Source organism: Marinilactibacillus piezotolerans (assembly GCF_900114235.1).
Classification (GTDB): Bacteria; Bacillota; Bacilli; order Lactobacillales; family Carnobacteriaceae_A; genus Marinilactibacillus; species Marinilactibacillus piezotolerans.
In genome coordinates this window covers 1-57671 of sequence record NZ_FOSJ01000004.1, presented here as the reverse complement: position 1 = coordinate 57671, position 57671 = coordinate 1, and the positions used below count along the sequence as shown (strand labels likewise).

At 35.3% G+C, this 57671-nt stretch carries 50 protein-coding genes, 1 riboswitch and 1 other annotated feature (1 of these 52 running past the window's edge); of the genes, 4 read left to right on the top strand and 46 right to left on the bottom strand.

Annotated elements, in window-relative coordinates:
- The 6 genes from pyk to BM212_RS01955 form a co-directional block, all read right to left on the bottom strand.
- Positions 1-319, bottom strand: partial view of a pyruvate kinase gene (pyk, locus tag BM212_RS01980; RefSeq protein WP_091895788.1) — the 5' end (the start) only. The gene continues 1439 nt to the left of window position 1, outside the view; only the first 319 of its 1758 coding nucleotides appear in the window; the start codon lies at positions 317-319; its stop codon lies off the left edge, out of view.
- Between the two features lie 100 nt (positions 320-419).
- Positions 420-1382, bottom strand: a complete 963-nt coding sequence (gene pfkA / locus BM212_RS01975; RefSeq protein WP_072694678.1) for a 6-phosphofructokinase — start codon at positions 1380-1382, stop codon at positions 420-422.
- 240 nt (positions 1383-1622) lie between these two features.
- Positions 1623-4934 (bottom strand): DNA polymerase III subunit alpha, encoded by a 3312-nt coding sequence (gene dnaE / locus BM212_RS01970; protein ID WP_245750914.1) that lies wholly within the window; start codon positions 4932-4934, stop codon positions 1623-1625.
- A gap of 25 nt (positions 4935-4959) precedes the next feature.
- The gene (gene clpB / locus BM212_RS01965; RefSeq protein ID WP_091895785.1) at positions 4960-7575 is read right to left on the bottom strand and encodes an ATP-dependent chaperone ClpB; all 2616 of its coding nucleotides are present in this window, start codon (positions 7573-7575) and stop codon (positions 4960-4962) included.
- Between the two features lie 91 nt (positions 7576-7666).
- Positions 7667-8005: a metal-sulfur cluster assembly factor gene (locus tag BM212_RS01960; protein ID WP_072694676.1), complete on the bottom strand. Its 339-nt coding sequence runs from the start codon at positions 8003-8005 to the stop codon at positions 7667-7669.
- A gap of 66 nt (positions 8006-8071) precedes the next feature.
- A complete protein-coding gene (locus BM212_RS01955; protein ID WP_072694675.1) occupies positions 8072-8836 on the bottom strand; it encodes a dienelactone hydrolase family protein in 765 nt (254 codons plus the stop codon).
- Positions 8837-8974: 138 nt separating this feature from the next.
- Between BM212_RS01955 and BM212_RS01950 the strand changes: the two genes are divergently transcribed.
- The gene (locus tag BM212_RS01950; protein WP_091895782.1) at positions 8975-9787 is read left to right on the top strand and encodes a Cof-type HAD-IIB family hydrolase; all 813 of its coding nucleotides are present in this window, start codon (positions 8975-8977) and stop codon (positions 9785-9787) included.
- A 63-nt stretch (positions 9788-9850) separates the two neighbouring features.
- On the opposite strand, the gene BM212_RS01945 is transcribed toward BM212_RS01950, so the two are convergent.
- From BM212_RS01945 to BM212_RS01885, 13 genes are all read right to left on the bottom strand, one after another.
- Positions 9851-11341: a phytoene desaturase family protein gene (locus tag BM212_RS01945; RefSeq protein WP_091895779.1), complete on the bottom strand. Its 1491-nt coding sequence runs from the start codon at positions 11339-11341 to the stop codon at positions 9851-9853.
- Positions 11338-12033 carry an ABC transporter ATP-binding protein gene (locus BM212_RS01940; RefSeq protein ID WP_072694672.1) on the bottom strand — a complete coding sequence of 232 codons (696 nt, stop codon included), beginning with the start codon at positions 12031-12033 and terminating at the stop codon, positions 11338-11340. Before BM212_RS01940 ends, BM212_RS01945 begins: the two co-directional genes overlap by 4 nt.
- Positions 12034-12042: 9 nt before the next feature.
- A complete protein-coding gene (locus BM212_RS01935) occupies positions 12043-13131 on the bottom strand; it encodes an ABC transporter permease (protein ID WP_091895776.1) in 1089 nt (362 codons plus the stop codon).
- 208 nt (positions 13132-13339) lie between these two features.
- Positions 13340-15202: an oligopeptide ABC transporter substrate-binding protein gene (locus BM212_RS01930; protein ID WP_091895773.1), complete on the bottom strand. Its 1863-nt coding sequence runs from the start codon at positions 15200-15202 to the stop codon at positions 13340-13342.
- 18 nt (positions 15203-15220) lie between these two features.
- Positions 15221-16168 (bottom strand): ABC transporter permease, encoded by a 948-nt coding sequence (locus BM212_RS01925; protein WP_177206273.1) that lies wholly within the window; start codon positions 16166-16168, stop codon positions 15221-15223.
- Positions 16169-16200: 32 nt separating this feature from the next.
- On the bottom strand, positions 16201-17160 hold the full coding sequence (locus BM212_RS01920) for an ABC transporter permease (RefSeq protein ID WP_091895770.1): 960 nt from the start codon (positions 17158-17160) through the stop codon (positions 16201-16203).
- A 3-nt stretch (positions 17161-17163) separates the two neighbouring features.
- Positions 17164-18147, bottom strand: a complete 984-nt coding sequence (locus BM212_RS01915) for an ATP-binding cassette domain-containing protein (protein ID WP_091895767.1) — start codon at positions 18145-18147, stop codon at positions 17164-17166.
- Between the two features lie 2 nt (positions 18148-18149).
- The gene (locus BM212_RS01910; RefSeq protein ID WP_072694667.1) at positions 18150-19151 is read right to left on the bottom strand and encodes an ABC transporter ATP-binding protein; all 1002 of its coding nucleotides are present in this window, start codon (positions 19149-19151) and stop codon (positions 18150-18152) included.
- A gap of 234 nt (positions 19152-19385) precedes the next feature.
- Positions 19386-19625, bottom strand: coding sequence for an acyl carrier protein (gene acpP, locus BM212_RS01905; RefSeq protein ID WP_091895764.1), 240 nt, complete (start codon positions 19623-19625; stop codon positions 19386-19388).
- 199 nt (positions 19626-19824) lie between these two features.
- Positions 19825-20841 carry a phosphate acyltransferase PlsX gene (gene plsX / locus BM212_RS01900; protein WP_072694665.1) on the bottom strand — a complete coding sequence of 339 codons (1017 nt, stop codon included), beginning with the start codon at positions 20839-20841 and terminating at the stop codon, positions 19825-19827.
- Between the two features lie 31 nt (positions 20842-20872).
- Complete coding sequence (gene recG, locus BM212_RS01895) at positions 20873-22927, bottom strand: ATP-dependent DNA helicase RecG (protein WP_091895761.1); 2055 nt, start codon at positions 22925-22927, stop codon at positions 20873-20875.
- Between the two features lie 118 nt (positions 22928-23045).
- Complete coding sequence (locus BM212_RS01890; protein ID WP_091895758.1) at positions 23046-24689, bottom strand: DAK2 domain-containing protein; 1644 nt, start codon at positions 24687-24689, stop codon at positions 23046-23048.
- A 53-nt stretch (positions 24690-24742) separates the two neighbouring features.
- Entirely contained in the window at positions 24743-25096 is a 354-nt protein-coding gene (locus tag BM212_RS01885; protein WP_072694662.1) for an Asp23/Gls24 family envelope stress response protein, read from the bottom strand.
- A 298-nt stretch (positions 25097-25394) separates the two neighbouring features.
- Here BM212_RS01885 and rpmB point away from each other — a divergent pair, with 298 nt between their 5' ends.
- A complete protein-coding gene (gene rpmB, locus BM212_RS01880) occupies positions 25395-25583 on the top strand; it encodes a 50S ribosomal protein L28 (RefSeq protein WP_072694661.1) in 189 nt (62 codons plus the stop codon).
- Between the two features lie 121 nt (positions 25584-25704).
- On the opposite strand, the gene BM212_RS01875 is transcribed toward rpmB, so the two are convergent.
- From BM212_RS01875 to BM212_RS01765, 23 genes are all read right to left on the bottom strand, one after another.
- On the bottom strand, positions 25705-26070 hold the full coding sequence (locus BM212_RS01875; protein ID WP_072694660.1) for a hypothetical protein: 366 nt from the start codon (positions 26068-26070) through the stop codon (positions 25705-25707).
- Between the two features lie 94 nt (positions 26071-26164).
- A complete protein-coding gene (locus BM212_RS01870) occupies positions 26165-26812 on the bottom strand; it encodes a thiamine diphosphokinase (protein ID WP_091895756.1) in 648 nt (215 codons plus the stop codon).
- A gap of 1 nt (position 26813) precedes the next feature.
- Positions 26814-27464 carry a ribulose-phosphate 3-epimerase gene (rpe, locus tag BM212_RS01865; RefSeq protein ID WP_072694658.1) on the bottom strand — a complete coding sequence of 217 codons (651 nt, stop codon included), beginning with the start codon at positions 27462-27464 and terminating at the stop codon, positions 26814-26816.
- Positions 27464-28378: a ribosome small subunit-dependent GTPase A gene (gene rsgA, locus BM212_RS01860; RefSeq protein ID WP_091895753.1), complete on the bottom strand. Its 915-nt coding sequence runs from the start codon at positions 28376-28378 to the stop codon at positions 27464-27466. The genes rpe and rsgA overlap by 1 nt, the downstream gene beginning before the upstream one ends.
- Positions 28379-28406: 28 nt before the next feature.
- Positions 28407-30386: a Stk1 family PASTA domain-containing Ser/Thr kinase gene (gene pknB, locus BM212_RS01855; protein WP_091895750.1), complete on the bottom strand. Its 1980-nt coding sequence runs from the start codon at positions 30384-30386 to the stop codon at positions 28407-28409.
- Entirely contained in the window at positions 30373-31143 is a 771-nt protein-coding gene (locus BM212_RS01850; RefSeq protein ID WP_281244370.1) for a Stp1/IreP family PP2C-type Ser/Thr phosphatase, read from the bottom strand. The genes pknB and BM212_RS01850 overlap by 14 nt, the downstream gene beginning before the upstream one ends.
- A 144-nt stretch (positions 31144-31287) precedes the next feature.
- Positions 31288-32643, bottom strand: coding sequence for a 16S rRNA (cytosine(967)-C(5))-methyltransferase RsmB (rsmB, locus tag BM212_RS01845; protein WP_177206272.1), 1356 nt, complete (start codon positions 32641-32643; stop codon positions 31288-31290).
- Entirely contained in the window at positions 32633-33580 is a 948-nt protein-coding gene (gene fmt / locus BM212_RS01840; RefSeq protein ID WP_091895747.1) for a methionyl-tRNA formyltransferase, read from the bottom strand. The genes rsmB and fmt overlap by 11 nt, the downstream gene beginning before the upstream one ends.
- Positions 33581-33607: 27 nt before the next feature.
- Positions 33608-36025, bottom strand: coding sequence for a primosomal protein N' (gene priA / locus BM212_RS01835; protein WP_091895744.1), 2418 nt, complete (start codon positions 36023-36025; stop codon positions 33608-33610).
- 13 nt (positions 36026-36038) lie between these two features.
- Positions 36039-37274 carry a bifunctional phosphopantothenoylcysteine decarboxylase/phosphopantothenate--cysteine ligase CoaBC gene (gene coaBC / locus BM212_RS01830; protein ID WP_342714008.1) on the bottom strand — a complete coding sequence of 412 codons (1236 nt, stop codon included), beginning with the start codon at positions 37272-37274 and terminating at the stop codon, positions 36039-36041.
- Positions 37275-37437: 163 nt separating this feature from the next.
- Complete coding sequence (gene rpoZ, locus BM212_RS01825; RefSeq protein ID WP_091895737.1) at positions 37438-37650, bottom strand: DNA-directed RNA polymerase subunit omega; 213 nt, start codon at positions 37648-37650, stop codon at positions 37438-37440.
- A 1-nt stretch (position 37651) separates the two neighbouring features.
- A complete protein-coding gene (gene gmk / locus BM212_RS01820; protein WP_072694648.1) occupies positions 37652-38269 on the bottom strand; it encodes a guanylate kinase in 618 nt (205 codons plus the stop codon).
- A gap of 79 nt (positions 38270-38348) precedes the next feature.
- Complete coding sequence (locus tag BM212_RS01815) at positions 38349-39707, bottom strand: patatin-like phospholipase family protein (RefSeq protein ID WP_177206271.1); 1359 nt, start codon at positions 39705-39707, stop codon at positions 38349-38351.
- 144 nt (positions 39708-39851) lie between these two features.
- Complete coding sequence (locus tag BM212_RS01810) at positions 39852-40481, bottom strand: V-type ATP synthase subunit D (protein ID WP_072694646.1); 630 nt, start codon at positions 40479-40481, stop codon at positions 39852-39854.
- Between the two features lie 5 nt (positions 40482-40486).
- Entirely contained in the window at positions 40487-41863 is a 1377-nt protein-coding gene (locus BM212_RS01805) for a V-type ATP synthase subunit B (protein WP_072694645.1), read from the bottom strand.
- Positions 41856-43640: a V-type ATP synthase subunit A gene (locus tag BM212_RS01800; RefSeq protein WP_072694644.1), complete on the bottom strand. Its 1785-nt coding sequence runs from the start codon at positions 43638-43640 to the stop codon at positions 41856-41858. Before BM212_RS01800 ends, BM212_RS01805 begins: the two co-directional genes overlap by 8 nt.
- A gap of 12 nt (positions 43641-43652) precedes the next feature.
- On the bottom strand, positions 43653-43964 hold the full coding sequence (locus BM212_RS01795) for a V-type ATP synthase subunit F (protein ID WP_072694643.1): 312 nt from the start codon (positions 43962-43964) through the stop codon (positions 43653-43655).
- Positions 43957-44958, bottom strand: coding sequence for a V-type ATP synthase subunit C (locus tag BM212_RS01790; protein WP_072694642.1), 1002 nt, complete (start codon positions 44956-44958; stop codon positions 43957-43959). Before BM212_RS01790 ends, BM212_RS01795 begins: the two co-directional genes overlap by 8 nt.
- A 13-nt stretch (positions 44959-44971) precedes the next feature.
- Positions 44972-45553, bottom strand: coding sequence for a V-type ATP synthase subunit E family protein (locus tag BM212_RS01785; RefSeq protein WP_072694641.1), 582 nt, complete (start codon positions 45551-45553; stop codon positions 44972-44974).
- A gap of 96 nt (positions 45554-45649) precedes the next feature.
- Positions 45650-46123: a V-type ATP synthase subunit K gene (locus BM212_RS01780; protein ID WP_072694640.1), complete on the bottom strand. Its 474-nt coding sequence runs from the start codon at positions 46121-46123 to the stop codon at positions 45650-45652.
- 23 nt (positions 46124-46146) lie between these two features.
- Positions 46147-48102 carry a V-type ATP synthase subunit I gene (locus tag BM212_RS01775; RefSeq protein ID WP_091895730.1) on the bottom strand — a complete coding sequence of 652 codons (1956 nt, stop codon included), beginning with the start codon at positions 48100-48102 and terminating at the stop codon, positions 46147-46149.
- Positions 48089-48415, bottom strand: coding sequence for a hypothetical protein (locus tag BM212_RS01770; protein WP_072694638.1), 327 nt, complete (start codon positions 48413-48415; stop codon positions 48089-48091). The genes BM212_RS01775 and BM212_RS01770 overlap by 14 nt, the downstream gene beginning before the upstream one ends.
- Before the next feature lie 40 nt (positions 48416-48455).
- Positions 48456-48502: a sequence feature (sodium ion sensor (DUF1646 type); this cis-regulatory element may regulate processes involved in with the transportation of sodium ions), on the bottom strand.
- Between the two features lie 310 nt (positions 48503-48812).
- On the bottom strand, positions 48813-49679 hold the full coding sequence (locus tag BM212_RS01765; RefSeq protein WP_087058587.1) for a DegV family protein: 867 nt from the start codon (positions 49677-49679) through the stop codon (positions 48813-48815).
- 346 nt (positions 49680-50025) lie between these two features.
- Here BM212_RS01765 and BM212_RS01760 point away from each other — a divergent pair, with 346 nt between their 5' ends.
- Complete coding sequence (locus BM212_RS01760) at positions 50026-50358, top strand: hypothetical protein (protein WP_091895727.1); 333 nt, start codon at positions 50026-50028, stop codon at positions 50356-50358.
- A 56-nt stretch (positions 50359-50414) separates the two neighbouring features.
- On the opposite strand, the gene cls is transcribed toward BM212_RS01760, so the two are convergent.
- The 3 genes from cls to BM212_RS01745 all read right to left on the bottom strand — a co-directional run bounded on the left by cls (position 50415) and on the right by BM212_RS01745 (position 54569).
- The gene (cls, locus tag BM212_RS01755) at positions 50415-51869 is read right to left on the bottom strand and encodes a cardiolipin synthase (RefSeq protein ID WP_091895724.1); all 1455 of its coding nucleotides are present in this window, start codon (positions 51867-51869) and stop codon (positions 50415-50417) included.
- Between the two features lie 228 nt (positions 51870-52097).
- Positions 52098-52667, bottom strand: coding sequence for an energy-coupled thiamine transporter ThiT (thiT, locus tag BM212_RS01750; protein ID WP_072694635.1), 570 nt, complete (start codon positions 52665-52667; stop codon positions 52098-52100).
- Positions 52668-52754: 87 nt separating this feature from the next.
- Positions 52755-52861: riboswitch (TPP riboswitch) on the bottom strand.
- Positions 52862-52889: 28 nt separating this feature from the next.
- Positions 52890-54569 (bottom strand): ribonuclease J, encoded by a 1680-nt coding sequence (locus tag BM212_RS01745; RefSeq protein WP_072694634.1) that lies wholly within the window; start codon positions 54567-54569, stop codon positions 52890-52892.
- Positions 54570-54775: 206 nt separating this feature from the next.
- Here BM212_RS01745 and BM212_RS01740 point away from each other — a divergent pair, with 206 nt between their 5' ends.
- A complete protein-coding gene (locus BM212_RS01740; protein WP_091895721.1) occupies positions 54776-55780 on the top strand; it encodes a biotin--[acetyl-CoA-carboxylase] ligase in 1005 nt (334 codons plus the stop codon).
- 89 nt (positions 55781-55869) lie between these two features.
- Here the strand turns inward: BM212_RS01740 and ltrA are convergent, their stop codons facing one another.
- Positions 55870-57168, bottom strand: a complete 1299-nt coding sequence (gene ltrA / locus BM212_RS01735; RefSeq protein WP_232226883.1) for a group II intron reverse transcriptase/maturase — start codon at positions 57166-57168, stop codon at positions 55870-55872.
- Positions 57169-57671 lie beyond the last annotated feature (503 nt).

The window sequence follows — 57671 nt, the reverse complement described above, 5'->3', positions numbered from 1 at the left end:
TCACTGAAAATTTCTCAGTAGTTCCTTCAACTTCAGTCATTGAGATACGAATGGTGCTACCTTTTACGATTTCAATTTTACCGTCTACCATATTTTGAGTTCTGATTTCAGGACCTTTAGTATCTAGCATGATCGCAATTAGTTTATTTGTTTTTTCAGCTGCTTCGCGAATGTTTTTAATACGTTGTAAGTGTTCAGCATGATCACCATGTGAAAAATTCAAACGAGCTACGTTCATTCCAGCTTCCATTAATTTTGTTAAAGTTTCTACCGATTCACTTGCCGGTCCAATAGTACAAACAATTTTTGTCTTTTTCATAAAAAATAACTCCCACTTTCATTTTATGTTTTTTAGATAATATAAAGAAATGTTTAGATCCCCTGATAATCTTTCCCACCATTATAGCGTAAGCTTATTATCAGCTCGAGATTTCTTTGTTCAGTTTGTACAGGTCTAGATTTGGCTTGTGCTTCATATTATCTAATGTATCTACAATATCATGTGCTACGATTTTTTCGTTTCTAAGACCCAAACATAATCCGCCTTTATCCGCTTTAAGGTACTCTACAGCTCCTGCGCCAAACTGACTTGCTAACACACGATCTCTTGCTGTAGGTGATCCTCCACGTTGTACGTGACCAAGAACAGTTACACGGACGTGGAAATTATCGATTGCATCTAATTTTTCAGCAAACTCTTTTCCATCCATTACACCTTCAGCTAGCACAATAATCGTATGTTTTTTACCTTTTTCTCTACCTTCACGAATATTATCTGCTACTCCAGTGATATCAAATCCCTTTTCCGGAATAATAATTTGTTCTGCTCCACTGGCTACACCTGCCCATAAAGCAATATCTCCAGCATCTCTACCCATAACTTCAATAACAAACGTTCTGACATGAGAAGTAGCTGTGTCTCTAATTCTATCTAATGCATCTAACACTGTATTAATCGCTGTATCAAATCCGATAGTATAATCGGTCCCAGGAATATCATTATCAATCGTTCCAGGAAGACCGATACATGGATAGCCGCGCTTAGTTAAAGCATATGCTCCACGGTAAGAGCCATCTCCACCGACAACTACTAAACCTTCAATACCGAAACGGTTCAATTGCTCGATTCCTTTCAATTGACCCTCTTCAGTTGCGAATTGAGGATATCTTGCTGAATATAAGAAAGTCCCCCCTCTTTGAATGATATCTCCTACGTCTCTACGAGTCAATTTTCGAATGTCTCCAGCTACCAAGCCTGCAAACCCATAATTGATTCCATAAACTTCCATACCTTCATATAACGCTTTTCTTACTACAGCACGAACAGCAGCGTTCATGCCTGGAGAATCTCCACCACTTGTTAGAACTCCAATACGTTTCATATCAATCTTTCACCTCTAATACATATTTTAAAAACTATAATATTATGACTATAATATACTTCTGATGAATCAATTGCTTCGGAACAATTTTGAAAGCTCACAAGTGAACACATTACATCCACTTATAATTGCCAAAATCTATCCTTGCATATTCATCTAGTTTCCATACAAATATTATTCTATCACTTTTTACTATTTATGTCTCTTAAAAATGGTAACTAACTCAGTTTTTCTAACATTTTATTGCAAAACAACCTGTTTTTCACCTAAAATCTCCTTTAATTCTGCTACTACTTCTTTAGAGCCGTCAATAGAGTAGGCTTTTTTTAACAAATGCTTTTGATCTGTGCTTGCATCAAAGATAACAACGGAGACTTCCCCGGGATGCTGTCGAAGAATAGACTGAACATTTCGGAACACTTCTTCATTATCTTTAATCGATTCAAATTTCAGATATAATATTTCTTTTTGCTTTATCTCTTTTAATTCTTTTGTATTCTCAATTTTTCTTACTAAGATTTTAACTCCTTTTTGATCACTTTCTACTTTACCTTCAACCAAAATAGCATCACCTTTAGAAAGATGTTTAATATACTTTCGATGTTGTTCTGGAAAAAGGGTTAAAGAGCATGACCCAGTTTGATCCGTCAATTCGACAAAGGACATTGGTTCTCCTTTTTTGGTCTGAATAGTTTTAATTCCTTTAATTGTACCAATAAACTTCATCGTTCGATTTGTTTTTGCATCTGCTATAAAATCAGCCTTAAACGCTTCTCTGTATTTATTATATTGTTCACTGGGATGGTTAGATAAATAAAATCCTGTTACTTCATATTCCTGATCCAATTTTTCTTCAAGAGGAAGATCCTCAACGATTTCTATTTTGGGTGCTAATGATTCAAAAAGTTCCATATTACCATTACTCATATTGACACTATTTATTATTCCATCAAGCGAATGTATAATTGTTCCTCGATTATGAATCAATCGATCAAAAGTTCCAGCAAAAACGAGTGGTTTTATATAAATTTCTTTACGCCATTTATTCTCTAACTTCCCAATAAAATCAATAATATCTTTGTATGGTCCAGCTTCTTTTCTGATTTTATAAATAGAATAAACTAAATCTCTTCTTAGACCTTTAATAACATCCAATCCAAACAGAATCGTTCCATTATACAAAGAAAAGGTATAATTACTCATATTAATATCTGGCCCAATCATTTCAACGCCACGCTTTTTAGCCTCTATTACATACTCTTGAAGCTTGGTTTTATTGTTAGAAGAAGCTTTCATTAGTGCTGCATAGAAGGCAGCTGGGTAGTGTACCTTAAAGTACGCTAACTGATAAGCTACCATTGAATATGCTACTGCATGAGATCGATTGAATCCATAATTTGCAAATTGTTCTATATAATGATAAACATTTTTTGCTGTTTCTTCTGTATATCCTTTTTGTGTAGCCCCCCTTATAAACTGTTTGCGACCTGTATCAATCTCATTTCGGATTTTCTTTGAGATTGCCCGGCGCAGCATATCAGCTTCAGCTAAAGAGTAACCGGCTAATTTAGAAGCTACTTTCATAACTTGTTCCTGATAGACCATAATGCCATACGTAACATCTAAAATCTCTTCAAGATCATCATGTGGGTACACAATAGGTTCATTCCCTTTTTTTCTGGCAATAAAGGTATCAATCTGTTCCATTGGACCTGGTCTATACAATGCATTAACTGCTACAACATCCTCTATATCTGTAGGCCCCAGTTTGCGCAGGACTCGTTTAATGCCAGGCGATTCGAATTGAAAAACACCATTAGTGTCCCCATTTCTGAAAAGTTGAAGTGTTTCATAATCATTTAACGGTATATTCGAAAGAGAAAGTGACCGATTTGTCTGAGTACTAGCAAACTGAATACAATCAGATAATATAGTTAAATTCTTCAGTCCAAGAAAATCCATTTTCAGCAATCCCACTTTTTCTACATATGACATAGTAAATTGTGTTAGAGAAAGCTCTCCACTTCCTAATTGTAGCGGGACAGAATGTATTAATGGTTCATCAGATATAACTACCCCTGCAGCGTGAGTGGAAACATGCCTTGGCAATCCTTCCAGTTTTTTTGCTGTTTCATAAATTTTTCGGTTCTGATCTGATTCTTTTATCAGACTTTGTAGTTTAGAAGACTCTTTAAATGCTTTTGCCAATGTCATACCAAGACTTGTCGGAATTGCATCTGACCATCTTTTTAAATCCTTGGTCGTCAATCCGAAAACCCTTCCTGAATCTCTGACAGCCATTTTAGCTGCGAAGGTTCCAAAAGTAGCGATTTGTGCTACATGTTGATTTCCATACTTCTTATTAACATATGCTAGCATTTGTTCTCTTTTATTGTCTGGAAAATCTAAATCAATATCGGGCATTGAAAATCGTTCTTCATTCAAAAACCTTTCAAATAACAGACCGTATTTTATAGGATCCACATCCGTAATATCTAGAACGTAAGAGACTAAAGATCCAACAGCTGAACCTCTTCCCGATCCAGTAATTATTTTCTGGCTATGAGCATACCTCATCAGATCCCAGACAATTAAAAAATAATCAGAAAAGCCCATTTTTGAGATGATTGCTAATTCTTTTTCAAGTCGATTTTTATACTCTAAAGTAACCTCACCGATTTTTTTATCTACTGCTTGCCAGCAGAGTTCAGATAAATATTCATCTGTTTCTCTACCATTAGGAATTGGGAATTTAGGTAAGACTGGTTTTCCTAGCGTTATATTGATCGATATTTTTTCGGCAATTTGATCAGCTGTTTCAGCTAATTTTATCAATCCCGCGTTTTCATATTGCTTTGTTCTCTCCCTAGCGCTTAAAAGACTCTTTTCTTGTTCCAGGTCTTTATTCATGTCTATCATTTCATTTGCTCCGATGGTTCTTAAAACATCTGTCGCAAAAGCATCTTCTCTATCTAAATATTCAACAGCATCAAAGGCCACAAGCTCGATGTTAGTGTGTTTAGAAAGTTCAATTAACTGCTCTTGAATACTTAAAAGTGGTGTTTGAAATGCATAACCTAAATATAATTCTTCAAAAACTTCACTATATTTATACAGTATTTTTTCAGCATTTTCAAAGTCGCCTGCTAGTAAAAGTTGTTCTACTTCACCGTTGGCTCCAGGAGTAATTGCAATAAGCTGACTACATTCGTTTTTTAAGAAATCCAAAGCAATTGCTTTTTCTTCAGTCATTATTTTTGTTGATAGTTTTATCAGTTCTTTAAAGCCTGTTTCATTTTTCGCCAGTAATACAATGCGGGCTTCTTTAGTTTCCTCATTTAGTGACTCGATATCTAGTGTTAATCCTAAAATAGGATTCAGTCCAGCTTTTAAAGATTTTTCATAAAACTCAATTGCTCCATAAAGAACATTGTGATCAGTAAGAGCAATCGATTTGCAGCCACGTTCTTTGGCTGCTTTAACAAGTTTGTCGATAGTGATTGTACTTTTTAACAAAGTATAAGTACTCATAATCTGAAGTTGTGTCTGCACTGATGCTCTCCTTCCTTCTTTTCATCTAAAAAGACAAATATTCAGTATCAGTTGTTTTGAAAGTCAAATGATCATCTTTTACGTCGACTTCGATCGTTTGTCCTTTTTTGATAGTATTGCCAATTATCATTTTAGCGATCGGAGTTTCAATCTCATTAGTTAGATATCGCTTAATTGGGCGAGCTCCAAATGCTGGATCATAAGCTTTCTCAGCTATCCAGCTCTTAGCTGCTTCAGTCAGAGAGAGTGCATATGAATTTGCAGTTAATCTGATCTCTAGATCCCCAACTAATTTATCGACAATTTTTATCATGCTTTGTTTAGTAATCGGTGAGAACAAAACAATATCGTCTAATCGATTTAAAAATTCTGGTCTAAAGGAGTCAAATAATAACTCTTTTACTTTTGCTTCCGTTTTAGAATTGATTTCACCTTCTGAAGATGTCTCTTGCAATAGTAATTCAGAGCCAATATTGCTCGTTAAAATCAGGACCGTATTTTTAAAATCTATCAACTGTCCTTTCGAATCGGTCAATCGTCCTTCATCTAGTACTTGCAGAAGAATATTGAAGATATCGGAATGTGCTTTTTCGATTTCATCAAGTAAAATGATTGTGTAAGGATTATTACGAACAGCTTCTGTCAATTGTCCACCTTCATCGTAGCCAACATATCCTGGTGGCGAACCAATCAATCGGGACACACTGTGCTTTTCCATGTATTCACTCATATCTAACCGAATCATCTGATCTTGTGTGTCAAAAAGGTTTTGAGCTAATGTTCTAGCTAATTCAGTCTTCCCTACACCAGTTGGTCCTAAGAATAAGAATGATCCTAATGGGCGGTTTGGATCCTGTATACCTGCTCTGGCACGAAGAATAGCATCTGTTACAGCATCAACAGCTTTATCTTGACCGATAACTTGTTTCTTCATAGATTCATTTAAATTAAGCAGTTTTTCTCTTTCGGATTCAACTAATTTATTTAATGGAATACCTGTTATTCGGGCAACAACTTCGGCCATTTCATCTTCAGTAACGGTTTCTTGAACTAGCTTATTCTCCGAAGCTCTATTTGTTTGATGTATTTGCTCAAGCTCTACTAGTTCCTTTTCAAGTAACGGAACAGTACCATGCTTCAATTTAGCTGCTTCCTCTAAGTTATACTCTAATTCTGCTTCTTCAAGTTTGCGTTTTGCTTGATCAATTTCAGCTTTTTTATCCTGAATATCTTGCATTGATATTTTTTCTTTATTCCATCTCAGTGACATAATTTCTACTTCTTCACGAATTGAAGCAAGTTCGTGCTGGATGGTAGCTAATCGATCTTTACTTTTTTCATCTGTTTCTTCTTTTAATGCTTGTTCTTCAATCTCCAGCTGCATTTTTCTGCGCGTTAGAAGATCTAATTCATTAGGCATTGAATTCATCTCTACTCTTATTGTTGCACATGCCTCATCTACTAGGTCAATAGCCTTATCTGGCAAAAATCGATCTGTCATATATCGACTAGACAGTTGTACTGCTGCAACCAATGCATTGTCTTGGATATTCACTCCATGATGAATTTCAAACCTTTCTTTCAAACCTCTTAAAATGCTGATAGATTCGTCATTGGACGGCTCATTTACTATTACCTTCTGAAATCTTCTTTCTAGCGCTTTGTCTTTTTCCATATAGTTCCGATATTCATTAATAGTCGTTGCGCCGATGCAATGGAGTTCGCCTCTAGCAAGCATGGGCTTAAGTAAATTTCCGGCATCCATACTACCTTCAGTTTTACCAGCACCTACAATTGTATGAATTTCATCTATAAATAACAAAATATTCCCTTCACTATTTTTAATTTCTTTCAGTACTGCTTTTAAGCGTTCTTCAAATTCACCTCTATATTTAGCACCTGCAATCAGTGCACCCATATCTAGCGAAAAAATTTTTTTGTTTTTCAAATTTTCTGGTACATCATTTCTAACGATTCTTTGAGCTAATCCTTCGATTATGGCCGTTTTACCAACGCCAGGTTCACCAATTAAAATGGGATTGTTTTTCGTTTTACGAGAAAGGATTCTAATAACATCTCTTATCTCATCATCTCTACCAATGATAGGATCTTGATTTCCTTCCTTAACTTGTTTAACCAAATCAATAGCATATAATTCCAACGATTGATAAGTAGATTCCTGGCTAGCGCTCTTCACTGATTCTCCACCTCTCCATTCAGATACTACTTCTCGTAATTTTGCTTCAGACATCCCCAGCTTTTGCAAATACTTTTTAAGTGGATGATTTGGCTGTTTCATTAAAGAAATCAATACAACATCTACTGAAATATATAAATCTTCAAAGTCAGAGGCAATCTTTTCTGCATCTTGTAGTAACTGGAATAATTCACGTGACATTTGTGTTCCATATTGAACAGACGTTCCTTGAACTACTGGTATTTTATCAATTTCATTTTCGACATTTTTCAAAAACAAATTAAGATCTATGCCCATCTGTTCGTATATTTTATACGCCAAATGATCTGGCTGCAAAAAAATTCTCCATAAATGAGGAATATCTATTAATTGATGAGATCGAACTTTAGCAATATTCTGAGCGCCAGAAATTGCTTCCTGCATTGCAATCGTGTATTCTGTCATAATAATCTCCTTTTAATACATAGACACTTGCACTTTATCTAATAAAAAAGAATCGAGTAAGTAAATACAAACTCAACCCTTTCCAGAATTTTTAACGAATACCTAGAGCAATTCGAGCATAGCGGCTCATTCTTGATGTATCCCACGCTGGATACCAGACAAGCTTAACATCTGTTTCAGTAATCTCCGGTACAAATTTCATGGCATTTAAAATATCTTCTGTAATGACATCCGCCAGAGGGCATCCCATAGTAGTCAATGTAATCTTTACTTCACAGTATCCCCCATTAAATACATTTACTTCATATACAAGACCAAGATTTACGATGTCAATTCCTAGTTCCGGATCAATCACTTGTTCCAAATTTTCCATTATTCGGTTTTTAATATCTTCAATTTCCTCTTCAGACCAAACTTTTTTTTCTGACATAGTTTTTCCTCCTTAGGTGAACGGCTTCATAATTATCATAGCAAATACCTGAAAGTTTTCTAAAAACTATTTTTCAAAGCTTTCTTTAAAAAATTCAGCCATAGATACTGCGATTTCATATGGTACTTTATGTCCATGACCCGAACCAATTGTAAATGAAATGTTTTTTGCATACGGTTCATCTTTGATTTGCTCAATGAATTGCTTAGTCTGTTCAAAAGGAACCAGCTCGTCTTTTGTGCCATGCCAGAAATAAACTGGCTTTCCAGCAATTTTTTCCGGCTGTTCACTCAAAGAAATTGCATTCAACTGATGTTTGATTTTTTCCGTTAATAATCCATCCGTGTTTTCATACCCGTCTGTCCATTTAGAACTGAGTAACCATTTAGAGAAGTGAAATGGAGAAGTATTTCCCATAAGTATAGCTGCAGAATGGATCCAGTCAAACTGTGTCAGCATAGCACTTGTTGTAATTCCTCCCATAGAAAGACCACTAATTCCAAATTTCTCAGCATCAGATAAATTCTTTGAAACATATTCGTCTCTGATCATATTGACTTCATTCAGATTATGCGTCACAACTTCCCAGAATACAGTGTTATCTTGAGTCGACTGTGCAGCCTGGCTTCTTTCACCATGCATATATGCTTCCGGTAGTATCGCTCTTATTCCCCTTTTAGCTAATTCATATCCTTGAACTAAAACTGATTCTTTATGACTAGTCCATCCATGATAAAAAATAACGGTCGGTAACTTTTCTTCTTTCAGTTCTTCTTTTACGACTTCAAGTAATGGAACTTCTCCGATTGTTTTCTGAATGATCTGAAACATCCTGCTCACTCCTATGACGTATACTTTTTATTTACAGTTTGTTATACTTAGATAAATATCCTTATTTATTTTATCACATATGACATCTTTTTTATATTAGCGAAGCTAATATTTAAATGTTTAAAAGGAGCTTTTTTAATGAATCAAAAACTGATTGCACTTGATTTAGACGGTACAACTTTAAATAACACCCAACAAATCACTTTAGAAACTCAAGAAGTGCTAAACAAACTTCGTAAAGAAGGTCACATTGTTTCCATTGTCACCGGTCGTCCATACAGAAATAGTTATTACTATTACAATCAATTAAAAATGGATACACCAATCGTCAACTTTAATGGTGCTTGGTGTCATAATCCGTCAGACAAAAGCTGGGAGCATGGATACCATAAAACATTGAGTAAAGATCTTGCTATTTCTATGCTGGCCTTGAAAGATGATCCCGAAGTTCAACTTATCGCAGCGGAATCTAGAGATGGTATTTATGTACATGGTGATTTTATCCCTTATCCAGATTACTTTCCTGAGGGGATTGAAGTCAGTAGACAATTAACTTCTGAAACCTTACTTGTTGATCCTACTTCTGTAGAAGTTTTTACAAATACACAATTAAATCAACCGATCATTGAAGAAAGAATTATTGAAAATTATGGAAATGCAGTTGAAGTCAGAACTTGGGGTGGTCTATCTCCTTGTCTAGAAGTCGTCGCTGCCGGGGTACAAAAAGCAATGGGTGTTGAAAGAATTGCATCTTATTATAATATCAAACAAAAAGATATTATTGCTTTCGGCGATGAAGAAAATGATTATGAAATGATTCAATATGCTGGAGAAGGCATCGTAATGAAAAACGGAAATGAGCGATTAAAAGCTATTGCTAATGATTTGACCGCAGTCACTAACCATGAAAATGGTTTATCAGAATATCTAACACGATACTTTAAATTATAAAAGAAAATCCTGAAAAGACTAAGCGTCGTTTCAGGATTTTCTTTTATTTATTTGTATCGTCTATCATTGATCATCTAGCAATAACTCTTCTACAGCAATTTTTGCAGAAGTTAAAACGATGGGTACCCCGGCACCAGGGTGTGTACTACTTCCAGTAAAATACAGATTCTCACAATTCTTAGCTTTCGCCTGTGGTCTAAAGTGATTACTCTGAGTCAACGTTGGCTGCAGTCCGAAACAAGCTCCGTTGTAAGCGTTAAATTTATCACGCCAATCAATTGGAGTCATATAGGATTCAGACACTACTTCTTCTTCAATATTTTCAAACCCTTTAATATTTTTTAATTTCATAAAGACACGGTCTCTATAATATTGAATCGTTTCTTCATTCCATTCATACTTAGAAGTAGACAGATCAGACACAGGGATCAAAATATATAGACCTTCCTTACCTTCGGGAGCAAGCTTTGGATCCATTTTAGAACCCATATAAACATAAAAAGAAGGATCAGTCAGTACATCTCCTGAAAAGATATCTTCAAGATTTTCGTCTAAATCTTTTGCAAATACAAAATTATGCATATTTTTTACTTGACTATATTTCTTATCCATACCTAAATACATAATGAAACAAGAACAAGAATACTTCATTTGATCAACTTTTTTATCCGTATATTTCCCTTTAGATTTTACATCTTTAACAAGATTTTTGATTGCATATGGAAAATCAGCGTTACACATCACAAAATCTGACAAAATAGTTTCATCATCGATTTTAATGCCCTTAGCTTCCTGATTTTCAATGAGGATCTCATCAACCGGTGAGTTATAATTTACTTTTCCACCTAGTTCTAGAAATAACTTTTCCATTCCACTAGCCATCGTATGCATTCCACCTTCGATAAACCAGATACCATATAGATATTCAATCATAGGTATTATGGTATAAAGAGAAGGTCCGTTGTTAGGCGAAACACCAATGTACAAAGTCTGGAAACTTAGTATCTGCTGTAGTCTTTTATCTTTGATATACTTTCCAATAGAATGGTTTGCGCTATCAAATGTTTTTAATTTCAAAGCCTGATAAATCATTTTAGGATTATAAAAATCTGATGCATTTCGAAATGGTCTTTGAATAAAATGATTTTTTGCAACAATAAAACGTTCATAAATATCCTTTAGATAGGATAAAAATCCTGCCATATCCTTATCACTGATATTTTCCATTTCTTCTGTAATTTTAGTCAAATCGGAAGAAACACTAATTTCTTCATCACCAAAGAAAGCAGAATACATCGGATCGACTCTCTGCATCGGTATGTAATCATCAGGATTTTTTCCTGCTAATTCAAAAATTTCTTTATAAATACTAGGCATCATTACAAGACTGGGACCCATATCAAATGTGTACCCATCTTTTTTCAACTGATTCATTTTGCCACCAGGAACAGCTTCTTTTTCGTATAATGTTACATCATAACCAGCATGCTGCAAGCGAATCGCACTTGCTAAACCTGCTACACCAGCTCCGATTACACTAACAGTTTTTTTCATATTGATCCTACTTTATCATTCATTGATTGCTTTTCAAGAATACCATCTTCCATTACATAAACGGAATCACAATATTTTGTTAGTCGTTCATCGTGCGTAACCATAATTGTAGCTTTATTCTTATCTTTTGTTTCTCTAGCTAAAATCTTAACTACTTCAATTGCTCGGGATGTATCTAAACTTGCAGTTGGTTCGTCCGCTAAAATAACAGCCGGATCATGGTAAAGCGCTCTTGCAATAGCTGCTCTCTGTCTTTCTCCTCCAGATAATTCCCCTGGATATTTATCAGCAAGGTCATAAATATCCAATTCTTGAAGCAAATCCTGTATTCTTTTTTTGTCGATTTTAGATTTTTCAACTTTATTGACTAACTTCAACTGTTCTTGGACCGTTAAAAAAGGTACTAGATTGGAAGCTTGCAAGATAAATCCAATATCTTTAAACCTGCGTTGCGCTCGTTTCTTTTCTTTCAACTCGCTAAATTTATTATCATTAATAAAAACATTTCCTTCACTTGGTTGTTGCAGTCCACCGATAATTGTAAGAAATGTACTTTTCCCAGAACCACTTGGACCAATTACTGCGACAAATTCACCAGGATCTACTGAAAAATCTGTTGATTTTAATGCTTCGATTGTCTTGCTACCATCTTTAAACCTTTTACTGACTTGTTTTAATTCAATTGACTTCATCTATTTCACCTACTCTATCGCTTCTAGTGGATCGATTTTCGCTACAGTTCTAACAGAAAAAATGGCACCTAATAAGGCAAATATAATTAATGCTGCACTTGTTGCCACCAAGAAAAGATAATTATTCTGATAAGGTACGGCTGCCGGCAAGAATGCTCCTGTTAATATCGTTAATCCAAATCCTGCCATTACTCCTATTACAGCTAATAAAAATGTTTGAGCCAAAACTGATTTGGCAATATAACTCGTAGAGATTCCTTGAGCTTTCATCACACCCAACATTGAAGTTTTCTGCAAGGTCAATACATAAATAAATATTCCAACCACCAACGCAGCTATAACAACTAAAAATCCTATCATCAATCCAAAAGTCAACACTTGTGCATTATAACCTGGTAGACTACTTATAAAATCATTGATGGGGTAAGCTTCCAATTCATCGTTACCTATATTAAGACTATCAAGGGATTGACTATCTCTAACAACTATAGCATTGACCGGGAAATCTTCAATACTTTCATCAGAATCAAAGCGTATCTGCTGGTATGTCTGTATATCCGCATATAAGACAGGCGCTACACTATACCTGGCATTATCCGTAAATCCACTGACTTCAACAGTTCGATCTTGCCCAGATAATTGGAGTACATCTCCTATCTCAATCCCTTCTTCTTCTTTCAATGTTATGTCTGCAACAACCTCATTTTCTGCTGAAAACAATTCACCTTCTATAATATTTGGTGTTAAAAATTCAGTGGGATCAATACCAAATAAACTAACATCAATATTGACGTCGCTATCTTCAGATCCTTCTGGTCGTACAATATTTGAGGCGACTCCTATTCTAGCTGTTTCGTCAGCTGAAATATTACTTTGTTCACTAGGATCAATCATTGACATATTTAAATTCTGATTTGATTCGGATGTAAGCACTATACTGTCCGCATCCCATTTATCGATTGCCATTCTATATTCCTGAGAAAGACCATAAGCTAGACCCGTTAAAAAAGAAACTAAGTATGAAACCAGTAAAACAATTCCAATAATCAGTGCAAATCGAGTTTTAGAAAATTTAATCTCTTTCCATGCTAAAAACATATTTTAATTCCTTTCGCTGCATTATGTAGTTCGCTAAGATAACAATCGTTCGCGTACTTTCTATTAATAATATCATATTTTTTATTATAAATGTTAATAAAGCGAATTGCTATAATATTAAGATTATTCAAAATTTAAACATTGTAAAACCCCCACCTGATCATAACGATCTGATGGGGGTTTGCTTTATCTTTATTTACAATATAAATTATTCAGTTACACGTTCTTCAGAAGTCAAGTACCAAGTGTGATATCCAGTTTCAGCACCGGCTGTCTCTGGGTCTACTCCTACAGTAATGTCAAAAGCTCCTACACGATCATTAACTGGGAATACTTCTGTACGGAATAAAGTTGGAATAATTGGTAATTCTTCCATGAAGTATTCTTGCCATTCATTAAATACTTCTGCACGCCATTCAGTATCAAACCCTTCGCTACTTAACATTTGTTCCATGTATTCATTATTTTCTTCTGTTACCCAACGAGTATAGTTGAATGGTGCAGTTTCGCCATAAAGACCTTCTGGAGTAGGATCAGTACCAGTACCCCATGCTCCTTGATAAATATCGATTGCAGGATCATCTGCTTCAACACGGTCATAGAAAGAGTTGAACTCATGTAGACGTCCTTCAAGTAATTGTACGTTTAGGCCAATACGTGCCCAAGATTGGATATAGTACTCAGCAATAGGTTCAGCTACATCTCCTCCAGACATTGAAGCAAAGTTGATTACTAACTCTTCGCCTTCGGGAGTTGTACGGAAGTCTTCACCTTCAGCCCATTCATAACCTGCTTCATCTAGAATACGATTTGCTTCATCTTCATCATAGGGATAACCAACAACATCTTCATTATAGTAATCGGAAAAGTTAGGGATAATTGGAGAATTTGCACGACGACGTAATCCTTGATAGAAGCGTTCTCCTACTGCATCGTTGTCAATTGCATAAGCCATAGCCTGACGTAAGTTTTTATCCGCCATTTTTGCATCTGGATTGTAAACATTCTTAGCTGGTTCAGTAATGTTCCCTTCTTCATCTTCTTGCGCTTCTTGCCATTCGCCTAATTTGAAACCAATATAAGTATATGAGTTTTCATCTCGCCCTACAATGGAGTATCCTGGTAAATCAGCAAAAGTATCATATTGATCTGTTGGCATATCGATAAACAAATCAAACTGAGCATCTTCCATTGCGGCAACTGCAGTAGCAGTAGGTACAGTTTGCAGTTCAATTCCATCTAAAATTGGAGTCCCGCGCCAGTAATCATCAAAACGTGAATAAGAAACAGATTCCCCTGGAACAATATTATCCACTTTAAACGGACCATATCCAAGCGGTTTTTCACGAACTTCTGGAGCAGATTCAAGATCAGCTACCGGGATATCTCCTAAATAGTGACGTGGCTCTGCATATGTCCATACTCCACCACCAGCTTGAAGCATTTGAACACCGACTGATTTGTATTGGATAGTTAATGTCATTTCATCATCTGATAATGTCATACCACTAATTGAGTCAGCTTCACCATTTTTGTATTCTTCCATCCCTACAATGTTCTGCAAATCTGCTGTATAACGAACTCCAGTATATTCTGGATCACCAATAATTTCATGAGCAAATAATACGTCATCAGCAGTTAGTGGTTCTCCATCATGCCATTTAATACCATCTTTCACTGTTATTGTAACAGTGTTTGCTTCTTGATCTAATTCAAGAGTAGCTGCACCTGAATCATCAATTTGATAGTTTTCATCAGATCCCACTAATTCTCCCATTGTATAGGCCATTACTTGTGCATCTGGATTTCCGTCATACAGCTCCCAGTTAAAAATACCTGTAAATGGAGAATCTGATACGTATCCAATATTCATTGTTCCGCCTTCAATTGCTTCTCCTTCATTTTCGACACGTGTTTCAAAGGTTAACGGACCTTCTGAACCACTCTCAGATCCACCATTGTCTGATGAACCGTTGTCTGAATCTGCATTATCTGATCCCCCACATGCAGCAAGTACAAACGCAACAGCTGCAGAACTCGCTAATAAACTATACTTTTTCTTGTTTGACATGTTTTTCTCCCCTTTTCTTTACCCTAGTCTTTGTTTTGCGTCTGCCGAACGTTGTAATGCACGACCGACATAGTTTATACACAACACCAACACTAATATAAGTGTTGACGCTGGTAACCAAACCCATGCTTTATTTTCCAGAATATCTGGATTAGTTGCTGCTGAAACTAATGTTCCTAAACTCGGGACGTTTGAAGGCAATCCAAATCCAAGAAAGGATAACCCAGTTTCCAGCCCTATATTAGCCGCAAAGTTCAATGTCAAGTTAACAATAATCAATGAACTGATATTCGGCATCATTTCGCGAAGTATAATCAATATTGTTGGTGTTCCCATTGTTTTGGAAGCACTAATGAAATCAAGCCTGCCTACTGTTAATGCCCGCCCGCGAATAAAACGAGCTTGTCCTACCCAGTAAAAGGCACTCATAATCAAAATAAAAGAAACAACGTTATAATTTGGAACAATCGTTACAAAAATGATGATGATCATTAGTTGAGGTAAGATCATAATAAAATCTATTATTCGCATAATTATATTATCTATTACGCCCGCATAATAAGCTGCCATTATTCCTACTACAACGCCTAATAGACTAGTGATTACAGTAACAGATAATCCAATAAGTAATGAATTTCTAGCTCCAATAATTAATTGACCAAATATATCGCGGCCAGCAGAATCTGTACCTAATATATACTGAGTTCCTTCATAGAGTGGATCTGTACTCATAGAGAACGGCGGTAAATAGGAGTCAAATAAACTTACAGTAGTAACTGTGTCTTGATCTAAAATAAAAGATAGAATAAACACAGTCACAAGGATAACCGTCATTAATATAAGCGATCCGAGTGCAAGTTTATCTTTAGCAAATTCTTTAATGATGACTTTAAACCCCATAGGCGGAGTAGAAGCAGACATGTCATCTGACATGATCACAGCTTCTGAATCTTGGTTAGATGCCATTAAATGAACTCATTCCTTTCTAAAGTTATTATTTAATCAATTCGTATTCGAGGGTCTACAGCCATTAAAATCAGATCTGACAGTAAAGTCCCAATCAAACCAAGGATTCCATAGAAAAGTACTAATACGAAAATTACACTATAATCTCGTGTATTGATTGACTCTAGGAATAAATTACCCATACCACTATAGTTGAATATTCTTTCAATAAAGATTGAACCTGTTAATAAATTAACGATAGTATATCCAAAGCCTGAAGCTATTGGTAAAGATGCATTACGAAAGATATGTTTTGAATAAACTTTTTCGATTGGTACTCCTTTTGAGCGAGCTGTTTTAACATAATCAGACACTTTTGCATCAATAATCTCAGTACGTAGATATTGAATAATACTTACTGTCCCCAGCACGGCAGTTGTAATGGAAGGAAGGATCAAGTGATATAAACGGCTCCAGAACTGTTCCCAGAAAGTATTGGCTTGGATATCGATTGAACCCCTTGAAGGAAACCATCCAAGATTAAATCCAAAAATGTAAACCATAAGCAAAGCTAGTACAAATGTGGGTACTGCAAAACTGACAAAGTTATAAATAATAACTGATTTATCTAAAATCGAATCGTTATAACGACCAGATAGTATTCCTAACGGAAGGCCAATCATATAAGTCAATATAGTAGATAAAAGTGATAATCTTACTGTATTTCCCAGTCTTTCTCCTATTACATTCAATACACTAGTTTTGTAATTGAAACTTCTTCCAAAATCACCTTGAAGGGCATTTCCAACCCAGCGCACATATTTAACATGTAGAGGATCATTTAAGCCATAACGTTCACGCAATACATCCAGTTGTGCCGGGTCAACATTAGGATCAATCATCCCGGTAAAAGGATCTCCAGGCATAAATTCTGCAATGATGAAGATTAAAATACTTAATATGATAATTTGGGGAATCATCAAAAGCAATCTTCTAAATATTGTCTTCCACATGAATTAAACTTCCCCCTTTGTGTTAATTGACTCATTTTGAAGTGAGCTATTAGGTTTAGTAGCTACAAAATGATCATCTTTATAAGGCAATAAATCGTATACTCTTCCATTTTGATCATAATATTCTGCTTCTTGAGCATCATATTCTGCTTCAACTCGCTGACGCTCAATTTTATTTGACTCGCGAGTCGTAGGATCCATATCAGGAATTGCTGACAACAGACGTTTTGTATAAATATGCTGTGGATTATTATAAATTTCTTTTTTAGGTCCTTTTTCCACAAAGCGACCTCTATGCATAATAGCAATATCATCAGACATATGTTGGACCACGCCCAAATCATGAGAGATAAATAAGTAACTTAATCCATATTCTTTTTGTATTCTTCGCATAAAGTTCAATACTTGAGCTTGAACAGACAAGTCTAATGCGGAAGTTGGTTCATCAGCAATAATCAATTTCGGATCACTTGCAACTGCTCTAGCTACACCAATACGTTGACGTTGTCCACCAGAGAACTCGTGAGGATATTTATACATCGCTTCTGCATTCATTCCAACAATATCTAATAATTCAGCTACTCTACGCTTAATCTCTGCTGGAGTATAGTCAAAATAGTTACGCATTGGTTCAGCCATAACATCAATGATCCGTTTCTTCGGATTCATTGATGAGGTAGAATCCTGAAAAATCATTTGTACATCTTTATTATAATTTTCATATTTTTTATTGCGACTGCGTGCCTTATTAGTCACATTTTCGCCTTCATATAAAATTCTACCAGCAGAAGCTTTTTCTAGTCCGATAATTGTTTTTCCAATAGTAGTCTTTCCAGAGCCAGACTCTCCTACTAAGCCGTAGGTTTTTCCAGATTCTATCGTCAAGTTTACACCATCAACAGCTCGAACATAATCTTGAACTGTGTTTAAAATACCACCACGAATAGGGTAGTGCACTTTCAGTTCTTGTACTTCCAAAAATCCCATCGTTATTTTTCCTCCCCTTCAAAGTGGAAATGTTTCCAGCTATTTCCTCTTACTTTATGGTTAGGAGCGATTTCCGTTAACTCTGGGTTTTCATCAAATGCTTCATCAGGTATCCAAGGAATTCTTGGTCTGAAGCGATCACCTTTGCGGGGTAACTTCTGTAATGATGGCACCGTACCGTGGATAACATGCAATTCTTCGCCTTCTTCAAGTTCATGAGGAATTGAGTTTAACAATGAACGTGTATAAGGATGCTTAGGATCTCTGAACAAAACATCTACAGGCGCTTCTTCAACAATCTGGCCAGCATACATTACAGCCACTCGATCAGCAGTTTCTGCTACAACTCCTAAATCATGTGTAATCAGAATAATTCCAGATCCTGTTTCATCTTGGATATCAATCATCAAATCAAGGATTTGAGCTTGAATTGTAACATCTAATGCAGTGGTTGGTTCATCTGCAATGATAATTGGCGGTTTATTAGCCAATGCAATTGCAATAACGACTCTTTGTCTCATTCCTCCAGATAATTCATGAGGATATGCTTTCATGATTTGTTCCGGTCTCGGAATTCCAACCTGATTCAATAGTTCAAGAACTCTTTCTTTAATTTGTTTCTCATTCATATCTGAGTGATAGACTAAAGCTTCTGCGATTTGTCTATAAATCGTCATCAAAGGATTAAGAGAGCCTAAGGGATCTTGAAAAATCATTCCAATATCATTTCCTCTAATACGATTATATAACTTTTCGTTTAAATCAATCAGATTTAAATCTTTATAGATAATTTCTCCACTTACTTGAGTATTTTTAGGATCATGGAGTCCCATTATGGAAGTAGCTAATGTTGATTTACCACAACCGGATTCTCCGACAATTGCTAAAATTTCATTTTTCTTAAGTGTTAACGAAACTCCATCAACAGCGTTATGATATTCTTCACCAAAGCGAAATCCGGTTTTTAAATTATTAATTTCCAACAAGTTGCGTTCGACGGCCACTGTCTAACCTCCTATGCTTTTCTCCTTAAAATTTAAATGAGAATAACATTAAACATTTTGTGATTTTTTAATCAAATACTTAATAATATAAATCGAATTATACACGTTATAACTTTTAATATCAACACTGTAATTATTATTTTATAATAAAATATTAAATTTTCAAATTAATCATTCATTATATCTTAATAATTTCAACAAATACCGTACCACGTTCAGATTCAGGGTGATATTTTATTGATTGTTATTGATGTAATCTACTGCTTTACCTACAGTAGTGATATTTTCAGCGTCTTCATCAGAGATTTCGTTACCGAAAGTATCTTCAAGCTCCATTACTAACTCAACAATATCAAGAGAATCTGCCCCTAAATCCTCTTTAAAAGTAGTATCTCTAGTTATCTTATCTTCATCAACGCCTAATCTTTCCACAATAATGCCTCTAACTTTTTCAAAAATTTCTTGTTCATTCATTTTATAATCCTCCATTTAAGTGTATTGAGTATAATATAACTATTCTTGTTATAAGCCCATTTTTCTCATTTTTTTGTTATTCATATAAGTTATTGTAGCGTATTCTTTTGTCTATTTCCATAACTAATCAAAAGTAATATAATATTACCCGTTAATTTATCAGACATTTATATTCCATTTTCTAATAATATTCAGAAATCTACTCTTTTTCTTCGATATTTTCTCCTTCATAATACTTAACCAGATCTTCTACAACATGTGAAGACAGCATTTCTCTAATTTGTTTTAGTGTCTGATAAACCGGCTCTGAAGTTGCTGATCCATGTGTTTTGACTACCGGAGCTTTTAAACCTAATAAAACAGCTCCTCCGTGCTTAGAATAATCTAATACATCTTTTAGATTGGATAAACTATCTTTAAGTAATAGTCCTCCCATTTTAGCTTTTAGACCGTTATTCATAATAGATTCTTTGATGAGTTTTACCATAGACAGTGCAGTTCCTTCAATTGTTTTCAATACAGCATTTCCGGTAAAACCATCCGTTACTACAACATCTGCTATTCCATTCAGTAATTCTCTGGCTTCAACATTCCCTATAAAGTTGACTGCATCATTTTCTTTTAACAGTTTATAAGCTTCTTTTGTTACCTCGTTTCCTTTATTTTCTTCTGTACCGTTATTTAATAATCCAACACGAGGATTATCTATCCCTCTAACAAACTTGGCATAATAAGTCCCAAGGGTTGCATACTGATTAATATTATTTGGTTTGCTGTCCGCATTTGCCCCAACATCCAGCAAATTAAAAGCATCTTGTTTGTCTGCCATAACAGGCATAGTAGCTAGTAATCCTGGTCTATCAATCCCTTTGACTCTTCCAATTATCAAAGTTCCAGAGGCCAATAGAGCTCCTGTATTTCCAGCTGAAAATAAAGCATCATTTTCTTGTTCTTTAACTGATCTTGCAGCCATGACCATAGAAGCTTGTTTTTTTCGTCTAATGGAACGTACTGGATCATCTTCGCTTTCTATTTTTTCATCTGTATGAACTATTTCAATGTTTTCCAATTCTTCATTGATATATTTTTGGATCATGTGCTGCTTACCATACAAGACAATTGTAATATCTTTAAACTCTTTTGCTGCTCTTATGCTGCCTTCCACAATTGCTTGGGGAGCATTATCTCCACCCATAGCGTCTACTGCTATTCTCATTCTTCTTCCTCCTGAAATCATATTTTATAGATCAATCTAAAAATGAATGTCTGGCTTGTTCGTCAATTCCTACTTTTGTTCTTATTAAAGCATACTCTTCTGATTCAAAAAAATCAGTAGTCGCTAAAATTTGTGCAGCTTCATTTCGAGCACTTTCTAAAATTTGAAAATCTTCCACTATATCAGCAACTTTAAAATCCGGAAGACCGGACTGTTTCTTTCCAAATATTTCTCCAGGACCTCTCATTTCAAGATCCTTTTCACTCAATTCAAATCCATCATTAGTCTGTGTTAGTATTTCCATGCGTTGAGCTCCTGTTTCACCCTTTGGATCAGCGATAAGAACACAATATGATTCTTTTTTTCCTCTTCCAACTCGTCCTCTTAACTGATGGAGTTGAGCTAGTCCAAATCGATCGGCATCATGAATAATCATTAAAGTTGCATTTGGCACATTAACGCCTACTTCAATTACTGTAGTAGAGACCAGAACTTGTAGTTCGTTATGTTTGAATTGTTCCATTATGGACTCTTTTTCCATATTTGACATTTTACCATGTAATAATCCAACTTTGTATTGAGGTTCAAACTTAGCAGCATAAGTTCTAAATAGATCAGTAGCATTCTGTAAATCCATCAACTCAGATTCTTCTATCAACGGACTGATGACATAAACTTGAGAGCCATTAGACAGTTCTCGTTTAATAAAAGGAAGCATCTGAGTAAACTGTTTAGGTCTTATCCAGTGAGTTGCTACCGGTTCTCTTCCTGGGGGCAACTCATCTATAATAGAAACATCCATTTCACCGAACGCGCTAATTGCTAATGTTCTTGGAATAGGAGTTGCTGTCATGAATAAAACATCAGGATGAGATCCTTTTTCTCTCAGCGTCTTTCTTTGGTTTACTCCAAATCGATGCTGTTCATCTGTTATAACGAGTCCCAATTTATTGAACTCTACATCTTCTTGTATCAAGGCGTGTGTTCCAATTAAAGCATGAATCTCACCATTTGCTAATTGTTCGAGTATTTCTCTTCTTTTAGCAACTTTAGTTGACCCTGTCAGCAATTCCACTTTCAAACCCTGTGACCTGAACATTTCTGAAAGACTTTCCATATGTTGAGTCGCCAATATCTCAGTTGGTGCCATCAATGTAGACTGAAGACCGGCCGTCCATGCTGCGAATATGGCTGAGGCTGCTACCACTGTTTTACCACTCCCAACATCTCCTTGGAGTAAGCGATACATTTGAATAGGTAGCTTTAAATCCTTACAGATTTCATTAACCACCTTTTTTTGGGATTTAGTTAATTCATAGGGAAGAGACTTAAAAAAGGCTCTCAACAAATCAACATCATAGTTCACAGGAGTTCCACGGTCTACCATTTTGTGCTGCTTCCTTAGCCACTGCATCTGAAGTTGATAGATAAAAAACTCAAGAAAAATAATGGCTGTTCTAGCTTGTTCCATATCATTCTCTTTATTTGGGAAATGCATCATTCTTATAGACTCTTTATGTGTAACTAAATTATATTTTTCTCTTATAACAGCAGGAACCATCTCAGGAATAAGCTCATTGTATCCATCCCAACACTGTTTGATCAGCTTTATTAATGTAGCTTGCTTTATATGTTTTGAAGTATGGTATACTGGCTCCTGATTTTCTTCTTTGTCACTCAATGCACTACTCAATATTTTTATCCCGCTTAGTTGCATCTTAAGCGCATCCCATTTCCCAAAGATAACTGCTTCTTCTCCAGCATGTAACTGATTTTTCAAATAAGGCTGGTTGAAGAAAGTAACTGGTACAATGACATGTTCTACATTCATTCTAAATGCTAAACGATTCTTCCCTCTTCCGAAGTGATTCACAACTGGATCAGATATCAATGGTCCTCTTAACACAACTTTTTCTTTATCTTCAATTTCTTCGATTGATTTTACCGTTAAATCTTCATATCTGAATGGAAAGTAGGTTAATAGATCGTAAACTGTTTCAATCCCAAGTTCTTTTAAAGCTATAACTCTTTTGGGTCCAACTCCTGAAAGAATGGTAATTGGGTCAAAAATATTCTTTCCAGTCATGCCGAGCTTCCTCCTTTCCATATTAAAATGAATAATCAGAAAGGAATAGATAAAACAACAAAGATTTCTTCGTTATTTCATCTATTCCCCCTTTTAGATAAAAATTAATTCAATTATATTATTCCACAGAGACAAGGTACGGATAGACTGGTTGACCACCTTCATGTATTTCAACTTCAATGTCATCATATTTTTCTTCTATCGCTTTTCCAATTTCTTCAGCACCTGATTTTGATCCATCTTCACCATAAAGAAGTGTAAGAATTTCACTATCTTCATCAATCATTTGATCAATCATATCTAAGGTTACTTTTTTGATATCACTATCAGAAACCTTAATATCTCCATCAATGATTCCCATAAAATCATCTTTTTTAATTGATATACCGTTAATTTCAGTGTCTCTGACCGCAAAAGTAACTTGCCCAGAAGTTACTGCTTCTATTTCGGCAGTCATACTTTCTTTATTAGTATTCAAATCATGAGCAGCATTGAATCCTAACATAGAAGTTAGTCCTTGTTGGATTGTTTTAGTTTCAACTACTACTGTATTCGCTTTAGACACTTTTGCCGCTTGTTCTGCTGCCATAAATATATTTTTATTATTTGGAAGAAGTATATAGTGTTTAGCCGGAATTTTTTCCATAGCTTTAACAATATCTTCTGTACTAGGGTTCATCGTCTGTCCGCCTTGAAGAACATAATCAACACCTAAGCTTTCAAATAACTGTTTAATTCCTTCTCCAGCCGCTACAGCAATCACAGCGATCTCTTTTGTTTCAGTTTTTTTATCTGCTGATAAAGCCGAATGTTGCTCTCGCATGTTATCAACTTTGATTTTCATTAAAGACCCAAATTTCTGACCATAATTCATCACTTCACCTGGACGTTCTGTATGAACGTGAACTTTGATCACTTCATCATCAGCAACTACTAATAAAGAATCACCTAATTTGTCCAGGTAATTTCTAAACTCTTCATAGTCAAATGTATCTTCAACCGTTTCGCCTTCACCAATACGTACCATGATTTCAGTACAATATCCGTAAGTAATGTCTTCCGTATGTACATGTTCATGTACTTCCCCACGGTGATGTTCTGCACGTACTAATTCATCGAGTTCCGGTGCTTCTTCTACTGGTGCTTCTCCTGTAAGATAAGATAAAAAACCTTCATATACGTATACTAAGCCTTGACCACCACTATCTACAACTCCAACTTCTTTAAGAACTGGTAACAGATCAGGCGTTTTTTTCAAGGATTTTTTGGCTGCTGCTAAAATCGTTTCCATGACTTCTATAACATCGTTTGTTTCTTTTGCCTTTTTCATACCCGCTTTAGCAGATTCTCTTGCAACCGTTAGAATCGTTCCTTCAACAGGCTTCATTACAGCATTGTAAGCAGAATCTACTCCGCTTTTAAAGGCAGCAGCAAATTGCTCGGCATCTACAGATTCTTGTTCTTTAACAGACTTGCCGAATCCGCGAAATAATTGAGATAATATTACTCCCGAATTACCTCTGGCACCCATCAATAATCCTTTAGCTAAAGCTTGAGCAATTTCTCCCAGATGATTGCTATCTGTCTCTTTTACTGCTTTTGCTCCACTAGTAAAAGACAGATTCATATTAGTACCTGTGTCTCCATCTGGAACTGGAAACACGTTCAGTGAGTTTACATATTCAGTATTTTCGTCTAATCGCATGCGACCAGCCGAAATCATACCCTTGAATTCTTCAGATGTTAAATTTAATACTTCCACTTTAATGAGTTCCTCCCTTGCCACAAACAGACTGCGGCTTTGGTATAATAATATTACACGCGTACGCCTTGTACAAATACATTGACAGATTTAGCTTTCAAGCCTAAATTTGCTTCTAGCTGGTACATGACTCGTTCTTGAACATTTTTAGATACTTCTGAAATTTTAGTACCATAGCTCACGATGATATAGACATCGATTATGATTTCTTCGTCTTCTTGTCTGACAACGATTCCTCGAGAATAATTATCTCGGTTCAAAATCTCAATCAGTCCATCACGTACTTGTTTCCGACTTGCCATTCCTACTATCCCGAAATTCTCTGTTGCCGCTCCGCCAACTACAGTAGCAATTACCTCATTAGAGATTTCAACATTACCGAATTCATTTTTAAGATTTACTGTCATTAATGGATTTCCCCTCTCTATTCAAATTCTCATGATTTCAACTTATCTTTTGATTAATTTTCATGATTAACATATTACATACTCAAACATATTTTAGCATATCGTGTTTTATAATGAAAGACAATACCTATTTTGTAAGTTTACAGTCCACTTTAACTATCAATATGACTGTCAAGGTTCATTACTTGAAAGATTGCAAATATTTTCTTGCGTGTTTATCTTGTATGTGGTATCTTATATAAGTATGAGTTAGCTTCTTTTAACGTAGAAGCTATTGCGTAAAGGAGGAGAGTTAATTATGGCTAAAGAATGTTTTGTAACTGGACGTAAAGCTAGAAGCGGAAATAACCGCTCACACGCTAACAATAAATCTAAACGTCGTTTTGCTGCGAACTTGCAAAAAGTACGTATTATGGTTGATGGACAACCTAAAAAAGTATGGGTATCTGCACGTGCTTTAAAATCAGGTAAAGTTGAACGCGTATAATATAAAAATTTCATAGAGCCTACAAATGTTTTTCATAAGCATTTGTAGGCTTTTTGTTATCTTGTTTTTTTCAGAACAAACCCAAAAGAAGAGCCCACCTGTTTGAGTGAGCTCTGATTTGCTATTTTGATAGAGACTCCAATTTTGAGATCAGTTTCCTTTGATACTCTTTAATTCCTATCACACGGGGCTTAATAATTAATTTAATCGTTTTATTCTTAGTTATGATACTGACTCTTCTTATATTTCGACCTGTTACTTTTATACTTTTGATATTCTTTAAAGAGATTACTTCAACTGATTTTTCATCCAACTTAATATCTAGTTGCGATAAGGTCAAGTTATTTCTATCAACAACAACTATATAATATTTAGGAAGAGGCAAGAAAAATTTTTTATCTTCTTCTACATAACCAGAAACAGCTTGAAAATTTCCATATTTCTCTTTGGCTTCTTCAAGAGCAGATTTGGTAATGGCGATTTTCATTTATTTAGACTCCTTTTATACTATTCTTTAGCTCGACTATATTCCATACATGTACACTTATAATATGAAATATCAGGTACCTTTAGTTTTTCACCTAATCTTTGCTTTGGATAAAAGCTACTAATCCGTCATCAAATGAGAATCTTCCATTTTCCATAACAAATTCATTGCTGATCAACGCAATTGGATAATCAAAATTATTGTTATTTAAGGTATACTTAAACCCCTTGTCTAATGTTAAGTTGCTTAAAGGAGTCATTCCGATGAAAGAGCAGTATTTTTTATCCGGCTCTTTGAAGAGCAAATAGCTTCCAGGTAGATAAAATTTAAGTGTATTTGTTTGGTTTATAAATATTAACCTAGTTACGATTGATTTGAATCTTGGCTGCATTACAATCATTAATATACTCATTAAATGATCAAGTCTTCCTCCAGACCACCCATATAAAATAATTTGCTCAGTATCAAAAAACTGCATAGCATATACTAAACTTAATTCTGCATCTGTATCGTCTTTTTCAGGTTCAAAACTGATTACTTTTTTAGAATTTTTTTCTATTATCAGTTTTTCTGCATCTGTTATAGAATCAAAATCCCCTAAAGATAAATCGATATAGTACCCATTTTCAGCAAGCAGCAAAGCCCCTTTATCTACTCCAATATAATAATCCTGTTCTTTCAATGGAGGCATGGTATGTTGTCGACTGTCCGGACTTCCTAACATGATATGCAAACTATTCATTTTAATTCACCGCATGCTTCAAGTTAGTAATTTGTTCATGAGGATTTTCTGATCCATATATATATGATCCAGCAACAAAAACTTCTGCCCCTGCTTCTTTACAGATTTTTGCTGTTTCAGGTACAATTCCACCATCTACTTCAATAATATACTCATAATGATGTTTTTGTATTAATTGGTATAATTCACTGATTTTTGCAACAGTTTCGTTTAGAAAACTTTGTCCACCAAACCCTGGGTTAACCGTCATAACTAATACCAGATCTACCATGTGCAGCACAGGTTTGATCATCTCGATTGATGTTCCGGGATTAATTACAATTCCTGCTTTTACTCCATTTTTACGAATAAGCTGCAGTGCTCCATGAATATGATTTGTACTTTCAAAATGTATAGAGATGTAGTCCGCCCCTGCTTTAGCGAAGTCTTCAATAAAATTTTCAGGATTTTCAATCATGAGATGGCAGTCTAGCGGCAATGAGGTATGTGGTCTGATTGCCTCTACAACATTATACCCAAAAGTTAAATTAGGAACGAAATGACCATCCATAACATCTATGTGAATCCAGTCTGCTCCTCCTTGTTCCACTAATGAGACTTGTTCTTTTAGTCTTGCAAAATCAGCACTTAATATTGACGGAGCTATTTTCATTAAGATTCTCCTTTTTTTCTATAACGTGGTTTTCTTTTTTTGATTTCTTCTAAAAATAATTGATAATTATTGTATCTATATTCCGGTATTTCACCTTCCAATACAGCTTTTTTCACTGCGCATCCCGGTTCATTCAAATGAAGACATCCGCTAAATCTACAGTCAGATCTTAAACTCCACATTTCCAGAAAGTATTCAGACAGTGATTCCTGCTCTATTTCATCAAAGGCTAATAGGCTAAAACCGGGAGTATCAGCAATTAAACTATCCAGTAACGGAACCAGTTCAACATGTCTGGTTGTATGTTTGCCTCTACCTAATGATTGAGACGTTTCTCCGGTTTTCAGTTCAAGTTCAGGTTTCAATACATTTAACAAGGTAGATTTACCAGCACCGGACTGTCCCATGAATACAATCAGATTATTTTTGAATTGTTCGCTGAATAGGGTTTCTAGCTGTTCCTTTTTATCCTTATCAGTCTTTTCTATGAGAATCATTTGATAACCGATCGCATTATAATCCTTTTGATATTTTTTGATTTCCATTGATTCGTCAGTGCTTAAAAGATCCATTTTAGTAATGAATATGACCGGTTTGATATGTTTAGACTCTAACATTACTAGAAATCTATCTAATAATTGATTAGAAAATTTGGGATCCGCTGCAGACATAATAATGATTCCTATATCAACATTCGCTACTTGAGGTCTGACAAGTTCATTTTTTCTTTCTAGAAGATTTTGTATGACTCCTTCTTCTTTACTTCCACTTTCAAATTCTACATAATCTCCTACTAGAGGAGTAATTTTCTGTTTCCGGAAGACACCTCTTGCTCTGGTCTGATAAATCATATTAGAGTCATCTGTTACGTAATAAAATCCACTTAGTGCTTTAGTTATCTGACCCTTTTGCAACTATCTCCATCCTTTCTAACATTTGATATTATTCAGTGAGGCTGGATTCTTCTAAGATTACTTCTCCATCTCTTTCAACTCTGTAGCTTGCTGACTCTCCTTCTTCAACAACAAAAGTAAGAATTTCAGGAGTATCTTCTGTAATTTCATATTCTTTATACACAGAATCCAAATTATTTTCTGCATCTCCTATAAATATCTGTATCAGATTCGGTACTGGCTCTTGCCCTTCTCCATCAGGGTTACTTTCATCATTTTCTGAAGATTCAGGTGCTGCATAAGGAATGATAATCCCTTCATCAAATGTATTCAACTCAACTTCTTCAGGTCCTGTTGAAAAAACAACTGAAATTCTACTGCCAGCATATACCGTCGTTCCCGGTTCTGGAGATTGACTGCTTACTTGACCAGCAGGGACTTCTGCATTCGGTTCACTTGTACTAGAGACAGATAAGCCGATATCATTTGCATAATCCGTTACTCCTGCTTCAGAATATCCGCTAAGATCTCTTAATGTAAATCCTTCCTGTCCAGTACTTACAGTAAAGGTGATTGTAGTTTCATCAGGAACAACTTCTTCTCCTGCTTCAATATCTTGGGATATAATATTTCCTGCTGCTATTGTATCACTACTCTGTTCTTCACTCTCAACAGTAAAGCCCAGTGTCGTTAATTCAGCTCGAATATCTTCGTAAACTTCATTTTCATAATTTTCAATTTCAAAAGGCTCACTTCCGCTACTGATAAAAAGATCAACAGACGCTTCTTCTCTTAATGTTGAACCAGGTGATGGATCGGATCGGATAACTAAACCTTCTTCAACTTCTTCGTCGTTTTCTTCAGTCACTTCTCCCAGCACAAGATTAAGGCTGGACAATTCTTCTTCAGCTTCATCTTGAGTTAACCCTTCAAGATCTGGTACTTCAACTTCTTTTGGTCTGTTAAACAAAAGAAGTCCACCCACAAACAGAATAAGTAAGAATATTCCCAGAAGTACCCACAACCATCTTCTTTTTTTCTTTTTTGGTTTTGATTTATCCTTTTTATTTTTAGTTTGATCCCCTGCTTCGCCCGATTCTTCTGGCTTATCTTTAGAATATAGGGAACCAGATGTTACTGCAATTGGCTCTATTACTCTTGTTTCTTCCTTAGTAGTATCTATCGGAACAAACTTTGCTTCTCCTGCTCGTTCAGGTGACAAAGCCGTTTTTAGGTCTTCTTCCATTTCTGCTATTGTTTGGTATCGTTGACTTGATTCCTTAGCGGTAGCTTTTAAAACAACATTTTCAAGTGGTTGAGGAATACGATTATTAATATTTCTAATGGACGGCAACTCCTGTTGAAAATGTTTTAAAGCAATTGAGACTGCTGACTCTCCATCAAAAGGCACATCTCCCGTTAGCAATTCATAAAGTAATATCCCAAGTGAATAAATGTCAGATTGTTTCGTAGCCATACTGCCTCTTGCTTGTTCAGGAGACAAATAATGGACAGAACCCAACAGAGAATTTGTTTGGGTTATAGAATTTTGAGAAAGAGCGACTGCAATACCAAAATCCGTAATCTTAACATTATCATGAGCATCAATCAGTATATTTTGAGGCTTGATATCTCTATGAATAATATGATGTTGATGAGCGTAACCAACTGCTGCAAGGATTTGCTTCATAATTTCAATGGACTTTTTGTATGGGATCGGATGATAATCATGAATATACTGTTTCAAGTCTGTTCCTTCTACATATTCCATAACGATATACGGATTCTCGTTTTCTCCAACATCATAGATGTTTACAATATTTGGATGAACGAGTTCTGTAGTAGCGAGCGCTTCTCTTTTAAAACGTCTAATACTATTTTCATCATTATGGAAATTATAGGCCATTAATTTTACAGCAACATTTCGTTCCAATATTAAATCTCGTGCTAAATAAACTTTTGCCATTCCGCCTGAACCAATACATTTTATAATTTTATATCTTCCATTGATTCTCTCACCTGTTTCCATTTGAAGACCCGCCTTCCCCAGTCTTACTTTCTAGATCAATATTTTTTAACGAATCGTATTCAATCAAACAGACTGTTACATTATCTGATGCTCCTTGGCTAAGTGCTCTTTTTACCAATCGCTCTACTTTATCCAGATCATTAAGATTTTGAGACAAAAGTTTCTGAATTTCAGTATCACTTAATGCATTCGTCAATCCATCAGAACACAAGAGTAAATTCTGTATTTTTACATTAGACAAATAAAAGAAATCAATAGATACATTTGTTTCTATACCTAGAGATCTAGTTAAAGTATTTCTTTTTTCATGAATCAATGCTTCTTCTTCTGTTATCTGACCATTTAATTTTAATTCATTTGCAAATGAATGATCTTCAGTTATTTTATTTAAAGTTGATGCTTCAAAAACATAAGCTCGGCTATCTCCTACATTAGCAATCAAAGTAGCATCATCAAAAATAACGGCCGCTACTAAAGTTGTTCCCATTCCCTTCAAATCTTGAAAAACTGTTGCAGCATCATAAATTCGCTTATTTTCTTTGTTGATATGTTCTCTAAGCCACTGCTCTACTGAATTTATATTCTGATCTTTAAATTCAGACTTTCTCCAACTATTTCCTAACTGCAGTACTGCCATTTCACTTGCAATATCTCCAGCATTATGACCTCCCATTCCGTCACAAAGAATGGCTAAAACCTGATTACTCAAATTTGTAAAAGTAGCAACATAATCTTGATTTGTCTCCCGTTTACCAATATGAGATTTAATGGTAGCTTTCAGTTTTCCTCACTCCTGATATACAAATAATCATACACTCTTATTGTTCAATTTCTATGTACCTGTCTTAATGACAGGCGCTATAATTAATAGTATGTCTTATTTTTTCTTGATGTACAAGTATCATTTTGCTTTTGTCAATGAACAGATAAAGAATCCGTCTGTGCCATATTGATGTGGATAAAGTCTTAACATATCATCTTCATCTAAATTAATGTACTTATTTTCTAGATAAACAGGTTCAATAGTATACGCTGGATGATCACGTAAAAAGGTTTCGATTACTTCTTCATTTTCTTCATGAGTAATTGTACAAGTACTATAAATCAAGCGACCACCTTTTTTCAGAAGAGGTGCTAAGCTAACCAAAATATCTAATTGGATTTTTTTTAGTGATATTAAATCCTCAGGTGTTTTAGAGTAACGAATTTCAGGTTTTCTTCTCATTAATCCTAGTCCAGAACAAGGAGCGTCTATTAATATTTTATCGAATGTTTCGTCAGACACTAATTCTTTTATCTTCCTAGCATCAATATTCTGCGTTTTTACGACTGCATCCACATGTTGTCTTTTCGCATTCTGCTCGATTAGTCTGATTTTGTGTGCATGCAGATCTAAAGCTAAAACTTCTCCATTCTGCCTCTGATCGAGATAAGTGGCAATATGAGTTGTCTTTCCACCTGGGGCAGCACAAGCATCCAAGACTTTATCGCCAGGTTCAATTTTAAGTGCTGGAGCTACAAGCATTGAACTTTCATCTTGGATAGTAATCATTCCAGTTTTAAAAAGGCTGGATCTAGCGGGCAATCCGCTTTTACTAACCAGACCATAAGGAGAAACTCTACTTTTCTCTACACTATATCCTTCATCCATTAGCTGTTCTATAGCCTTATCAACAGAGATCTGCTTTGAATTAACTCTTAAGCTGACTTTCGATTTTTCAAGTAAAGATTGTGCGTAATTCTCTGTCTCTTCTATACCTATATTTTTTATACTCTGGTCAATGATCCAATCAGGCAGACTATACATCGTTCCTAACCTAACAACCGGATCTTTTATTTTAGAATAGTCTGGTATTCCATTACGCAGTACATTTCTCAATACTCCATTGGTCAATCCTGCTATTCCTTTGTGGCCTCTAACTTTTGCAATATTCACCGCTTCGTTCAAGACAGCGTGGTCTGGTACTCTTTCTAGATAGTACAATTGGTAGACTGATAAACGTAAAAGCTGTAGTACCCAATTCTGTAATTTCTTCTTATTATCTAAATAAGGCTCAAGTATATAATCTAATGTGCGCTTTCTTTGGATAACACCATAGACAAGCTCTGTTAATAAATTGCTATCTTCTTTTGACAATGTTTCTTTTTCAATTGTCTGATTTAAAACGATATTACTGAAAGCACCTTTTGAATTCACTTTTTCAAGTATCATCATCGCTAAATAACGGCTACTTTTTCTAATGGATTTATTCTCCAAATCGTGTTCCTTTCTTTAAATGACTGCCCGCTCCAGTCAGATAATTTATACTTTTCATGCGTTGTTTTCCAGATGGTTGAATTTCATATAAAGCCAACAGTGTTTGTTCTCCGCAAGCTACGACAATTGCATCTTTTCTGATTTCTTCAATTTCTCCCGGTTGTTGTGTCGCCTTTTGTTCGACAGGTTCAACAGACCAAATTTTAAATCGCTTGCCTTCAAGAATTGTATGAGAACCCGGGAAAGGTCTTAATCCTCTTACCATATTATCAATTTCAACAGCTGTTTTTGTCCAGTCTATCTTTTCTTGTTCTGCATGAATCATCGGAGCATAAGTTACTTCTTCTGTTTTTTGAGGTATAGAGTCATTTGATTGATCAAATATAGAAGGAAGTGTATCAATTAGACAATCTTTTCCTAATAGACTAAGTTTTTCAAACATTGTGCCGACATCATCTTGTTTGGTGATTGGTATAGAATATTGTGCAATGATATTTCCGGCATCCATCTCTTTTTCCATATACATAATTGTAATACCTGTTTTCTTATCCCCATTGATGATTGCTGAATGGATTGGAGCTGCCCCACGGTATTTAGGAAGCAAAGATGCATGAACATTGATTGCTCTAAAGGGTGGTGCTTGTAGTAGTTTTGTTGGAACATACTGGCCATATGCTGCTGTGACAATAAGGTCAGGTTTTAAAGCTAAAAGCTGTTCCATCTCTTCTGAACCTGATAGTTTTTCGGGTTGCCAAACTGGTAATTTTAATTCTATTGCTGCTTGTTTGACTGGGGGCGGAGTTACAATTTTTTTACGTCCAACTTTACGATCTGGCTGAGTTACAACGGCAACAACTTCTGCTTGTTCAAATGCTGCAAGTGCTTCTAATATTGGTACTGAAAATTCTGGGGTTCCCATAAAAATTATTTTATACACATTACTTCTCCTTTTAGAAATCATAGATTATATAAAGTTCATTGGTTGTGAATCAATGGAAATGAATAATCCTTTCGCTTGATCTTTTTGAGTATTGGCTAACAATTCATGCAATCGATTCGATAAAGCTTCTTCTTTTTTATACTTGATAATTACTTGAAAGTGATAACGATTATGAGTTCTTGCAATTGATTTTGGCGTTGGCCCTAAAATAATTGCTTTATCGCTTAAAGCAGGCTGTATGAAATGAATAAATTCACCTATTTTTTTGGCTGCGGTCATCTCATTCTCATGACTGACAGAGATTCGAACTAAAAAATAATAGGGACTGTAATCACTTAAATGCCGTAAATGCATTTCTCTTTTATAAAAAGAATTATAATCATGATTTTTTGCATATTGAATGGCATAATGCTCAGGATTAAATGACTGAACATAAACTTTTCCGATTTTTTCAGCTCTACCGGCACGTCCGCTCACTTGGGTTAACAATTGAAATGTTCTTTCTGCAGATCTGAAATCCGGTAGTCCGAGTGATGTATCCGCATTAATCACACCGACTAAAGTAACATCTGGAAAATCTAGCCCTTTTGCAATCATTTGAGTTCCTAACAAAATATCAGCTTTTTTATCTCCAAAATCTTTCAGAAGACGTTCATGGGCTCCTTTACGCCTTGTCGTATCAACATCCATGCGGATAATTCTTGCCTCTGGAAACAATCCTTGCAGCTCTTCTTGTACTTTTTGGGTCCCAGTACCAAAATATCTTATATTTTTACTATGACATTTGGGGCAAATTGTTGGAATATTTTCTTCATGTCCACAATAATGACATTTCATTGTTTTAGTATCCATATGCAAAGTCTGAGAAATATCACAATTTGGACATCCTAACACAAACCCACAATCTCTACACATGACAAAAGAAGAATATCCTCTTCTATTCAACATTAAGACAGACTGTTCCTTTTTTTTTAAACGATCCTGGATCGCAGCTTGCAGACTTAAAGAAAAATTACTACGATTCCCTTTTTTAGCTTCTTCTCTCATATCGATAACTGAAACTTCAGGCAAAGCTTTTTTATTAGCTCTCTCTTTTAATTCCAGTAAAGTATAGACTCCTTTGCTGGCACGAGCACTAGATTCTAAAGAAGGTGTAGCACTTCCTAAGATAACGGGACAGTGATGATATGCGCCTCTCCATATCGCAATATCTCGAGCATGATATCTTGGGTTTTCCTCTTGTTTATAGCTTGTCTCATGTTCTTCATCAATAATGATCAATCCGATTTTTTTTAAAGGAGCAAATACACTAGATCTTGCACCTACAACAACTGATGCTTCCCCATTATTGATTTTTCTCCATTCATCATATTTTTCCCCTTCAGATAATCCACTGTGTAAAACAGCAACTTTTTCTCCAAACCGACTTTTAAAACGATAAACCATCTGAGGCGTTAACGCAATTTCCGGTACTAGCATCAATGCTCCCAGATTTTCATCAAGTACTTTAGAGATAGTTTGTAGATAAACTTCTGTCTTCCCACTACCAGTGATTCCTTTTAACAAAAAAACATCATGTACATTTTCATCCATTTTATTTGAAATTTTATTATAAGCTATTTGCTGATCCGGATTGAGTCTTAGAGCAGTTGTTGCCTTAATTTGCGCATTTTCAAATGGGTCACGATAGATTTCAACATCTTGAAGCTCGCACCACCCTTTATTTTCAGCTACATTGATGGTGGCTAAAGTGATCCCATATTCTTCATTCAACCTTTTGACATCAAGCCATTCTCCAGAATCAATTGACTGTAAGACATTGATCAAAGCAATTTGACGTTTAGCATTCGCTCTTAATCCTTCTCTAATTTCTTCCAGTTGTTCAAAACTAAGTGTTGAAGTAACTCTTTTTATTGTTTTTTTTGTACGCTTATCTTTTACCTCATAATTGACTTCGACTTTCCCTTGTGCTTTAAGTTCTAACATTAACTTCACAAGGTCGCGATCGATAACTTCTTCCCAAGGTAACTCCTGTTTCCCTCTGAACACTTCAAAAAATATCTCTTCTTCTAAGTCATCTACTATGGTAATTTTCTTTTCATATTTCGCTCTTAAAACTGCCGGCAGCATCGTCTGGTAACAACTGATTCGAAAACTATATGTCTCCTTAGCCATAAATTCCCCGAGGTCAATCAACTCCGTATTTAAAACAGGCATTAAGTCCATTAATTGTTCAATTTTCTTTAATTCACCTTTATAATCTGATGCTTCAAATCGATTTGTAACAAAGCCTTGCACTAATCTAGAGCCATTTCCAAAAGGAACTACGACACGCATGCCTGACACTAGTCGTTGTTCAAATTCTTGAGGAATTTCATAGTGAAATGGTTTATTTGTTTGTAGTACTGGAACATCTACAATTACTTCCGCTATATGAGGCATGAATGTCCTCCTTTCATCCTAATTGTTCAATTATCAATTCAATTATGCGTTCAGCAATTCTAGATTTATCAGATAGTGAAATCAATACCGGGTCATCTTGTTTTGAATAAATAATTACTTCATTATCATTAGAATTAAATCCTCTATCTCTTCTGCTTACATCATTTGCCACAATAAAATCTACATTTTTTTCTTTTAATTTTTTCAATGCATATTCTTCTATATTATCTGTTTCAGCTGCAAATCCTACTAATAACTGATGTGCTTTCTTTTGACCCATTTCTTTCAAAATATCTTTTGTCTTCTTCAATTCGATTGATAACTCATCTTTTTTCTTCATTTTATGATTTTCTTGTTTCACTGGTGTGTAATCAGAAACTGCCGCTGCCATAATTAATACATTTATATTTTCAAAATTTGCATCAACTGCTTCATACATTTCTTGAGCAGATTCTACTTTTATTTGCTTGATTTGACTATGGACTGCTAATTCACTTGCTGTAATCAGAATAACTTCTGCTCCTTTTTTCATTGCTGCTTCTGCTATAGCATGTCCCATTCTGCCTGATGAGTCATTCGATATATATCTGACTGGATCGATTCTTTCTTTCGTACCCCCAGCTGTAACAAGTATTTGTTTTCCTTGCAAAGGAAGACTATCACTTTGATTTATTATAAGTCCTTCTATTTCATCAAGAATAATTGTACTATCAGGGAAGCGTCCCCTTCCGCTATAACCTTCCGCTAAAAAGCCTGTAGCAGGTTCCATAATGTATGCCCCACGGTCTTTAAGTATCTGTATATTGGTTTGAGTCGCAGGGTGTTCATACATATGTTCATTCATTGCAGGAACAATAAAAACAGGTGTTGTTGTCGCTAAAAGTGCTGATGTCACAAAATTATCCGCAATTCCATTCGCCAATTTAGCTAATGTGTTTGCAGTCGCTGGTGCAACTATAGAAAAATCCGCCCAATCTGCAAAATGAATATGCTGTACAAATTTTGGATCATTTTCAGAAAATGTATCAACATGTACAGTTTGTTTACTTAAAACTTGAAAAGTCAATGGAGAAACGAATTTAGTTGCAGAAGGTGTCATTGCAACTTTTACTTCTGCTCCTGCTTTAATCAGTTCCCTCATCAAGCTGACAGACTTATAAGAGGCAATACCTCCTGTTACGTAAAAAGCTATTTTCATTTGATTGAACATGTTTATCCCTCGATTCATTACTTTCTTGTATTTTACCAAGAAAATTGGCTTCTGTCTTTATCTCATTAACTTTCATTTTTAAGAATCGAAATTAAAGAAATTCATTTCATAAAAAAACCTCTGCTAATTACTTTTGCTAAAGGAGTGTAGACTTAAGCAATCAATAATTACCTGCAGAGGTTTATTTTAAATTGTACTCAATTTATTTCTGGATACTGTCAGGGTCTAATACAATATCGCCAGATTCGATTTCTTCTAATGCTTTTCCAACATTTTTAGTTGATACGTATTCATCTAATAGTTCAACATTTTTACCATGTTGCATTTCTTTAGCTCGTTTAGCCGCTAAAATGACTAAAGAATATTTTGAATCTATTTTGTCTAATAATTTATCTTGTGAAGGGTATAATAACATATTACTCCATCTCCTCTATAATTTCTGCAAATTCTTTCAAGTTACGTGTAACTTTCAAGTGTTCACTCTCAATGATATTTCTTATTTTTCTCGCTGCATTATTAACCGTATCATTTTCTACTACATAATCATAGTACTGAATCAGCTTTAATTCTTCTACGGCTTTTGTCATACGTTTTTCAATCATTTCGTGAGTGTCTGTTCCACGATTGACAATACGAGAGTTTAGTTCTTCTAAATCAGGCGGAGATAAGAAAACAAAAATTCCTTCAGGCATTTTTTCTCTTACTTTTAATGCACCTTGAACTTCGATCTCTAAAAACACATCTCGTCCTTCATCTAGAGTTTTATTAACATACTCTAAAGGAGTCCCATAATAATTACCAACATATTCAGCATACTCGAGTAGACCATCTTCTCGAATTAAATGCTCAAATTGTTCTTTTGTGCGGAAATAATAGTCCACACCATCAACTTCGCCTTCTCGTTGTTTTCTAGTAGTCATAGAAACAGAGTAATCAAAATCATTATTATAATTATCAAAAATGGCTTTTCTAACTGTTCCTTTCCCTACACCTGAAGGCCCAGATAAAACAATCAGTAATCCTCGCTCAGTCATTATTACTTCCTTCCCAAAACAATTCTTTCGGTTGAAACCTTATCCTCAATTTTAACACATAATCGAGTCGTTTGGGGAATTATTTAAATTTATTCTCTAATTTTAAAATATATAAGGCTAGTGCAAAAGGAAATGGTCTGATCAATATAATTGTTTTGAATAATTTATCTGTTAATTCTCCTTTGGACTGTTCTAAAGTATTCAGTATAAAAAGTGTCATATGTCGATTCGAAACAAACGGAATCTTTTCTTTAAACCTTTCCGCCCATTCCTTTCCGCTCAAGTGAAATTCAGGTGCTAAATCTCCATATAAATTAAATGTTTCTTCTTCTTGTAACCTATTTACTCTTTCGATTATTTCCAGTTGAAAACTTTCAACTGTGTAGATTTTTTCTGGTAATAATCGAAAAATTTTACCTGCAAGTTCCATGATGGCTAAAGGCAGTGTATCTTTATTTACCTGTTTGTTCCACTTACCTGACAGCTCTTTAATTAAAATTAATTGATAATCTTCCTCAAAAAAGGGCTCTATCATACTCTCAGTACTATTTAATGCCAATAGTTCATTTAAAGCGAGATAAAATGTACAATATTCTTTCCTTAAAAGATCTTTTTCAAAAGTATACCAGTATCCTTGGAATCGTTCTGCTAACTTCATCGTTTCCAGATATCCTAATTGTATATTTAGTGATGTTCTTTTTTTATGGAAAAACAAGTAATCACCTAAAGACCATTCTGTTCTGATCCATAAAGTTGGTACACTTTTAATTTGGTGATTAACTCTTAAAAAGCCCGGGCCTTGTATGTCGACTATAATCAGTTTGTCAGGATCTTTTTTCAATACCATTTCATAAGGAATATGGTTTAAATAACCTCCATCCATATAAGGTATTCCTTCAATATAAATTTTTTCCATTGCAGGATAAAGCGAGGCACTAGCAAGTAAATACTTGTTTAACATATTCTTGGGAATATCTTTTAAATAAAAAAATTCAATTTTATTTTTAACACCATTTGTTACTGACAAACCAAAATCAATCTTAGACTTTCTAATTGCTTTTTCATTTGGGATATAATAATTAATCAATCTATACAACGGTTCTGAGCTGAAACCTCTTTTTCTGATAGCTTTTATGAGGAAACCACCCAGTGTTCGCTGATAATCTTTAAAACTATTGATACTTAATGGAAAATCATAATCAAGTACCTTTCTCCCTTCAATATCACGCCACATTTTTTCAGCATCTGAAACATTTCCTTGCAGCATTAAAGCACCATTTAATGCACCAACTGATGTTCCAACGACAATATCCGGCTTATAACCAAGCTCATCTAAGGCTTTCCATACACCAATTTCAAACGCTCCTCTAGCTCCACCTCCACCAAGAACTAATGCCTTTTTTTCCCCTTCTTTTATATCAAAAAATTCTTTAGACACTCTCACTACCTCCCTAGCAGTATCCGTCTACAATAAGGGATTTGTATATATAGTACCGACATTCTTATATAACTATAAATAAATTTATTCAATAAGTATTATAAAAAAGGTATCGATAAATAATATCGATACCTTTTTTTGGAATTATCCCATATCTTTTACTTTCATCAATCGAGTAATAGAAGCACGTTCTGCCTCATCAAGTTTCATTTGAATAAAGTAAATGGTTTCTTCTAGTTGTGGAATCGTCATGAATTCCAGTGCGTTTACACGACGTCTAGTTTTTTCGATTTCATCTGCCATTAACTGACAAGTTTTTTCAATTTCTGCTAATTGAAGCATGTCTGGCATTACTTCAATCAAATATTGAAATGTCAAATCTAATTCACCATTTGAATTTAAATATCCGTAACTTAAGTCTTCAAGGTCATCGGCATTCTCATTATATTGAAAATGCATTTGCGGCACGCGAACACTCATAATATTTTTCTGATCGATATTTAAATTGACGCTTTGGCTTGGAACAGCCATCAGTTCTTCAATAAAGTTTTCGTGAAGAAGTGATTTGGCCATTGCGAAAGACTGCATTGCTTTTTCTAATTTATCTTCCACTTCGATACGCAATTCGTTATTTTGACGAATCAACGTAATGAAACGTCTCATCAGTTCATCTTGCTTATCTTTGAGGAGTTTATGTCCTCTGGAAGCTAACGAAAGACGATCTTTCAGGTTAGATAGTTCCATTCGAGTGGGGTTGACATTTAATTTAGCCATTTACCTCACTCTCCTTTTGGTAAATATTTGTCCAGCATATCATCTTTGATACGTTTTAGTTCAGCACGCGGTAAGACTTTCAGCAAGTCCCAACCTAAATCAAGTGTTTCTTGAATCGAACGATTCGTATAGTTTCCTTGATTTACATACTCTTTTTCAAATTTATTTGTAAATTCAACGTACTTACGGTCACTTTTAGATAGTGCAGCTTCACCAAGTACTGCAGATAATTCTTTCGCTTCTTTACCTTGAGCATAAGCTGAGAAAATCTGGTTCATTGTAGCAGCGTGATCTTCACGTGTCTTACCTTCACCCGTTCCTTTATCTTTCAGACGAGATAGTGAAGGAAGTACATCAATTGGTGGTTGATATCCTTGATTATATAGATCACGAGAAAGAATAATTTGTCCTTCCGTAATATATCCAGTCAAATCAGGAATCGGATGCGTAATATCTTCTTCCGGCATAGTCAAGATAGGAATCTGAGTAACAGATCCTTTAGATCCTTCAAGACGACCAGCACGCTCATATAAGGTTGCCAAGTTTGTATAAAGATATCCAGGATATCCACGACGCCCTGGAACCTCACGTCTAGCTGCAGAGATTTCACGCAGGGCTTCAGCATAGTTAGTCATGTCGGTCATGATAACTAACACATGCATGTCTTTTTCAAATGCTAAATATTCAGCAGCCGTCAAAGCCATACGTGGTGTTGCAATACGTTCGATCGCTGGATCATCCGCTAAGTTTACGAATAAGACTGAACGGTCGATTGCTCCGGTCTTCTTGAAATCTTCCATGAAGAATTCAGCTTCTTCGAATGTGATCCCAATAGCAGCAAATACAACGGCAAACTTGTCATCAGCATTTGTAACTTTTGCTTGTCTTGCGATTTGAGCTGCTAATTCTTTATGCGGCAAACCAGAAGCTGAAAACACTGGAAGTTTTTGACCACGAACTAAAGTGTTCAAATGATCAATTGTTGAGATTCCTGTCTGGATAAATTCATCTGGATAGTTACGAGCGATAGGATTGATCGCAATACCATTGATATCTAAGCTTTTTTCAGGGATCAAGTCAGGTCCACCATCATTAACACGACCCATTCCATCAAAAGTACGTCCGATCATATCCTCAGATACATCTAATGATAATGGCTTACCAAGAAAACGTACTTTTGTATCTTTCAAGTTGATTCCTGTTGATCCTTCAAATAACTGGACAACAGCATTATCTCCATTGATTTCAAGTACTTGACCACGTCTTCTTGTACCATCTTGAAGTTCGATATCAACAAGTTCATCGTATTTAACACCTTCAACTCCTGTAACGGTCATCAAAGGTCCTACTATTTCGGAAACTGTTTTATACTCTTTAAGCATCTGACTCTACACCACCTTTTTCAATAACTTGTTGAATTGTTTCTTCTGTTTGCTTACGAATATCAGCAAAACGGGAAAGTTCTTCTTCAGGAATAAATTTAGAACGTCCGATTTTTTCTCGGATTTCATCGGTACCATCATTGATTTCATCATAATACGCGCCTAAGTCCATAGCACGAAGAGCTTTATCTTGGAAATCAAGAATCGTTTCAATCATTTCATATTGTTTTTCCCTAGAAGTATACGTATCCACATCATCAAACGCATTTTGTTGCAGGAAGTCTTCACGAATCATACGAGCGATGATCAGTTTCAATCTATCACGTTCCGAAAGGGACTCTACTCCAACTAAACGGACAATTTCTTGAAGTTCAGATTCATCTTGAAGTAATGATTTAACTCTAGTAACTTTTTCATCCCAGTCAACATTTAATTTCTTGCCTACGAAGGCATTCATTTCATTGGAATATAGTGAGTATGAACTTAACCAGTTAATTGAAGGAAAGTGACGTCTTTGTGCAAGTGATGAATCAAGTCCCCAATAAACTTTTGCTACACGCAATGTATTTTGTGTAACCGGCTCTGAAGTGTCTCCGCCTGGAGGTGAAACCGCTCCGATAGCAGTAATACTTCCTTCGCGACCAGTAGATCCTAAAGAAATTACCTTTCCAGCTCTTTCGTAATACTCAGCTAGCCTACTGCCTAAATAAGCTGGGTAACCTTCATCCCCTGGCATTTCCTCTAATCGTCCAGACATTTCACGTAATGCTTCTGCCCATCGAGAAGTTGAATCTGCCATGATTGCTACAGAGTATCCCATATCTCGGAAATATTCAGCAATTGTGATACCAGTATAAATTGAAGCTTCACGAGCCGCTACGGGCATGTTAGAAGTATTTGCAATCAATACTGTTCTTTCCATAATAGATTTACCTGTATTTGGATCAATCAATTCTGGGAACTCGTTAATAACGTCCGTCATCTCATTACCACGTTCTCCACAACCAACATATACAACTAAATCAACATCGGCCCATTTTGCAATCTGATGCTGCACAACTGTTTTACCCGCACCAAATGGACCTGGAACTGCAGCAGCTCCACCTTTTGCTACTGGGAACAGTGTATCAATTACCCGCTGACCAGTAATCAAAGGTTCAACTGGATTTAGTTTACGACTGATTGGACGACTACGTCTAACCGGCCATTTTTGGATCATTGTAAATTCTTTTTCACCTTCTGGAGTATCAATAACGTACAAAGTATCTGTAAGCTTAAAAGTTCCGCTAGAGATAGATTTAACTGTTCCGCTAACACCGTTAGGTACCATGATTCTGTGTTCTAATACACTAGTCTCTTGAACAGTTCCTAAAATGTCTCCACCAATAACTTCCGCTCCAACTTCAACAGTTGCAGTAAAATCCCATTCTTTATCTCTATTAAGTGGCTTAATCTCCATACCACGTTCTAGAAAGTTACTATTTGTTTTATCCATAAACTCATCTAATGGACGTTGAATTCCATCAAACATTTGTGCAATCATCCCTGGCGCTAATTCCACAGATAAAGGTTCTCCTGTAGTTTCAACTTTTTCACCAGGACCAACCATTGAAGTTTCTTCATATACCTGAATAGATGCAATATCTCCACGCATCTCGATGATTTCACCAATCAATCCTAATTCGCCAACTCGGCAAATATCTTGTATATTAGCTGACTCCATACCTCTAGCAGTAACCAAAGGTCCTGAAACACTAACAATTGTTCCGTTACTCAAATTCGTACCCTCCTATAGAATATTTTGACCCACAGCTTTTTCGACATTTTCTTGGACACGTTTCTTCCCAATGCCGCGTGAACCAGCATGATTCGGGATCAAAATGACGGCAGGTGTCATCTTCGCATCATATCTTCTAATAGTGTCTGGAATCAATTCTGCCAATTGTTCAGTCAAATAGACAACACCATAATTTTTTTCTGCGAGTTTGTCAATGATTCGTCTAGCCTCTTTTGCTTCTGTAGCAAAATGCACATCAAAACCGAGCATTCGAAATGCCAAAACTGACTCTCTATCTCCAACAACACCAATATTGTTAGGCATAATTCAATCGCATCCTTTCTCTGATTCCATCGGCAGAAACGCCGTTTTCCTTACCAGAAAGAATAAGTCGCAGGTTTTTGACTTCTGTTTCTTTTGCGTAAATGTAAGCAACGATTGGTAATGGACCAAAAGCTTCTAATTTTGCATTTTGCATTATTTTCATATAAGCATTATCTGTTTCAAAATCAATTTTCACTGGTGAAATTTCATTTGTTGCAGAATCTACAGAAGCTTCGATGATAGATCTGTACTTCGTATTCATTAGAGAACTTGCAGCTGAACTAAGATCCTTAGTAGCGATCTCTAATAATTTCCCTTTAGGTATAGATCCAGAGCTAGACAAAATGGTTAATAAGAAATTACGCGTTCTATTTTGTCTCATTGCACGTATCAATGTAGATAGATTTTGAAAATCAATGAACGTCTCTACCATTTCCGGGATTTTCGGTTCATTTGTTTCATCAGCAAGAATGCGCATATGAGTGAAATAACGACGATCTAAAATAATATCTACTGCCTGGGCATTCTGATATTGATCGTAGTCTTCTTGTACTTCGTGTATGCTATCTAGATAAGGCTGAGGCAAAATATCAGAATCACCTGTTCTCACTGCTTGTCTCAATTCAGATATGTCATATCGACCAATAGGAATGAATAAGTGATCTAGTTCCTGATCAGTAAACTCTTCTTTGAAAAGAACTTTAAGATTATGATAAGCATAACGCAGTCCGAACAACTCAATTAGAGCTTTGTTCGGACTTATGTTGAATAATTCATCAAAAGTCTGATGTAATTCATTCATCAGCATAGTGTCATAGTTCTTATCTTCTTTTATCCGATCAACATCATTTCTATACGGAGTTTCACGTAATACATTCACAGCATCCTCAAAAGAATCAGCTGCAAGCATACGATCATAATGTCCCCGATTCAGGAGGTTATTTTCATACACACGAATGAGTACATTACTTGAACCATAAGCGGTATCTTTCAAAATTTTCTCCTCCTTAAACAAATAATTCTTTTGTTATGATTGGAATCAATTCTGACTTAGCATCATCAATCAACGCATCAAACAAGAAATTGTATTCAATTCCATCTTTTTGAACTAGCACTCCTGCTTCATCATTTACAGTTTCATTAGATAGTGTAGCTTGTAAATCAGACCCAGTGTTTTCATTAATCCACTCTTGATCTACAAGATTTACAGTTTTTTCTCCACTGACAAGAGTCACTTTGTTTTCATTTTTGAATTGAGATAATACGCCTGCTAAGAAAACTTTATAATCAGCTTCGCTGATCTGATTCATTTCATCTTTAACATCTTTAATCACTCTAGAAAGAATGTCTTGCTTAGCCGCTAAAACATTATTTCTTTTTTGAATCTCTAAAGTATTTTTTCGAATTGTATAATTTTGTTGAGCTGCTTCATCGATTGCCAGCTTACGTGCAATTTTATCTTGCTCTTCTTTAACACGAGCTGCTTGGATTTCATCTTCAGCATCTTTACGTGCTTCTTCAACACGTTGACGAATAGCTGCTTTTTCTTTTTCAACAACTCTTTCTGTCAAAAGTTTTAAATCTGCCATGCTAACTAAACCTCCTTAGTAGTTCTTCTTTTCATAATAAATATAGACCCAATAAAAAGATCTATATTCGAATTAAGAAGCGATTCTATTATATAATTATAAGATAATCATTACTAAGGAAATAACGAAACCTAAAATTGCATAAGTTTCAACCATTGCTGAGTAGATAATCCCTTTTGTTGTGTGTTCAGGTTTTTGTGCCAAGATTTGCATAGCTGCTGAAGATACACGTCCTTGGTTACCACCAGAAGAAAGACAAGTGAAAGCAACTGGAAGTCCAGCTACAAACAAATACCAACCATCAGAAACCGCTAGATCCGGAGTGATTTGTAAGAAAATTAAAAATCCAATAACAAAACCATAAAGACCTTGTGTTGCTGGAAGCATTTGTAGTACAAGTGCTCGACCAAATGATTCTGGTTGTTCTTTAGTTAATGCTGCTGCTGCCTCACCTGCAATTGATACCCCGCGTGATGATCCGATTCCTGAAAAGATAACAGCCATTGCAATACCTAATCCGGCAAAAATTTGACCCATGTTATCTCCTAAAAGTGTTTGTAAAAATTCCATTATATTATTCCTCCATTTTTTAATTAAATCTTTTGTTTCAACCAAATATGTTTTTCAAGTGTTTTCAATGGTGTCAAGGGTTTACCGCCGCCCTCAAAAAACTTACCAAAGAACTCAACGTATTGCAGTCTGGATGAGTGTACATAAGCACTCAAGAATGACAGTGCAACGTTCATTGCTTGTAATGCAATAATTAGTAGAACACCGATCGTAAATCTGAATAAGGGTGGTAGATAACCTACTATAAGATTAAACGCCATAGCAATATTTGCACTTGCTACACCAAGAGCCATTAGTCGGGTATAACTGACAATATCACCGACATAACCAGTGACTCCGTACAAGTTATAAAGTCCCAATCCAAATCCTAGTGCTTTATTTTTACTTGAAATCGTAGAAACAACTACAATTCCAACTACATTAATTAAAGCTAGACCGATACCGATTTGAGAAACTAAAGGAATCCCGAAGACGATTGATCCTAAAACATAAATTGCAAGTCCTATCAGCATCATTGCCCAAGCATATCCATCTACATAACTGGACGCTCTTTGTCCCTGGCGCCCTTTAATGATTCCATTCATAATTAGTCCGAAAATCAACTGAATCACACCGATAATTACAGAGATAACCATAACTACTATGACGTCATCTTGTAATGAAAGCACATGGAACGGCAAGGATATTCCAAAGAAGCTACCGAAAAACAGTCCGAATGCCATTGTCGGATAAGATAAAATATGAAGGAACTTCATAAATCTACGAGTAGATCCTTCAATACCGGAAAGTTTCAAAGCTACAAATGTTCCAATTCCTAATAGTAAACCATACCCTAAATCTGCTCCAATCATTCCAAAGAATATCAAGAAAAACGGAAACATCAATGGTGTCGGATCAACTTCATTATATTTTGGCAAACTGAACATCTCGGTAATCAGTTCAAAAGGTCTAATCACGCTGTTATTATGCAAAACTATTGGTACTTGATCGAATTCTTCCATCTTGACATCATCTGTCATAACTACTACAGCATCTTCACCTAAGTCAGTATTAATAATGTGTTTTAAAGAATCAAGTTTCTCTTCTTCAATCCAGCCACTTGCTATAAATAAGTGCTTACTATTCAATACTAGATCTTTGGCTACTTCTCTTTGGCCAAGATTATAATAATATTCTTCAGCAAACTGTAAATCTCTTGCTACTGAACGCCATTCTTTCATTTCTTTTTTTAAAGCTGCTTCTTTTTCGATAAGAGCCTTTTGGCTATTCAAGTTTGCATATAAAGCATCTTCAGGTAAAAGTTCGAAAGGATACTTCAATTCTCTGAAACTTAATTCCGCTGTAAGTTTATTGAATTGCTCTTCCTGTTCTTTAGCAAGAATAATCATGTAGGCAATCTCATCACTTCTACTAAAGATTTCTTCATAGTACGCAGTAGATAACCCATCTAACCCTTCAATCAATCTAGGTGAATGTTCATTATCTACCGTTCCTACATGGACATTTAGAAGTTTTAAACCTTTAACTTCTGATGGTAGAAATTTCAATTCGCGCCATTTTCTTAAGAACGTTTCTTCTTCTTGTAGTGCTTTTTTACGTTCTTCGATATGGTTGATTTCTTTTTCTTTATCTTGTACCTGATTAATCAAACCTTCGATATCAGTATTTTTGACATGACTCTCTAACTCTTCTAACGAGAGTACTTCTCTCTTAGTTTTCAGTTTTTCAATCATACCAGGTTCAGGAATAAATTGGCTTACGTAAGATAACGCATGTTCAATATCTTGAAGCTCAGATTTATAATCTAAAGTTTCATTATAAGAATCAGCAACTTCGAATTGTTCTAATATATCTTCTTCTAAAACATCGGAAAGTGAAATGACTTCAATACTTTGCATCTCTTGAATAGATCGCAACAGCGTTTCTTTATTCTGTTGCTCAGCCATCAAAGTCAATTTTTTCATTTTAGCGATTGCCATATCGACGCACTACCTCCTCTGCTATTCGATTGGCTAGAGCTTGTTTGTTCTCTTGATAAGCCTGTTCGAACCGCTCTGCTTCTCTATCAGCGGATTCATCCATTTCAGCTTGGTCTTTATCTAGCTTAGTAGAAAAGATCTGTTGTTGCTCGGATTCGTATTCTGACAATTCAGCTTCAAGTTTAGATTGGATAGACTCTATTTCTTTTGCTGTTTCTAATTTAATTTGTTTTATTTCATCGTCAGCATCTCTCCGCAATTGAGAAGCGCGTTCTTCAGCCTCTTTAACATAATTAATTGCTTCACGGTTCATATCGTGCCTCCTTCCGCCAAAAAGGACGTGACTAACAAGCATCTTCTCACCCCAGAAGATATTTACCTTGAAAGCTCACGCCCAACCGCATTATTATTTATTTCAACCACGTGGTCTATATTACCATACGTTTTCTTTTATTGTCAATTCTGTTCCCTCACTCTTTAATGAGGATAAACAATAGACAACTCAAGGTTGTGAGCACTTGCAACTTCACTTTCTTTACATTATGAATCTATAATCAGACAATTTCTGTATCTACTTTATTTTCTTAACATCATTTTCAAAAAAGTGCTGATTTAGGGCTAATTGAGCACTAAATTTCTTTTAATAATTCAGTTTGTTTTCATTAAAATTGTTCATTGTGAATAAATAAGTGCCTAATTCAAATAAATGACTATTTCTCTTTTCCAAAGCTAAATACTGCTAAAGAACCAAACCCTGTATGTGAAGCTACTGTAGGACCATAAGACGTAATAATTACTTGTTTAAATTTCTGTCTACTTTCAAGTAATTTTTTTACATACTCAGCATCTTCCATTACACCAACGTGACCAATGAAAATTGTCTGATTTTCAGGCTCAATGATCCCTTCAAGAGTTTTATCCACTAAAAAATGTAAAGATTTCTTCCTTCCTCTAACTTTTGAAAAAGGTACTAATTTCCCTTCACTAGTCATGACAATAATTGGTTTGATACTTAGTATAGAACCAACAGTTGCTGCTGTGGCTGAGATTCGCCCACCGCGTTGAAGGTGTTTAATATCATCAACAGTGACCCATGAATGAACAGAGTTTTTGACCTCTTCTATCCACTCTACTACATCACTTAAAGACATTCCTTCCCTTTTTCTCTTGGCAGCTTCATAAACTAACAACCCTTGCCCTAAAGATGCTGCCTTAGTATCTACAATCGAAATTTCTACTGTACCGTATTCTTCTTTCAGGATATTAATTGCTTGCACTGCATTATTGTAAGATCCACTCAATTCTGAAGAAAAAGCTAAATAAATAACAGGCTTATCCTTCTCAATATATTGCTTGAACTTTTCAATATAAGTATGCACATTAACTTGAGAAGTAGAAGCAATTGCTCCATCTTTCAACCTTTTAAAGAATTGATCTTTATTGAACGTCAACCCCATATCATCGATTAGCTCTTCGTTTTCTATAGAAATAACAAAATTAAACACTTCTATATTGTACTCTTTCATTATATCTAAAGGAAGATCGCAACAAGAGTCTGTGATGATCTGATATTCCATATTCTCAACTCCTTTCTATGAAATCTACCATTATTATACTGATACAGTATCAAAATAGGAAGGGATTGCCCCTTTATTTCTCTCTTAAATATCTGAAAAAAAAGTTATGCAGTAAAAGTATAAAATATTTTATAAGTTATGATTGTTCATCATAACAATAAAAACGAACTTGAATCAGAAAAGAAAAATAAAGAATATATTGATTGTCTTTTTATCTTATCGTATCTATTTTAGATTTATTAATAGGTGCCAAAAATAGTATCTCTATATTTTTTAAAATTATTGTTGACATACTGAATGTTTGTTCGGTATAATTAATATAAACAAATGTTCGGGAGATGAAAGTATGGAGAAATTTGCAATAGAAAAAAGTACAATCATGTCTTACTTTAAAGAAAATTATTCAAATTCCATCAAGGGCAGCCCTTTTACACTTCAAAAACAAATGCCTTTGATGCAGTTGAGACATTTTATCAAACAAGCTGTCCACAAACAAAACTCAATTACTATTCAACTGAATCCTACTTTTCAACAAACTACTGTTTCAGAATGCACAGGAATCGCAAATTTTTCTCCTTATTCCAGCCAGCTAATTCTAACCAGCCGGGATAACAAGACGATTCATTTAATTAATATTGAACAAATCAGACATATTCGTTTAAACTCTAACCTTAGATAATTAAAAACGCCAGTTCCGCAGATTCTTGCAGATTTGGCGTTTTTTTATTTATTAGCTTATAATATAGGAGAAAATAATCGACTGAATTGCTGTTTGAATAATTCCCATTTTGAATAGTTTTTTATAATATCTTCAGTAAGTAAGTAAGATACTTCTATGTCCTTTTTAAAAATTTCAACTTGTTGCTTCGCTAGTATTCTATCATACATAAAAGTATTCACTTCAAAGTTCAACTTAAAACTCCTAATGTCAAAATTTGCAGTTCCAACTGACAATATTTCTCCATCGATCACAATTGTTTTAGCATGAATAAACCCGGCATCATAAATGTATACCTCAACCCCATTATTAACCATTTCCTCTGCATAACTCAGAGTTGCACGATATATAAAAGGATGATCAGGTTTATTAGGAATCATAAGCTTAACGTCAATCCCTGACAAACTTGCAATTTTTAACGTCTCCATAAGAGCCTCGTCTGGAATAAAGTATGGAGTTTGAATATAAACAGAGTGTTTTGCCATACTTATCATTTTAAGAAATCCTTTTTTAATAGCATGAACTTCATTATCTGGACCACTAGAAACAATCTGAAGATCTGTTGTACCTACAAATGAGGAAACCGGGAAATAGCTCTCTTTATAGCGAACCATCTGATTCTTGACAGAAGCATTCCAATCCATCAAAAATCTTGTCTGAAGAGGCAGTACTCCATTCCCTTTTATTCTAAGATGCGTATCCCTCCAGTATCCCATCTTTTCATAAAGTCCTAAATAGTCATCTCCAACATTAAAACCACCTGTGTAACCAATTTTCCCATCTATAACTACAATTTTACGGTGATTACGGTAGTTTAACCGAAAATTCAAGATATGCAATCTTGATCCAAAGAAAGGTTCAGCTTGTCCTCCAAGAGATTTCAGATGATCAAAAAAATGTGCGCCCACTACTCTAGCGCCAATCGGATCATAGAGAACCTTTACTTCTACCCCATTTTCAGCACGCTCTTCTAATGCGTTCAACAAACGAGTTCCGATTCCATCAGCTTTAAAAATATAATAGGTCACATGTATGTGGTGTTTAGCTTTATTAATATCTTTGATTAATTTATCAAATTTTTCTTTTCCATCTATTATGATATCTACTTTGTTCCCTTTAGTTAAAATTGATTCATTACTTTCCAGAAAAAGAGAGACTAATTCTAATGTAGTATCTAAATGTTTGGTTTCTGGTAAATCAAGGTTTTCTGTTTCAATCAATTGTTTTTGAGCTTCAACAAGCTGATTCATTCCGATTCTTTTCTGAGAACGAATATCAAAAATATTTTCTTTAGAAATTTTTCTTCCTAAAAATAAATAGATGATGAAACCAAATCCTGGTAACATTGTAATAACCAGCAGCCATGCCCATATAGCTGCAATATCCCGTTCTCTTTCTCTAAATACGGTAAATAACGCTAACCCAGAATTAATAAAAATAAAAAGCCAAAAAACTATTCTAATAATCTCCATCTCTATCTCCTTATTACTTTCGTCTCAAAACGACGCACAACTTGTTGTAAAATCAATTATTTTTGAGTTTCTCATCTAGTGTACACTATAGCTAGTTTACTCGTCCACTTATATTTTCAGTTCTTTTCATATTCCATATTCTTAATATAATGACTATGTAAAATATTTTGAAAAATGATAAAACAGCCTCTATTATTTAGAGACTGTTTTATCATTTTTTTGTTTTTTTTACTTCTTAATTTTCGGAACAAACATCGACGGTGCTCGGTTAAATAATAAAATTAGTACTACTACTGTGACAGCAATAGTGGAAAGCATGCTGGCCCCATTAAACAATAAAGAAAATGTTATAGGATCCAATCCCCATACTGCATAATCTCCAAAAAAGAATACTCCCGCTACAAAATGCCAGAACCAGCGAGCTAATGAACCAATAAACGTTGTTATGATAAGATATTTTTTAGCTGTTTGTGTTGATTGATCTTTTATACTTTGAATAATTTTTTTACTATAATATCCAGCAAATCCAACAGATGTAAATGCGATCGTATACTCAATAATAAATTGATATATATTCAATATATAAGCTGTTCCAGCTACTACATGTAAGATTCCCCATAAAAACCCAGCAAATAACCCAGGTAATGTTCCTCTTCTAACAGCAAAAAATGTTAATGGAATAGTTCCTAGAGATATACTGAATGACGAACCGATCCCTACTGGAATCAATGACAAAATCATTGCTATAGCTGCAAACAGTGTCCCTTCTAAATAAACTCTTAACTTTTCGTTCTGCATAAAAAAATTCCTCCTATAGTGTCTATATATACTAGAGGAGGAGTCAATTGAGTTAATCACAGCAAAAAAGTATACTCTATACTTATATACCGAATTTAGGTACTCTCCCTACGCACGTACGAACGTACAGGTTCAAAGGGTCTAGACTTATAGTCTACTCTCAGCCAATTCAATCGGCTCCCCTAGTACAATATAGTTAATTATGAAGACTCAATCAATCACTTAACTGAATCGACGGTTTTGGTTCACTTCCATTATAACAGGTAAAATGATCGGACGTCTACGAGTTTTTTTAAATAAGTGATTTCCTAATTCTTCTCGAATATCTTGTTTGATAGATCCCCAATCAAAATCATTATGTTCCAAATTTTTACGAACAACTTGTTTTACAATATCATTCGATTCATTGATCAGATCTTGACTCTCTTTGACAAATACAAATCCTCTTGTCACAATGTGTGGACCCGAAACAACCGTCCTTTTCTTTCTATCAATTGTTACGACAGCTACAAAGATTCCGTCTTCTGAAAGTAATCTACGATCTCTCAGCACAATATTTCCAATATCACCGATTCCGATTCCATCAATTAAAGTATTGTCAGCAGAGACTTGTCCAGTCTGGTTCATTTTACCATTTTGATAATTCAAAACATCACCGTTGCTTAAAATAAAAATATTTGAATTCGATATGCCAGTTTCATTAGCAAGATCTGCATGTGCTGCTAGCATACGATATTCTCCTTGAATCGGAATAAAGTACTCTGGTCTAAGCAGATTAATCATAAGTTGCAAATCATTTGGTGTAGCATGACCGGAAGCTTTCATATTATCAGATATATGTTTTACAGTTGCTCCTGCCCGGTATATTAGGTTTTCTGTTTCAGCAACTGTTACTTCCATTGAAATAGAAGGACTCGTTGCAATAAAGATAAGATCTCCAGATTTAATATTTACTTGACCATGATTTCCAGTAGCCATACGATTTAAAGTTTTGATTGGTTCTCCAGAAGCTCCTGTTTCAAGGACTAAAATTTGTTCATCATCATACTGGTCTATTTTATCCACAGGCACAATCAGATTTTCATCTGGTAGATTCAACTTGTCAAGTTTGATAGCTGTTTCAATGATTGCTTCTAAATTACGACCAGTTATAAATACTTTTCTGCCTGAGTCTTGAGCTGCATTTAATATTTGTTGAATACGTAAGATATTACTTGCTACTGCTGCTACAATAATACGGCTGCTTGTATCTTGAAAAATATCCAATACTTCTTCTTGAACTTTCTTTTCAGAAACGTTTTCTGATGTACTTTCTGCTTCATTTGAATCACTTAATAGAGCAAGCACACCTTCTTTGCCAATCTCAGAAATCTGAGAAAAGTCTGTACGATAGCTGTCACTTGCACTTTGGTCAAATTTAAAGTTTCCAGTATAAACAATGTTTCCTTCATCTGTTTTAACAGATATACCCATTGAATCTGGAATGGTGTGAGTTGTTCTAAAAAACTTCACCAAATTTCCATGAAAATCTATCTCAGTGTGCTCATCAATAACATGATAATCATCAAATTTTGTACCAAGATTGGTCTCTTTAACCATAAGTTTTGCCAAGGCAATCGTCAATTCTGATCCGAATACAGGTGCATTAAATGTATTTAAAAAATATGGTAATGCGCCTATTGCATCTTCATGACCGTGAGATAAGAAAACTCCAGCTATACGATCTTTATTTTCAAGCAAATAGCTAAAGTCTGGAATAACTGCATCAATTCCATATAAATCATCTTCTGGATACATTAATCCACAATCTAGAACAAACAGGTCCTCTCCTGATTCTACTACATATAAATTCTTTCCGTTTTCTCTTACTCCTCCAAAAGGAATAATCTTAATATTACTCAAATTTTTCACCTCTAAAAGTTGATTTACGTATAATTCAATTTATTTTTATTATTCTTGCAATAATTCATAATACATCCGTTCAATCTACACTACTTTAAGTATAGCATAGAAATTCAGTATTTCCTACTGGTATAAAGTCGACTTTTGTTCTTTAGAACTGTATACTAATTAATTGATGGAACTGATTTTAAGAAAGGTGTGCTACTGTGAATGTAATCGAAATGAAAACACTACTATTAGATCATCTAAATAAAGTGTATCCTCAAAGCGAAACAATCCAAATTCTGATGTCGCTTATTTCTTCAGATCAGGACATCCTAATTCAATTAGTAACAGAGTTATTACTAGAAGATAAAATGCCTTTAGTACGAATGCAGCAAGAAATTAGACTGCTCTATCCTATTTTGTCTATACCCGCAGTGCAATCAGGGTTAAAAACTCATTCATTAGGAAAACCGACACTTTTATTTCAAACAATTTCTTCTACAAATGATTATTTAAAAAATAATCTAAACTCTTTAGACAACGGAACTCTTATCTTGGCACATAAACAAAGTTTTGCCAGAGGTCGCTTAGGTAGAGCTTGGTCTTCTCCAGCTGGAAACACGATTTCTATGAGTCTTTTACTGAAACCCGAAAAAAACAATTTTAACTACTCGCTATTAACTCAATTAGCTGCGGCAGCTTTAATTAAAGCATTAACTTTTCATAATACCATTGCTGAAATCAAGTGGCCAAATGACATAGTTGTGAATCGTAAAAAGGTGGCTGGTATATTAACGGAAACTGAATATTCCGGCAACACACTTGAAGGGATTATTCTCGGCATCGGAATTAATACCAATTTGGATGAATCTGATATTCCACTTGATATAAGAGAGAAAGCGACTTCGTTAAAATCAGTTATAGGTCCTGTTGATCCAAATTCGCTTGTTTCGAGATTTTTAAACGAATTCGAACGACTTTTTGATGGTTGGATTACCACCTGGGATACGAAGCCATTTTTAGAAATCTGTCGTAACCATTCTGCATTAATTGGAGGCGAATACTGGATTGAAGAAAATAGAGGTATAAAATCTTCAAAAAGAAAAGCTAAAATTGAAACGATCAATGACACAGGTTTTCTTGTTGTAACTTATCTTGATACTTTCGAAAAAGCAACTTTAACTTCAACAAATTATTCGATTCGTGCAGATCATGGCTACATTTAATCACTATTTACAAATCGAGTAGGAGACAAGCCATTAATTGACTTGTCGACCTCTCACACCACCGTACGTACGGTTCCGTATACGGCGGTTCAATATCTTTTGTAAGCAGACTCCCCTAGGTGGCTTAGTGAAACTAAGCCCCACTGGTGGAGTCTTTCGTTTGTAAGTGCCCAATGAACTTCAGGCGTTTTGGATAGTCGCCAGTATTTCTTTCTTGAAAATCCAATCCGTTTTGCGCTATCCTCATCTAAACCGTACTCTAATAACTTCGTTATCTTTGTTTTCGGTCGTTTCCATCTTTTTAAGATAAGCTGTCTAAGTCTGTGATGTAACCATGGTTCTATCTCGTTTGATATGAATCTTTTGATAAATCCTAATCCAAAGTAGCCAATCCAACCTCTTGTGACTTGGTTGATTTCCTTTATAACAGTAATGAAGTTTCCTGGACGTTTACGACTCGTTAGCCGTTTTAATGTACGCTTAAACTTCTTCTTGGCTTCTTTTGTAGGAATAAAACGATAGGTTCCATTCACTTTCATCATCAGACAGCTCAAGAACTTTAAACGAGTGGGAGACCCCACTTTACTCTTTTCGTCATTGACGATAAGTTTGAGGTCTTTTTCAATAAAACGAGTCACACTTTTCATGACTCGTTCCCCTGCTCGTTTCGATTTCACATAAATGACAAAGTCATCTGCGTATCGAACGAATCGGTGTCCTCGTTTTTCAAGCTCTTTATCCAGTTCATGTAAGTATACATTGCTGAGAAGGGGTGACAATACACCACCTTGCGGTGCGCCTGTATGAGTTTCTACGAATTCGCCAGACAGGTCTGTTACACCACTCATCAAGAACTTACGGATAATCTTGAGTATCATCTTATCTTTGATGAACTGCTCAAGATGGTACATGAGTTTGTCGTGATTCAACGTGTCAAAGCATTGCTTTAAATCACAATCCACAACCACTTTATATCCTTCTTCATAGAACTTGGCACATTGTTTCAGCGCTGTATGTGTTCCTTTATTTGGTCGGAACCCATGACTTTGCGGAAGGAAATAGGGGTCGATATAGGGTTCAATGATTTGTTTGATCGCTTGTTGTACCACACGATCGCGTGCACACGGTATGCCAAGCTTGCGCTTCGCACCGTTTGCTTTCGGGATTTCAACCCGTTTAACAGGTTGAGGTTTGTATGTCCCATCAAGCAGCTTCTGCCTTAAGGGCAGATAATACTTCTCAATATGGCCTTCAACCTCAAAAACTGTCATGCCATCTACTCCAGCAGCGCCCTTATTTCGTCTAACGACTTGGGCTGCTTCGAGTAAATTTTCTTTTCTTACAACGAGCTCCATCAGTGATGGAGACTTACCATACATTTCTTTCATTTAACCTAGAAGAAAGCTCTACACATCTACATACTCTTTCGGTTCCACCTTATCCCTCCGCAGATTGCCAATGTTTCCATTGTTTTCTGTAGTCTTCGCTTCCTCTAACCTCCAGTCTTTACTTTGTATTTGATATTGTTCGGTCCTTCGGTACGTTTTCCCTACTATGACCTCGGCTGACTTCTGTCTATTCGTTGTTACTACGATACATCTGTATCGCTAGACAGATCTCCCCAGGTAAGGTGCGATAACCTTCCACTCATGTCACTGCCTCATTTACTGTAAGGGATTCGTGCAGTATTGGACTTTGTCTTGTTAGGCAGACTCATCCGTCCCTCTTCAGCCTTCATATAAGGTTTCTGTTCGTCAGTGCGAGTGTTTGCCTCCAGCTTCCTTTAGATTCCACCTCACGATGGACACCCTTGCTTTCAGCTAACAGTTCCTACTGCAAAGTCTGTAGTGGACTTTCACCACCAAGTTATCGCCCATGCCGGGCGCACCTA

Coding starts and splice junctions, on each gene's coding strand:
- pfkA (WP_072694678.1), bottom strand. CDS start 1,382: ATGAAACGTATTGGAGTTCTAACAAGTGGTGGAGATTCTCCAGGCATG.
- clpB (WP_091895785.1), bottom strand. CDS start 7,575: ATGACAGAATACACGATTGCAATGCAGGAAGCAATTTCTGGCGCTCAG.
- BM212_RS01960 (WP_072694676.1), bottom strand. CDS start 8,005: ATGTCAGAAAAAAAAGTTTGGTCTGAAGAGGAAATTGAAGATATTAAA.
- BM212_RS01955 (WP_072694675.1), bottom strand. CDS start 8,836: ATGTTTCAGATCATTCAGAAAACAATCGGAGAAGTTCCATTACTTGAA.
- BM212_RS01950 (WP_091895782.1), top strand. CDS start 8,975: ATGAATCAAAAACTGATTGCACTTGATTTAGACGGTACAACTTTAAAT.
- BM212_RS01945 (WP_091895779.1), bottom strand. CDS start 11,341: ATGAAAAAAACTGTTAGTGTAATCGGAGCTGGTGTAGCAGGTTTAGCA.
- BM212_RS01940 (WP_072694672.1), bottom strand. CDS start 12,033: ATGAAGTCAATTGAATTAAAACAAGTCAGTAAAAGGTTTAAAGATGGT.
- BM212_RS01935 (WP_091895776.1), bottom strand. CDS start 13,131: ATGTTTTTAGCATGGAAAGAGATTAAATTTTCTAAAACTCGATTTGCA.
- BM212_RS01930 (WP_091895773.1), bottom strand. CDS start 15,202: ATGTCAAACAAGAAAAAGTATAGTTTATTAGCGAGTTCTGCAGCTGTT.
- BM212_RS01925 (WP_177206273.1), bottom strand. CDS start 16,168: ATGGCATCTAACCAAGATTCAGAAGCTGTGATCATGTCAGATGACATG.
- BM212_RS01920 (WP_091895770.1), bottom strand. CDS start 17,160: ATGTGGAAGACAATATTTAGAAGATTGCTTTTGATGATTCCCCAAATT.
- BM212_RS01915 (WP_091895767.1), bottom strand. CDS start 18,147: ATGGGATTTTTGGAAGTACAAGAACTGAAAGTGCACTACCCTATTCGT.
- acpP (WP_091895764.1), bottom strand. CDS start 19,625: ATGAATGAACAAGAAATTTTTGAAAAAGTTAGAGGCATTATTGTGGAA.
- plsX (WP_072694665.1), bottom strand. CDS start 20,841: ATGAGAATAGCAGTAGACGCTATGGGTGGAGATAATGCTCCCCAAGCA.
- recG (WP_091895761.1), bottom strand. CDS start 22,927: ATGACTGGAAAGAATATTTTTGACCCAATTACCATTCTTTCAGGAGTT.
- BM212_RS01885 (WP_072694662.1), bottom strand. CDS start 25,096: ATGACAGTAAATCTTAAAAATGAATTCGGTAATGTTGAAATCTCTAAT.
- rpmB (WP_072694661.1), top strand. CDS start 25,395: ATGGCTAAAGAATGTTTTGTAACTGGACGTAAAGCTAGAAGCGGAAAT.
- BM212_RS01875 (WP_072694660.1), bottom strand. CDS start 26,070: ATGAAAATCGCCATTACCAAATCTGCTCTTGAAGAAGCCAAAGAGAAA.
- BM212_RS01870 (WP_091895756.1), bottom strand. CDS start 26,812: ATGAATAGTTTGCATATCATGTTAGGAAGTCCGGACAGTCGACAACAT.
- rpe (WP_072694658.1), bottom strand. CDS start 27,464: ATGAAAATAGCTCCGTCAATATTAAGTGCTGATTTTGCAAGACTAAAA.
- pknB (WP_091895750.1), bottom strand. CDS start 30,386: ATGGAAACAGGTGAGAGAATCAATGGAAGATATAAAATTATAAAATGT.
- priA (WP_091895744.1), bottom strand. CDS start 36,025: ATGCCTCATATAGCGGAAGTAATTGTAGATGTTCCAGTACTACAAACA.
- rpoZ (WP_091895737.1), bottom strand. CDS start 37,650: ATGTTATTATACCCTTCACAAGATAAATTATTAGACAAAATAGATTCA.
- gmk (WP_072694648.1), bottom strand. CDS start 38,269: ATGACTGAGCGAGGATTACTGATTGTTTTATCTGGGCCTTCAGGTGTA.
- BM212_RS01810 (WP_072694646.1), bottom strand. CDS start 40,481: ATGGCTAAATTAAATGTCAACCCCACTCGAATGGAACTATCTAACCTG.
- BM212_RS01805 (WP_072694645.1), bottom strand. CDS start 41,863: ATGCTTAAAGAGTATAAAACAGTTTCCGAAATAGTAGGACCTTTGATG.
- BM212_RS01795 (WP_072694643.1), bottom strand. CDS start 43,964: ATGCCTAACAATATTGGTGTTGTTGGAGATAGAGAGTCAGTTTTGGCA.
- BM212_RS01785 (WP_072694641.1), bottom strand. CDS start 45,553: ATGGCAGATTTAAAACTTTTGACAGAAAGAGTTGTTGAAAAAGAAAAA.
- BM212_RS01780 (WP_072694640.1), bottom strand. CDS start 46,123: ATGGAATTTTTACAAACACTTTTAGGAGATAACATGGGTCAAATTTTT.
- BM212_RS01775 (WP_091895730.1), bottom strand. CDS start 48,102: ATGGCAATCGCTAAAATGAAAAAATTGACTTTGATGGCTGAGCAACAG.
- BM212_RS01770 (WP_072694638.1), bottom strand. CDS start 48,415: ATGAACCGTGAAGCAATTAATTATGTTAAAGAGGCTGAAGAACGCGCT.
- BM212_RS01765 (WP_087058587.1), bottom strand. CDS start 49,679: ATGGAATATCAGATCATCACAGACTCTTGTTGCGATCTTCCTTTAGAT.
- BM212_RS01760 (WP_091895727.1), top strand. CDS start 50,026: ATGGAGAAATTTGCAATAGAAAAAAGTACAATCATGTCTTACTTTAAA.
- cls (WP_091895724.1), bottom strand. CDS start 51,869: ATGGAGATTATTAGAATAGTTTTTTGGCTTTTTATTTTTATTAATTCT.
- thiT (WP_072694635.1), bottom strand. CDS start 52,667: ATGCAGAACGAAAAGTTAAGAGTTTATTTAGAAGGGACACTGTTTGCA.
- ltrA (WP_232226883.1), bottom strand. CDS start 57,168: ATGAAAGAAATGTATGGTAAGTCTCCATCACTGATGGAGCTCGTTGTA.